40 protein-coding genes, 2 tRNA genes and 7 pseudogenes are annotated in these 44798 nt (G+C 59.6%); 23 read left to right on the forward strand and 26 right to left on the reverse strand.

Going from position 1 to position 44798, the window contains the following annotated elements; all coding sequences use genetic code 11:
* Positions 1-437 precede the first annotated feature (437 nt).
* From U4Z31_RS32465 to U4Z31_RS32510, 10 genes and pseudogenes are all read left to right on the forward strand, one after another.
* Positions 438-1574, forward strand: coding sequence for a hypothetical protein (locus U4Z31_RS32465; RefSeq protein ID WP_321812492.1), 1137 nt, complete (start codon positions 438-440; stop codon positions 1572-1574).
* 134 nt (positions 1575-1708) lie between these two features.
* Positions 1709-1822, forward strand: a pseudogene (locus tag U4Z31_RS32470) (integrase); the annotation flags it as partial.
* Positions 1823-1977: 155 nt separating this feature from the next.
* Positions 1978-2343 (forward strand): annotated as a pseudogene (locus tag U4Z31_RS32475) (integrase); the annotation flags it as partial.
* 341 nt (positions 2344-2684) lie between these two features.
* Entirely contained in the window at positions 2685-5135 is a 2451-nt protein-coding gene (locus U4Z31_RS32480; RefSeq protein WP_321812493.1) for an ATP-binding protein, read from the forward strand.
* Between the two features lie 403 nt (positions 5136-5538).
* Positions 5539-5836: pseudogene (locus U4Z31_RS32485) on the forward strand (ATP-binding protein); the annotation flags it as partial.
* Positions 5837-5854: 18 nt separating this feature from the next.
* Positions 5855-6319: a hypothetical protein gene (locus U4Z31_RS32490; protein WP_321812494.1), complete on the forward strand. Its 465-nt coding sequence runs from the start codon at positions 5855-5857 to the stop codon at positions 6317-6319.
* 279 nt (positions 6320-6598) lie between these two features.
* Positions 6599-6757: pseudogene (locus U4Z31_RS32495) on the forward strand (IS21 family transposase); the annotation flags it as partial.
* On the forward strand, positions 6687-7025 hold the full coding sequence (locus tag U4Z31_RS32500) for an SAM-dependent chlorinase/fluorinase (RefSeq protein WP_321812524.1): 339 nt from the start codon (positions 6687-6689) through the stop codon (positions 7023-7025). The pseudogene U4Z31_RS32495 and the gene U4Z31_RS32500, both read left to right, overlap by 71 nt.
* Positions 6938-7153: a hypothetical protein gene (locus U4Z31_RS32505; protein WP_321812495.1), complete on the forward strand. Its 216-nt coding sequence runs from the start codon at positions 6938-6940 to the stop codon at positions 7151-7153. Before U4Z31_RS32500 ends, U4Z31_RS32505 begins: the two co-directional genes overlap by 88 nt.
* Positions 7126-7335: an SAM hydroxide adenosyltransferase gene (locus U4Z31_RS32510; RefSeq protein ID WP_321812496.1), complete on the forward strand. Its 210-nt coding sequence runs from the start codon at positions 7126-7128 to the stop codon at positions 7333-7335. Before U4Z31_RS32505 ends, U4Z31_RS32510 begins: the two co-directional genes overlap by 28 nt.
* Before the next feature lie 66 nt (positions 7336-7401).
* Here the strand turns inward: U4Z31_RS32510 and U4Z31_RS32515 are convergent, their stop codons facing one another.
* Positions 7402-7965, reverse strand: coding sequence for an intradiol ring-cleavage dioxygenase (locus U4Z31_RS32515; RefSeq protein WP_321812497.1), 564 nt, complete (start codon positions 7963-7965; stop codon positions 7402-7404).
* Between the two features lie 766 nt (positions 7966-8731).
* Between U4Z31_RS32515 and U4Z31_RS32520 the strand changes: the two genes are divergently transcribed.
* The 5 genes from U4Z31_RS32520 to U4Z31_RS37240 all read left to right on the forward strand — a co-directional run bounded on the left by U4Z31_RS32520 (position 8732) and on the right by U4Z31_RS37240 (position 12458).
* Positions 8732-9838: a hypothetical protein gene (locus tag U4Z31_RS32520; protein WP_321812498.1), complete on the forward strand. Its 1107-nt coding sequence runs from the start codon at positions 8732-8734 to the stop codon at positions 9836-9838.
* 27 nt (positions 9839-9865) lie between these two features.
* Positions 9866-10417: a helix-turn-helix domain-containing protein gene (locus U4Z31_RS32525; protein ID WP_321812499.1), complete on the forward strand. Its 552-nt coding sequence runs from the start codon at positions 9866-9868 to the stop codon at positions 10415-10417.
* Between the two features lie 124 nt (positions 10418-10541).
* A complete protein-coding gene (locus tag U4Z31_RS32530) occupies positions 10542-10826 on the forward strand; it encodes a multiubiquitin domain-containing protein (RefSeq protein WP_321812500.1) in 285 nt (94 codons plus the stop codon).
* The gene (locus tag U4Z31_RS32535; protein ID WP_321812501.1) at positions 10801-11976 is read left to right on the forward strand and encodes a ThiF family adenylyltransferase; all 1176 of its coding nucleotides are present in this window, start codon (positions 10801-10803) and stop codon (positions 11974-11976) included. The genes U4Z31_RS32530 and U4Z31_RS32535 overlap by 26 nt, the downstream gene beginning before the upstream one ends.
* A complete protein-coding gene (locus U4Z31_RS37240) occupies positions 11973-12458 on the forward strand; it encodes a DUF6527 family protein (RefSeq protein WP_415750318.1) in 486 nt (161 codons plus the stop codon). Before U4Z31_RS32535 ends, U4Z31_RS37240 begins: the two co-directional genes overlap by 4 nt.
* 590 nt (positions 12459-13048) lie before the next feature.
* Here U4Z31_RS37240 and U4Z31_RS32545 read toward each other — a convergent pair.
* Complete coding sequence (locus tag U4Z31_RS32545; protein WP_321812503.1) at positions 13049-13852, reverse strand: hypothetical protein; 804 nt, start codon at positions 13850-13852, stop codon at positions 13049-13051.
* A gap of 1262 nt (positions 13853-15114) precedes the next feature.
* On the opposite strand from U4Z31_RS32545, the gene U4Z31_RS32550 reads away from it, so the two are divergent.
* On the forward strand, positions 15115-15717 hold the full coding sequence (locus U4Z31_RS32550; protein ID WP_321812504.1) for a DUF3800 domain-containing protein: 603 nt from the start codon (positions 15115-15117) through the stop codon (positions 15715-15717).
* Positions 15718-16033: 316 nt separating this feature from the next.
* On the opposite strand, the gene U4Z31_RS32555 is transcribed toward U4Z31_RS32550, so the two are convergent.
* On the reverse strand, positions 16034-16963 hold the full coding sequence (locus U4Z31_RS32555; protein WP_321812525.1) for a sigma-54 dependent transcriptional regulator: 930 nt from the start codon (positions 16961-16963) through the stop codon (positions 16034-16036).
* Positions 16964-17113: 150 nt separating this feature from the next.
* On the opposite strand from U4Z31_RS32555, the pseudogene U4Z31_RS32560 reads away from it, so the two are divergent.
* Positions 17114-17212, forward strand: a pseudogene (locus tag U4Z31_RS32560) (IS5/IS1182 family transposase); the annotation flags it as partial.
* A gap of 9 nt (positions 17213-17221) precedes the next feature.
* Here the strand turns inward: U4Z31_RS32560 and U4Z31_RS32565 are convergent.
* The 18 genes and pseudogenes from U4Z31_RS32565 to U4Z31_RS32650 form a co-directional block, all read right to left on the reverse strand.
* Positions 17222-17710 carry a tyrosine-type recombinase/integrase gene (locus U4Z31_RS32565; protein ID WP_321812505.1) on the reverse strand — a complete coding sequence of 163 codons (489 nt, stop codon included), beginning with the start codon at positions 17708-17710 and terminating at the stop codon, positions 17222-17224.
* A 158-nt stretch (positions 17711-17868) separates the two neighbouring features.
* Positions 17869-19218: a HipA domain-containing protein gene (locus U4Z31_RS32570; protein WP_321812506.1), complete on the reverse strand. Its 1350-nt coding sequence runs from the start codon at positions 19216-19218 to the stop codon at positions 17869-17871.
* On the reverse strand, positions 19218-19559 hold the full coding sequence (locus tag U4Z31_RS32575) for a helix-turn-helix domain-containing protein (protein ID WP_198108655.1): 342 nt from the start codon (positions 19557-19559) through the stop codon (positions 19218-19220). The genes U4Z31_RS32570 and U4Z31_RS32575 overlap by 1 nt, the downstream gene beginning before the upstream one ends.
* A gap of 520 nt (positions 19560-20079) precedes the next feature.
* The gene (locus U4Z31_RS32580; protein ID WP_321812507.1) at positions 20080-20883 is read right to left on the reverse strand and encodes a DUF6675 family protein; all 804 of its coding nucleotides are present in this window, start codon (positions 20881-20883) and stop codon (positions 20080-20082) included.
* The gene (locus U4Z31_RS32585; protein ID WP_321812508.1) at positions 20880-21077 is read right to left on the reverse strand and encodes a hypothetical protein; all 198 of its coding nucleotides are present in this window, start codon (positions 21075-21077) and stop codon (positions 20880-20882) included. Before U4Z31_RS32585 ends, U4Z31_RS32580 begins: the two co-directional genes overlap by 4 nt.
* A 232-nt stretch (positions 21078-21309) precedes the next feature.
* Positions 21310-21991 (reverse strand): annotated as a pseudogene (locus tag U4Z31_RS32590) (lysylphosphatidylglycerol synthase domain-containing protein); the annotation flags it as partial.
* 64 nt (positions 21992-22055) lie between these two features.
* Positions 22056-22199, reverse strand: coding sequence for a hypothetical protein (locus tag U4Z31_RS37245; protein ID WP_415750319.1), 144 nt, complete (start codon positions 22197-22199; stop codon positions 22056-22058).
* Positions 22184-23707, reverse strand: a complete 1524-nt coding sequence (locus U4Z31_RS32600; RefSeq protein WP_321812526.1) for an NAD(P)/FAD-dependent oxidoreductase — start codon at positions 23705-23707, stop codon at positions 22184-22186. The genes U4Z31_RS37245 and U4Z31_RS32600 overlap by 16 nt, the downstream gene beginning before the upstream one ends.
* A 14-nt stretch (positions 23708-23721) precedes the next feature.
* On the reverse strand, positions 23722-25149 hold the full coding sequence (locus U4Z31_RS32605) for a radical SAM/SPASM domain-containing protein (RefSeq protein ID WP_321812509.1): 1428 nt from the start codon (positions 25147-25149) through the stop codon (positions 23722-23724).
* Positions 25139-26002 (reverse strand): hypothetical protein, encoded by an 864-nt coding sequence (locus U4Z31_RS32610; RefSeq protein WP_321812510.1) that lies wholly within the window; start codon positions 26000-26002, stop codon positions 25139-25141. Before U4Z31_RS32610 ends, U4Z31_RS32605 begins: the two co-directional genes overlap by 11 nt.
* Positions 25992-27431: a hypothetical protein gene (locus tag U4Z31_RS32615; protein ID WP_321812511.1), complete on the reverse strand. Its 1440-nt coding sequence runs from the start codon at positions 27429-27431 to the stop codon at positions 25992-25994. The genes U4Z31_RS32610 and U4Z31_RS32615 overlap by 11 nt, the downstream gene beginning before the upstream one ends.
* A gap of 9 nt (positions 27432-27440) precedes the next feature.
* On the reverse strand, positions 27441-28970 hold the full coding sequence (locus U4Z31_RS32620; protein WP_321812512.1) for a ferritin-like domain-containing protein: 1530 nt from the start codon (positions 28968-28970) through the stop codon (positions 27441-27443).
* Positions 28971-29183: 213 nt separating this feature from the next.
* Positions 29184-31175 carry a hypothetical protein gene (locus tag U4Z31_RS32625; protein WP_321812513.1) on the reverse strand — a complete coding sequence of 664 codons (1992 nt, stop codon included), beginning with the start codon at positions 31173-31175 and terminating at the stop codon, positions 29184-29186.
* Positions 31176-31208: 33 nt separating this feature from the next.
* A complete protein-coding gene (locus U4Z31_RS32630) occupies positions 31209-32405 on the reverse strand; it encodes an FAD-dependent oxidoreductase (RefSeq protein ID WP_321812514.1) in 1197 nt (398 codons plus the stop codon).
* Positions 32406-33380: 975 nt separating this feature from the next.
* A complete protein-coding gene (locus U4Z31_RS32635; RefSeq protein WP_321812515.1) occupies positions 33381-35846 on the reverse strand; it encodes a TOTE conflict system archaeo-eukaryotic primase domain-containing protein in 2466 nt (821 codons plus the stop codon).
* A gap of 1022 nt (positions 35847-36868) precedes the next feature.
* Positions 36869-36945 (reverse strand) — tRNA-Ile (locus tag U4Z31_RS32640).
* A gap of 4 nt (positions 36946-36949) precedes the next feature.
* Positions 36950-37023: transfer RNA gene (locus U4Z31_RS32645), tRNA-Gly, on the reverse strand.
* Between the two features lie 151 nt (positions 37024-37174).
* Positions 37175-37498 (reverse strand): H-NS histone family protein, encoded by a 324-nt coding sequence (locus tag U4Z31_RS32650; protein ID WP_321812516.1) that lies wholly within the window; start codon positions 37496-37498, stop codon positions 37175-37177.
* Between the two features lie 378 nt (positions 37499-37876).
* Between U4Z31_RS32650 and U4Z31_RS32655 the strand changes: the two genes are divergently transcribed.
* Positions 37877-38152, forward strand: coding sequence for an HU family DNA-binding protein (locus U4Z31_RS32655; protein ID WP_321812517.1), 276 nt, complete (start codon positions 37877-37879; stop codon positions 38150-38152).
* Positions 38153-38215: 63 nt separating this feature from the next.
* Positions 38216-38578, forward strand: a complete 363-nt coding sequence (locus tag U4Z31_RS32660) for a hypothetical protein (RefSeq protein ID WP_321812518.1) — start codon at positions 38216-38218, stop codon at positions 38576-38578.
* A 595-nt stretch (positions 38579-39173) separates the two neighbouring features.
* On the opposite strand, the gene U4Z31_RS37250 is transcribed toward U4Z31_RS32660, so the two are convergent.
* The 3 genes and pseudogenes from U4Z31_RS37250 to U4Z31_RS37255 all read right to left on the reverse strand — a co-directional run bounded on the left by U4Z31_RS37250 (position 39174) and on the right by U4Z31_RS37255 (position 41138).
* On the reverse strand, positions 39174-39542 hold the full coding sequence (locus U4Z31_RS37250; RefSeq protein ID WP_415750320.1) for an SET domain-containing protein-lysine N-methyltransferase: 369 nt from the start codon (positions 39540-39542) through the stop codon (positions 39174-39176).
* A gap of 651 nt (positions 39543-40193) precedes the next feature.
* Positions 40194-40490: pseudogene (locus U4Z31_RS32670) on the reverse strand (H-NS family nucleoid-associated regulatory protein); the annotation flags it as partial.
* 318 nt (positions 40491-40808) lie between these two features.
* Positions 40809-41138, reverse strand: coding sequence for a helicase-related protein (locus U4Z31_RS37255; RefSeq protein WP_415750321.1), 330 nt, complete (start codon positions 41136-41138; stop codon positions 40809-40811).
* A gap of 376 nt (positions 41139-41514) precedes the next feature.
* Between U4Z31_RS37255 and U4Z31_RS32680 the strand changes: the two genes are divergently transcribed.
* Both U4Z31_RS32680 and U4Z31_RS32685 read left to right on the forward strand, forming a co-directional pair.
* Complete coding sequence (locus tag U4Z31_RS32680; RefSeq protein WP_321812521.1) at positions 41515-41718, forward strand: hypothetical protein; 204 nt, start codon at positions 41515-41517, stop codon at positions 41716-41718.
* 518 nt (positions 41719-42236) lie between these two features.
* Positions 42237-43622, forward strand: a complete 1386-nt coding sequence (locus tag U4Z31_RS32685; protein WP_321812522.1) for a hypothetical protein — start codon at positions 42237-42239, stop codon at positions 43620-43622.
* Positions 43623-43822: 200 nt separating this feature from the next.
* Here U4Z31_RS32685 and U4Z31_RS32690 read toward each other — a convergent pair whose 3' ends face one another.
* Positions 43823-43969, reverse strand: coding sequence for a hypothetical protein (locus U4Z31_RS32690; RefSeq protein WP_321812527.1), 147 nt, complete (start codon positions 43967-43969; stop codon positions 43823-43825).
* Here U4Z31_RS32690 and U4Z31_RS32695 point away from each other — a divergent pair.
* Together U4Z31_RS32695 and U4Z31_RS32700 are read left to right on the forward strand one after the other, a co-directional pair.
* A complete protein-coding gene (locus tag U4Z31_RS32695; protein ID WP_174914084.1) occupies positions 43898-44062 on the forward strand; it encodes an FmdB family zinc ribbon protein in 165 nt (54 codons plus the stop codon). The two genes, U4Z31_RS32690 and U4Z31_RS32695, sit on opposite strands and share 72 nt — an antisense overlap.
* A 230-nt stretch (positions 44063-44292) precedes the next feature.
* A complete protein-coding gene (locus U4Z31_RS32700; RefSeq protein ID WP_057926883.1) occupies positions 44293-44496 on the forward strand; it encodes a cold-shock protein in 204 nt (67 codons plus the stop codon).
* A gap of 105 nt (positions 44497-44601) precedes the next feature.
* On the opposite strand, the gene U4Z31_RS32705 is transcribed toward U4Z31_RS32700, so the two are convergent.
* A partial coding sequence (locus tag U4Z31_RS32705; protein WP_321812523.1) for a sigma factor-like helix-turn-helix DNA-binding protein occupies positions 44602-44798 on the reverse strand: 197 nt, incomplete at its 5' end.

The raw sequence follows: 44798 nt of genomic DNA on the forward strand, positions 1-44798 counted from the left end.
CTATCTTATCACAATAGCATCATTTGCTTTCCAAACCGGCCGACTGCAGAACATGCCGCCCTGCGAATCCCTTGACCGATTCCCGTTCCATCGGCTTTCCGGATGCCGACGCACGCGCGATGCGGCGCGCGGGGGAGGCCGGACTGCCGGTTCGCCAAGCGGGTGAGCGGGACCGGCCGGACTGCGCCGGGGGCGGGGACGGGTCGGTCCGCGGCATGCTCGGCCGGATTTGCCGTCGGCTGGTGGCCGTCGTGCGGCAGGGCGGATCGGGCCGACGGGCTCGTCCCTCCCAAGGGTGAGCGTTTACGGGATGCCCGTGTGGATCGTCGGCAATCCGCTTCTATTTCCCTTTATCCCGATTTTGATTCGGTATGATTCAACGACTTCTAAGAGAGACCTTAACGGTGGACCAAGTCAAATCCCCTCGACCCTTTCGGATGTTCCGCATTGAACTGCGCCGATTAGCACGACTGTACGACGGTTGTCTATTTGCGTTTAGTCGGACGAAGGAGGACTTACGAGACGAGCGCGTATCACCGTCAGCAATGGTGAGTCTTACCGCTGCCCCGAAAATTGGCAATCTCGACTGGCGAAGCCACGAGTTGGCAAAGGCGATGGAAACGTCCTTTCCCGCAACACTTCGCGAAACTTTGCTCGTCCGCATCGTTTCCCAGACCGAGAGTTATCTTGTCGATATCGTCCGTGACATTGCTTCTAGAGACCTCGGTCCGTTTCGAAATCGACACAAGGAAATAAAATTATCTCAGGCGGAGGCATTGTCGTTTACGTCGATTGAGCAGTTCCAGCGAAAGATAATCGACAGCGAATGCCGATCGCTCGGAGGGAAAAATTTTGATGATCTGAAGAAATATTTTAAGAAGACGTTGGCTTTGGATTTTGGACCTTCCCCCAGTGTCGTATCAAGGGTTGGCGAGATCTATGCGCGGCGACACCTATTTGTTCATGCAGGAGGAATTGTCGACCGTCATTATGCACATGCATTTGATCAAACGCTTCATCCGGGCGAACGATTACAAGTACCAGAAGACTATCTTCTGCGCGCGATTGAGGCAGTGAGTGAGCTCGCAGGGAACATAGCCGAGCAGGTTTCCGTTCGCTATCCCGGATCAGGAAATATTGGCGCCATACGCTCATTACCCGAGATATTGAATACGTTTGAATCTCGGATTTTTGACTCCGCCAATGCACGACCCAAAGTGCCGTTAGTACTGCACTGGGTTCTTGCCGAGTTTCGGACAGTTGACTTGGTCGAACATCATATTGCCCCGGATTCGAGTTTCACCCATAACGACGACAGCTTCCGAGTCCAGGACATTATGGTAGGTTCGGTCAGACGTTCAGACACGGTGATGGAGTTCTTGCTTATGGGAACAAAGGAGGAGATCGGGTCTTACGTTGCTTTCCTTACTTACCTAGAGAGGCAGGGCACAATCACTCACCTAGAGAAGCTCAGACTCAAGAAGAAGAACTTTCTCTTGGGTGCTCAGTGGTCCCGATTCGCAGAGCAATCGAAAAAGCCAACAATTGCGTCCGCAGGTCGCGACTCGGGATGAACGCGAGCCCAGTGCTTCGAACGGCCGCTTTTGATCGACTCGACGGGCCGGATTGGGTCGGTTGGCGACCACCTGAAGGAGGGCAACCTGAATCTCCGTTCGATTGAAAGGAGATTGTTACAAAAGCCGGAAACCTGACTGCCGGTCATCGTGTGCCCTGGAACCAGGGCAATCTTACCTGGCAGAAGCCCCCATTGAAGCTCCGAGAGATTTGGGTGATTCGAACGAGGCTTCAGATGGCCTCGAACTGAACTGTCATCGGGTCCTTCGCCCCGCCGCGCATCGCACGCCGGCGGCACCGACGCCTTCGCGCGCCGAGCCCTACGGGCCGCAGCAGCCAAGGTCGGCGGATTCACGGTCGCGCGCGGCGGGAGACCTCCTGACCTAGTGCGCCGGTGCCGGCGTGCCGTCGATCACCGCCGCGAAGCCGACGGATGTCGCCACGTGGATCGAGCTGCAGACGCACGCCGCGCCAACCGTCAAGCTGCGCCTGGCCGCAATTCGGCATCTGTTCGACTGGTGGGTGACCGGCCAGGTCGTGCCGGTGAATCCCGCGGTGTCGGTGCGGGGGCGGAGTCATACGGTCCGCACCGGCAAGACGCCGGTGCTCGACGCGTGCGAGGCGCGGCAGCTGCTCGACAGCATCGACGTGTCGACACCCGCGGGCCCGCGCAATCGCGCGCGGATCGCGCCGATGGTATTTTCGTTCGCGCAGATCGGTGCGGCGCGCGCGATGCGCGTCCAGGACGTCTATGTGGAGCAGCGGCAGCAGTTGCCGGGTGGGGTTTTCACCCACTGGAAAGCGCCGCCTTTTCATGGCGCACGCCATGAAGCGTCATTTGCACGCGCGCTGCTCGGACCTTCGGGCGTCGGTTCCAGTAAAAAAAGCGACGATTCGACTCTCGGAAGCCGCGTGAGCGTTATTCATCAAACGGAACCTGGGCAAAGAGATCATCGTCACAAGGACGAGTCCGTTTAGCCGCACCGGAACTTGGCTTCATCGATAATTCGATCAGCGCGGGAAGTGGCTGTTGTCCTCTTGTCACGGTCTGGGCATAATTCGAGAGCTAAGTAGGGCACGGTGCTGGGATCAAAAAGAGAAGACCACAAATGTACATTTCACAATTTCAGTCAGAAAAGATCGATAATGCTGTCAAGTCGTTTGAGGTTGCTTTGCGCAGCTTCATTGCAGACGTGCTCGTGTCCGACATGCCTACAGAATCTCAGTTCTCGATCAATCTATCTGCGGTGTCCATATCTACGTCGCTAATCTACTCTCGACGAATAAAAGCAAAGGTCACCAATTTCAACAAGAGTGTCGGTGACGTATACAAGATGCTGCGAGAATGTCGAGATTCGGTCGCCACAAAAAAATTCAACAATGACGTTCCATTCGTTTCGGAAATTATTGACCTTCTGTTGATTTTTTTTAACTCCAATTTCTCTGGACGAAACATCGCACGGGACTTCCCGTCAATCGAGGAATTCCATTACTGCTGCACCTTATTTCACAAGGTGAGAAACAACCTTTCACATCCAGCTTCCCATCCGGTAACCAGTGCTGACGCGGCAAAAGTCGCATACTTCATCGAGACGCTCATCGACTCGTTGGATGACCACTACTTCTGGTATGTTGATAAGCGAACTATCCGCGCATGCATTAACGAGTACCAGAATGCCGCAAACGGATCGACGTTTTCGGTCAGCAATCTGAACGCCACTAGAGCTACTCATAATAGTCTCATCTGCCGAGAAGCAGAGATAGCAGAACTTTACTCATGTTTGCTTGGCAGTGAAGGACGCCAGCGTCTTGCTGGATCTGTTGTCCTATACGGTTACGGCGGCGTCGGGAAGACCGCCGTAACGACAGAGTTTCTCTACAGAATCTGTCGCGACAAAACGGACGGAAAATATCAGGATATCGACTTCCTGCTGTTCTTTTCAAGCAAGGACGAATACCTGAAAACGTCAAATTCGTCTGGAGAATTATACATTGACGACGCGCGCCCCGAATTCTCGAATTGCGCGGAACTGATTGCATTAATAAACGAAAATCTCGGTGTGAATAGCCCGTCCGAGATTGCAAAAAAATACCGACAAGGGATCGTGGCAATTGACAATATTGAAAATATTGCGCCCTCAGAGAAGCGGCAGATACTTGAACTTATAAAGTCCCTGCCGCGAAGCATTCAGTTCATCGTCACTTCACGCAACGAAGAACAGTGCGAAGAGAAAATACATATAAGAGAGTTTAAGCGTGATTCAACGGGCATTTCGTTCGTAACCAGCATCGTCGAGTCAGAGAGTCTGAATGTCGATATGACGCGCTCGATGGCTGAGAAACTGCTCGACGTATCAAAGGGAAATGCATTGATTATTGTGCAATCGCTTAATTCTTTGCATCTCGGTGTTGCTACATTCTCGCATATCATCCAGTCCTTGGAAAGTGTACGGTCGAAGGATTCGGAAATGATTGCGAATTTCATGTACAAAAACACTTTCGACCGCGCCTTGGAGTATCTGACGGATGAAGGCCACCCGATCACTAAAATAATGTGCACAATCTCTTTATATGATGAGCGCATTGAATTATATTCAATCAGTCGCCTTGCCGGCATCGGAGTGGTTGATGGCGAGAAGGTTTGCAATTACCTGCTTGAGCGACTTATTCTCGCGAAATTCGGTGAGTATTATGAGCTGAACGAATTTGCCAAGCGCTTTGTTTTTCTGAAGCTGCTTCCAGAGAAGATTGAACTCGGGAAGCTGAGGGAAGAAATCCGGGAACACAAGGAGCGCATGAAAAGGAAGCTGGCCGAACTCGATGGCGCACTAGAAGACAACGTCGATCTCCATCGAAGTGTTACAGATTGGCAGCCGCGAAATTACATCGATAAAATAGTCATCGCTGAGTTGTTTTCACTTTACAACGATGGGCGTCGGTCAATATATCGAAAAGACCGAATTGCGTTCGAAAGATATGTAAAACAGATCCAAGAATATTCCTTTATCACCAATCACCCGTACGTCGCGCTGCAACGGGCGCGTCTTCTTAAAAACGGAATTCGACCTTTCTATCAAAACGATAAAGCAATGTTGGTTCGAGTGGAGCAGGCGTATGAAGAGGCCTTGGAGTCTATTGAATACGACTATCGCTATTTAATTGGTACGGTTGCGCACGGCGCATTGCTGATGCTCATCGGTGTTTTTCTGTGTGCCGATAAGAGAGATCACCCGCGCGCGGTGCGATTCCTTGAGCAAGCAAAGGAAATCTTAGATCAGGATGCGAGGGGTAAGTCATGGTTTATTGGCTGTAATTTTCTGTCGACGTCATATCTGCAGCGCTTTCGCGAAACCGGTGACGCGGTATATCGAGAAAAGCTTGCGGCTCTCGTGAAAGAGGTGAATCACTACGCCGCATTAATTAAACCAGCTTCTTTCGATTTTGTGAAATATCAAGAGCGATACAGCAAATTTTTGAAGTCATCGATTGACAGGCGTCGGTCGGGGAAAGGCAAAGGAGCGGCCCCTGTATCGCCATCACAACGCCGACAAACACAGTAGGGGTTTCGTGTAAAATTTCTGCAGCTTTCCCTCAACGCTTCGGTCGCCCGCTCCGGGTCGACCAGAGCCGCTTGTTATCGGGCTCTCTCCAGCCATTAGTGATGGACACCTTCGCGTCATCCGACGCGGTGCGGGGTTCCGCCAACAAAAACCGACGGACCTTGACCTCGTTATATATCGGGTGGCGGCTGGGAAATTCAACCCCGAGTACTAATGGCTAACCACAAAGCGCCGAAATGGAAACCTTTGCCGCACTAACGTCCGCTCCACTTTGCGAAGAGTCGCTGCTTTTCGACGCTTCAGCAGACCGGAGTGGGTCGACCTCGGGAGTTGGAGGCTGATGCTGCGGCGCATGGCCGGTAGCTTAAAGCGCGAGCCCTTCGTGGCACAATTGCGGGTGGTGATGATTGTGACGAGCAAGCTGCCGTTTGCAGGGGGACGAAACATTCGGCAGCAATGCCACGCTCACCGCCGCAATGCTCGATCGCATACTGCATCACTCCCACATCATTCAGATTAAAGGAGACAGCTACCGGCTTAAACAACAACGCATGGCCGGCCACGTGCTTGTCACCAGAAACGGACCAACTGGCTCAGTTTTACTTTGTGCGATCGTGCGCGAAGTGGCTCAGATTTCACTTGCGCTTGACAAAGGGATTTCGATAGGCCCGAATGGCAGGCAAACGCCGTCGCGACGCTAAATTCCACGTGATCCATAAATGGACAAGAATCCTGTACCGCCTGCTGCAGTTGATTACTATTTTCAACGTTGGACCCAGCTTAATGGCTTGGTCATCTCGCACTCGGAAGGAGCGCTAACCTATTTGATGACAGTCAACGGTGGCGCGCTTGCGGGGCTATTGGCGTTTGTCGGATCGGTGCAGCAAGTGCGCCAAGCACCTGGGGCGCTGTGGGGCCTCCTGCTGTTCACAATGGGACTCGTGCTGGCCGGATGTGCCCGCGCACACTCGCTCGAAGCGATGAAGGCACTGCTGCGAGGATGGACAGCAGACTTCGAACGATATCGGGCGGCCCAAATTTCGTGGGATGATCTGATTGCGCGAGACAAGAGCCGCCACGGTAAGTGGGACAAGCTCGGCCCCGCACTCGGTTACGGCAGCTTTGGCTGCTTTATCGCGGGGCTGATCGTCGCGTCTTTTGTGCTGTTTCATCTGCCACGTTGAGCGGCCGGGGAGCCTAAACGCCAACGTCCTTCGGTCGCCCCTTCCTGCGTTTCCACTGCTGCGCGTCATTCAAGCTGAGAATAGCGCGTCAATCAGGATGAGAATCTGGCTGGGGCGGCAGCGGAGACGGGCGCAGCCCGGAACCGCTGCCGCCCCAGTTGCGCCGGGTTGCGCGTCTTCGAGGTCGGCTTCGTCGGTGGTCGTGGTGGATCGGGTATGAACGAGCCTTCCATGTGATGGGAGGCCGCCGTGCCCGGACGACACGTCAACGACTACCAGATGAGGCTTTATATGAAGTACAGACGTAAGGACGGACCGTCGATCGCGGCCGCACGCGCTGGATTCAGCACTGCAACGGTCTATCGCCTTGAGCAGGACCTGCGGCTGCCGTCGCAGAAGAAGGAGCCCCGGGAGCGCCGGCGCCCGGATCTGCTCGCCGCGCTTAGGCTGGTACCTACCGGATACAGTCTTTCTGGCCGTTGTCGCCCCCGGCGTGAGCGGCGAGCGCGACGCGGTGGTTCTGCATGTCGACGCGCAATGGTTCGTGGGACCGGACGCGGTTTGCTCTCGGTCGTGGCGGCGCGGACCCGGACCTAGCGCATTACATGGCGTCCCGCGATGCTCTCCGGCTCTTTCTATGGTCGCGACCTGTTGGCCGCGATGGCAGCCTGGATCAGCCTCGTCGAGATGCCTCCCGACGAGCTGAATGAAACCGCAGGTTTGCGGGTGGGGTTGGGTGCAGACGATCTGGCCGAAGACGTTTACGTCGATCACTATGGCAATGGGCTGGGCTTCGGGCAGGCACTGTGCCCAAGAACGCCCCGCTGGCCATAGCGGCCAGAGACGTCACCTATGCCCGGGTCCCTTCCGATGCTCCGGAAGATCAGGCTTTCTGGTATGAGAACTCGATAGGGCTGGTTGAGATTGCAGTGAGTCGCGGCTGCGCCGCGCCACAGCTTGGTGTGCATGTCGGGGATCCGGTCCACGTGACCGACGTTAGCGCGTCGGGGCCGTAGCGCGATCGCTCGGCGCGACTCCGGGCACCCACCAAGGCAGCGCCGCCGCCGTCAGGAGGAATTGCACTACGTGAGCGTGAGCGCGAGCACGAAATCGAACCGGGCCGCTTTTTGCTCGCCGTGATCGTCGATCGTCATCAGCAGCCGGCGATCGAACAGGAAATCGTTAGCGTTACGCGGCTCTCCGGGGAAGTACAGTTGAGTGGTGAGGATCGGTCCGTTCGTCGGCTGCACCCTCACGTGGAAGTGTCGCGTGCGCCCCGGGTATAGACCCGGCACGATGGTCTCGAGGCGGTAACGTCCCTCGCTGTCGGCGAATTGGTGGCCGCGCAGCCGGAACCCCTCGACGTCATACTCCCCGGCGTCATTGGCGTGCCAGAAATCGAGCAAAGCCCCGGACGCCGCCCTGCATCGTGTCGACAGCACCCACCCGGTCAGCACGATCTTCGTTCCATTGATCCCGGGTTCGAGCAGCGATGCCCGTTGCGGCGAGTGTGGCAGGAAGAACGGGCCTGCCGTCTGCCGCGGCGTCAGTTCGTGATCGTCGGTGCACGCGGGCGTAGCGGAAACCGTGCCGGCCCGGCCATGGTTGGCATTGCCGAGGGCCAACAGCAGCAACGTGGACGGCACTACACCCGACCTGCGAAGAAAATCGCGCCGTCCCCGGCTCACACTTCGTGTCCTCATCGTGGAGGCTCCTTGCTTTCCGCTCGATCGTCACGCTGCGCGGTGCGCGCTGTGGAGCCGGCGAGTGGTCGTGCGGACGCCGTCACGGTTACCGGAGCCTGCACCTGTGCCAACCATGGTAAGCCGAAACTTCAGGTCGGGTGAGCCTTCGAGGGCACAGTCGGTGAATGACCGGTCGTCGTCATAGATCCGGATCTCGCCGGGTGTACCGCTGCGCGATTGTCTGTTTAACCGTTCAACCGCGAAGGGAGCGTATGGCTAGACACGCTCGCATCTGTCACCGCGGTGTGGTTCGAGCTGGCGGCGTGGCTCGTCTCGCACGTCAAGCTCGCTCACGACACGCATTCACCAGACTCATCGGGTGACTAGGCTACGGAGCCCGCCGCGCCCTGATGCGCGGTGGCCAGCTGGAGCGACCGGCTAAATCCGCGGTCGATAGTTTGCAAGGACTTCACCGTCCCAACGAGAAGCTGACGGAGCGCCTCCGCGCGAGCAAATCATCGTCGAGGGCTCTGGTCGAACGAGCGCTATGTGGAGAAACACGCGCATCAGGCAAAAGTCGGCCACAACCGGACATTAACTGTCACCAGGTGGCCACCCGGTCCCGGCAAAATGCAGACGGGCGCTGGCAGAAACGCAGCGCGGCCGGGTGCGGCGTTCATGCCCGAAGGGTGTCTCCCAATATCTAGTTTAAGTATTTACACTGTACGTGATGATTCCCGGTACAGAACAAATGCGCGCAAGAATACAAGCCATCCTTGAGCAGAAGCCTGGTCAGAAAGCCAAGGCAATCGCTGCTCAGCTTCGAACGGACAAACTAGAAGTCAACCGGATCCTCCACGCTCATAAAGACGTTTTTGTTCAAGATCCGGAAACGTACGCATGGTCGTTAGCAGCGTTACGCATCGACCTCGGGAACCACTGCTGGCTTGGCGCTGAATCATTCGAGAACGCACTACTGGCGGCTGGGTCACCACTTGACTCATCAGCTACTAACCGCGTGACATTTGTTGTTGGCGAGGACTGTAAGATTCTGCTTGAAGCCTTGGCCCGACTGCTTGCGATTAGCAACCAATTGGCGTCTTTGGGCAAAGTCGTTTCGCTGGATTTCAGCGCGTCGCGGTCGACGCTGACTTACTTGAATCGCATAGGTTTCATTGATCTCTTGCGCAATGACGTACAGATCTTGCCCAAACGCCCTCGGGTTTCGGCAGCGGCTACTTACGAGGGCAACAGCAACGCCGTTGTCGAGCTGAAAGCAATTGATCATGAAGATCCCGATGACGGCATTCCAGATCTGCTGAGAATGAGCTTCGTGGCATGCGCCGGGGATCAATACAACGTAGCAGCCCACACGGTGATAGCCGAACTATTTGGCAACGTTACTGAGCATTCTGGAGCAACATCTGCTGGATTTGCTGGCCTTCAGTACTATGCCGGCGGCAGAAGGCGGCACATACAGACTGTGATTTCTGATGGTGGACGAGGAATCGTCGGAACGCTGACGCCCATCTTGAAAGACCGATTCCCGGTTGTGGCACGAAAGATCGCCAAGTCATCGATTGATCCCCGTGTCGCGCTGCTTCAGGAGGTGTTTTCGCAAGGGGGCATCAGTCAAGTCGAGGAATCGGGTCGAGGCCTTGGGCTCAAACGATCTGGTCAGTGCGCACATAAATACAATGCGCTCGTCTCCGTACGACAAGAGACCTTTGAGTTGAAGATCGAGCATGTTGGAGAAGACATACGGTTTTCCCACCGCCTGGACTTGGTCAGGATTGCTGGCACGCACATCTGCTTCGATTTCCTCCTTGACTGAGTTGACAAATCTCGTTAAATTATCACAATGAACCAGAAATCTGTCGTCGTGAGGCTACGAGACCTGACGAAGAATGCCCACCCGTTCGGCAACAGCGAAGGAAAAGAGGTCTTCCGGAAGCTACTGGACCTGGTCGAGCAAACGCCATGGGCTGTGATATTCGGCATTTCTCTTGATGGCATCGAAGCTACGGACGCGTCGTTTCCTCGCGAGAGTGTCATCTCGGTGGCGAAACAACTTAGGGGCGAAAAGGGCTTCTATCTTGCTGACCTATCCAACCGAGACCTGATCGACAACTGGAGCTATGCTGCCCAGGCCAAGGACCAGCCGTTGGTTATCTGGAACAACGGCGACTTCGAGATCATCGGCCCCGAGCTGAACGAGTCCACACGCGACCTCGTAGAGTATGTTCTCTCCAGGGGCTCAGTCTTGGCGTCTCAGGCCGCTAGCGACCTGGGCTTGTCAGTGCCCAACGCCAGTACTCGCCTGAAGAACCTTGTTTCGCAAGGCTTCATCCGCCGTACCGAAGGCGTAGCCGACTCTGGCGGCATCGAGTACCGCTACTCTGCCATAAGATAGTCTCGTTAAACTGCTTGCGTTAAGCAGAACATCCCATATATACTGCAGCTGTTCCCAGTAGGCGCTGATCGATGCGGCGTTAAACAGAATAATTTATCCAGAATCGACGATAGGAGCTATTCCAATGAGCACCAACGAGCACGGGAATGCAGATCCTGTGAGCCAGCAACCGGGCAAGCAAGTCACGATTTACGTCAACGGCACGCCGAAGGTGGTCCAGAAGCAGCGCCTGACCTTCGACGAAATCGTTGCGTTGGCCTTCGACAACCCGCCGACCGGCGACGGCGTCCAGTTCACCGTTCAATACTCGCGCGGGCACTCTGGCGCAAAGGGGAGCTTGGTCGAGGGGCAATCTGTTCAAGTGAAAGAGGGGATGGAATTCGATGTCACGCCTACTAATCGCTCGTAGCCCGGACCTGCAGCAGCTCCGGAATGAAGGGTATGACCTCGAAGTCCGAGGTGGATATCTGTTGATCAAGGATGTCCCCTACGTAAGTTCAGCCCGTGAAATTAAGCGCGGGATTCTGATCTCGACACTGGAGTTGAATGGTGACCAGACGACGAAGCCCACCACTCACGTTGCCATGTGGACTGGAGAGCATCCGTGCCACCACGATGGCCGGATCATTGCGGCTATCACCAACCCGAGCCAAGGCCAGGATCTCGGCAACGATGTCCGGGCTGACTTCACCTTTTCTGCGAAGACTGCCTATCGGGATTACCACCACAAAATGACGACCTATATCGGGCGCATCACCGGTGAGGCCCAAGTGATCGATCCAACTGTAACGGCCAACACGTTCCCCGTCATCGCTGCCGACGAAGATGAGTCGGTATTCCGATACCACGATACGGCAACCAGCCGGGTTGGCATTGGCGCGCTCAACGAGCGGCTTTCCAGCCAGAAAATCGCCATCATTGGCCTTGGTGGAACAGGGTCATACCTGCTGGACCTCGTTGCGAAGTCGTGCGTCAAGGACATTCATCTGTTCGACCGCGACGTTTTCTCCCAACACAATGCCTTCCGCTCGCCGGGTGCGGCTTCCATCGACGAGTTGCAGGCCAAGCCTCTAAAGGTCACTTACTTGGCGGAAATCTACGGCAAGATGCGGCGAGGAATTCATGTCCATGAGGTGTTCGCGGATGGTGAGACCGCGGCACTCCGAGAGATGGATTTCGTGTTCCTGTGCCTTGACCGCGGCACGGCTAAGAAAACGATCGTCAAATCCTTGGTTGAGTGGGGGATCCCTTTCGTTGACGTGGGGATGGGCATACTGCGTGCGCAGGACAGTCTGACCGGCCTCATGCGTGTAACCTGCTTCGTGCCAGGCGCCGAAACGTCGGCACTGGGGCGGATCGACTACTCAGACGGGGATCTGCCCGAGAATGAGTATTCCACGAACATTCAGATTGCGGAACTGAACGCTCTAAACGCTGCGTTTGCAGTCCTGCAGTGGAAAAAAGTCTATCGAATCTATCGCGACTCGTCGCGGGCGAAATCGTTTAGCTACTCCATCGCCGCAAATGATATTGCGAACGATGAAGAAGGTGCCGCATGACCCGTCTGCTTAAAGTAAGGCACGAGTATGTGGAATACATCCCCGACCAACTGACGCCGGGGGTACTGTACATATCAGTGCGATTTCGAACCGCGTCCCATCTCTGTTGTTGTGGTTGCGGATTGAAGGTAGTTACGCCGCTGAATCCGGCGAAGTGGAGCCTGACTGATCATGGCGCCGGCGTATCGCTATCGCCATCCGTTGGAAACTGGGGCTACCCCTGCCGCTCTCATTACCGCATTATCCGCAATCAGATTCACTGGGGAGGGCAACTCAATCATCGACAGATTGCTGCTGTGCAACAGCGAGACCGCATGGATGTTGAGCGGCATGCAACTACTAAAAGCCCGGCGGCGGAGCAACTTGATCATCGGCAGATTGCTGAGGCACTGCGACGAGACCACGCGGACGTCGAGCAGCATGCAACTAGTAAAGGCCTGCTCGTCCGGCTGGCAGATGCATTCAAACGCTGGCTCAAATGAGATGAAGGCGATGTTACCCCATCCGGAATCACCTGCGCGAAATGGCCGGAAATACAAGGCCGTTCGCGCGGCGCCCCGTGTCGCGAAGCGCTGGTGCCGGTCGCTGACCGACACCGCATGGCCGAACAGCACGCGCATTAGCTGCCGCGTCGTGGTGCTCGCGGTGTCGGGAGGGGCGGGCGATCGCGTGGATGAAGACGATCGCCGCGCGCGCCGCTTGTTGCCGCTCACCAGGCCGCGCAGGTGGCGGCTCCCGATATGGGGGCACGAGCATGGCCTGCACGGCTGCGTCGTGATCGGCTGGCGTGAAGAACGTCATCGTCAAACTGTAGCTTGCGAGGCGGCGCCATTGTTCCAGTCTGGGCAGTCATCCTTCGCCACGAGGAGGACTGTACAAACGTCCTCAAGGAGTTTTACGTGCCGACCACCCGATTGCGGAATTACTTCATCGACGATCCGGACCCAATAGTCAAACGACACCCGGGCGGCAGGCCGTACCGCTTCTTTGACGCCAGCCGCGAAGTGCACTTTTTGCATGCGATGCTAGATCGGGTTCCTCGGCTTGGAAGCGCACTAACGCTGCAGACGCTTCATTCCGGACTCTCGTCGTCGGATGTCGAAAACTCCCCAGTGCCGCCTTCGATATCGCGCCGAACCTGTCTTTTCCGATGCGCAGTGCAGATCTCATTGTCGTAGCGCTCAACAAACCCAAGTTTGAATTCCTCAAAGGTCGCGCTGTTTCGGAGGCTGATAGTTAGTGCGGACAGGATTGTGTTTTGTCCGTGCATAAAGCCAGCTTGATAGATCTCTAACTCGGCCAGCTTGTGGGCCAGCCCAGGGCTGGCGTCTTTCCGCCACTTGCCCTCGATCTGCCTGTCCCACTCGATATCGTGGGTTGCATAGTCGACGACATGCGTTTCATCGACCCGTAGCCATGCAGGACGCTCCAGCCGTCTTGCCGCTTCGCCTTTGAGATGTTCTCTTTCGGATAGTGACATCTTGGAAACATGCGCTCGAAGTGCGACGAGCGCCCATTCCGGGCACGGTCGGTTGCTGACCCGATGACTCTCGATCAGCCAACTCTGCACAGTACGCTCGCTGATCGGCTCACGTCCGCTCGAGCTATTGATAGCAGAAACTGCAAGGCTGTTGCTTCGCCCGAGATGCTCGTTAATGAGGGTGCGTAGCTCGGCCCGCCGGTCCTCATTCAGCAGCGTCTGTTTCAGGTCCCGGAGAAGCGTGTCGACTTCGTCGGGCGCCATGCGTTGGGCGATTGGTCCAGTCGGCGCGTAGGTGCGCTGCTTGTCGGCGTCAACCGTGACCGTAATCTGAAGGTCACTCGGCTGATGCGTGGCGATGGTGTGGCTCTTGGCGCGAGTGTAGTGCCAGCCCATGTCCGTGCTCCCGTCGTGATGGAATCATCATTGTGCGCACATCGTGCGCACAAGTAAACGGGTTTTCAAACACTACGCTGCATGGGGTGGCGGATACTGACATCGATGCCGCTGTGGCGCGCCATTAGTGGAGGGCGACCATCAGGCAGCCGACAATGGCTTCGTCACGATCACCGAAATCCGAAATGCCGAGTTGACGGGCGGGCTATCGTGACAGGGCTTAAGAATGTGACATGTCCAGGCTTGCGGAGGAAGGGAATCAAACTGAGAAATCGTCGCTCTAGCGCGACTAAACCCCTCCGATGGCGCCGACTATGGGGATCGGTGCAGTGACGGGTGGCACCGTGCAAACAGTGTTTAGACCCTCCGCTGACTGCCGGGTAGGAGTCGACGGTCGGCCGCTTACGCTTGCGCTGACGACGGTCACCGAATTACCATGCCCGTTCGATTTCGCTTACGTTGCGAAAAGGTTAATCGCTAGCACTCTCCTGCTCTTCTTCGGCGAGGGTGGACTCGACCGTTCGCGCCAGGTATCACCGGGGCTGCCAAATACTTTGCTTTCCCATTTTTCTCCATTCCAGAAAACGGGGAATGAGAACGTCGAACCCATCCAGCGACCATCACACCACATCGGTTGCGCCGGTGGCGTGTTGCATGGGAACCACGCGTCGTTACCACGAAGGCCGTGTTTGAGTTTGGAAGCGGTCATGGCCAAAACCCCTCGGGATAATTATTAGATCAGACGAAACTAACTCGCTTTTTTATTACGATAATGCGTTTTGAAAAGATAATCACGTCTTAGGGTTTTCCCGTGGCATATTGACAACAAGACACGAAAACGCCTCGAAAGTTGCTTTTTGGTGGTGTTTGTGGAAGCAGTGCACTTTTGGGGTGGCGACGGTATAGAAATGGCTGCTGTCGCGGTTGGCAGTTCTTCTATTCGAACGAAACGCCATCGCTGACGGGCTTGCTCGTAGACGTCGATGCGTTGAAACAAAGTCAATTTGGCGCTGCAGAGACCGTCGGAACTCGTTGCGCTCCGACCGTGGCGCTGACAGCGCCCTTGCCGGAGCAACTGGCGGCCACCGAGACGGTGCACGCGAGCGGACGGCTACGCTATTGGCACGGAGCGAAATGGTGGCCATGTCGGTCGACCGTCTCGTCGGCCCGAGCGTCAACTGGGGCGAATATTTTTCGAGCGCGGAAGACGAAATCCCCGGTATATGACAAAATCTCGAACACCGTGAATAAATTTCGAGCCCATGTCCCAATTGGAGCCGGTCGGCTACGTGCTTCACGAACACGAAATTCGGAAGGAGAAGGGTGACTTCCGATTTTTTACGAGTCGCCAACACAAGCAGAACTTCCTCACGGATCTGACAAGCATCATTGAGGTCAGCAACTTCATCCTGATCAGTTGCGTGATCGACAAAGCAAAGCTCCGCGAACGGGGTGAGACTCACAAGAACCCGTATCACTTAGCACTCGGGTTCTGTCTCGAGACTCTGTATGAGTTCCTTCAGGAGAAGAATCAGGACGGTGCCTTGACGCACGTTGTCGTGGAATGTCGGGGCAAAAAGGAGGACAACGAGTTGGAGTTGGAGTTTCGCCGGATTTGTGACGGCGCCAACCGGCTGGGTATCACGCTGCCGTTCGATGTCATCTTTGCCGACAAGAAGGTCGATTCGCCCGGGCTACAATTGGCTGACTTGGTCGCCAGACCCGTGGGCATGAGCGTTCTGCGGCCGGAACAGGACAATCGGGCGTTTGAAATTCTGAAGCGAAAGTTCTATTGCAGCGGGGGACGAGCGCAGCTTGGTGTGGGCTACCAGGACTGGGGACTTAAGATTTTTCCGTCTGCATAAAGCGAAAAGCCCCGGTGAGACTCACCGAGGCTTGGACGCCGACCGGGTACTCCCAGTCCACTTGCGAATATTATGAGGTCCCGGCCCGCCGTTGGCAAGTGCTTGCCTACGACTTTCCCTTGGGAAAGGGCGTGTCGACGTCAGGAACAAAATGAGAGCCAGATGCTAATTTGACATAATAAGTATGATCAATTTTTTTAATTAATTTGTAGTAGCTTTTTAGAGATGTCGTGTTCTGGCCGCGGCAGCGCGCTCGGTGCGAAACGGCCGCGGATCGCCGTCGGCCGCGCCGTCCGCCCGGGCGGCGACATCGGCGTCACTGCCGGCCTGCGTTGCCGAGCCGCACGGTGCCGTCCTCGCTCATCAGCACCGCGCGATGCACAGCGTTTTCGAGTTCGCGCACGTTGCCGGGCCAGGTGTGGTCGCGCAGGTAGTCAAGCGATTGCGCATGCAAGCTCAGCGCCGGCTTCGAATAGCGTGTGCGCAGCCGCTCGAGAAACACCTCGGCCAGTTCCAGTGCATCGCCGTCGCGCTCGCGCAACGGCGGAATCCGCAGCGTGACCACATCGAGCCGATACAGCAGGTCGCGCCGGAATTGCCGCATCTCCACACGCTCAAGCAGGTCGGCATTGGTAGCCACGATCACGCGCACGTCGGCCTCGCGCGGCTTCGCTCCGCCGACACGGCGATAGGCGCCGTCCTGCAGGAAGCGCAGCAGCGCGGCCTGGGCCTTCAGACCAAGCGTGTCCACCTCGTCGAGGAACAGCGTGCCCCCTTCGGCCTCGCCGATCAGGCCGTCGCTGACGAGCTGTGCGTCGGTGAACGCGCCGCGCTCGTGGCCGAACAGTTCGCTTTCCACCAGCGCCTCGGGCAGCGCCCCGCAATGCAAGGGCACGAACGGCTTGTGCTGCCGCGCGCCGAGATAATGGATCGCTCGCGCCGCGAGTTCCTTGCCCGTCCCGGTTTCGCCGAGCACGGTAACCGGCACGTCGAGGGCCGCGATTTTTTCGATCTGCTTTCGCAGCGCCGCCATGGCGGCGGACGATCCGATCAGGTTGAAACGAGTGAACTGATTCATTTGCACTCCGAAGCTAGTGCTTTGACCCACGGCGAAATGCATTCGGCCGGCGTCACGGCAGATCCGCTTATTGTCAGGCGGTGCAGTCATGCGACGAAAGCGGGTGAAAATCGACTCAAAATTCACCGGTGACGGACGCCCCCGAAACAGCACCGACTCAATCGGCACCAAGCGTCCCGCGGGGTCCCAATGCTAATTAAAATCGTCCGGAATGAGAAGCCTGAATCAGAAAAAATGCGGGAATCCGTATCGCATCGCAGTGCCCAATTTCTTTCGTGGCTCGATTCCTCTAAATCAACGACATCTGTCCTCCAACGCGGCATTCCCGTCGTCACGATTCTGACTGGCGTAAACGCCAACGACGTCACGCAGCTTTTGCCGCTCGTCGACGCGATTCCGCCAATTCGAGAATTGCGAATGCCTGAATTATTGAAGATGTGAGCAGACGTTGTTTCCGCTAAGCCTGACCGGCCCCGGATACCAGTGCCGTGGCAGCGGGTTCATCGATCCGCGGCCCCGAACCCTGGGATAGCGGTCCAGCCAGGCCAGCGCGCGCTCGCCGATGGGCACCACGCGATCCTTCGCGCCCTTGCCCTCGCGTACGAACACCAGCCGCCGTGTCGCGTCCACGTCGTACAGCGCCAGGCCCGCCACCTCCATGCGGCGGATGCCGGTACTGTACAGCAGTTCCAGCATGGCCCGATCACGCAGGCCGTAGGGCGTGGCCGGGTCCGTTTCGGCCAGGATCGTCTCGACCTCCCGCACGCTGAGGATGGCGCGCAGCAGGTGCTTCGGGAGCTTGGGCAGGTCCAGCTCGGACGCCGGGTTGTACAGGAGGTGGTTCTCGCGCGCGAGCCACTTGAACCAGGTCTTGAGCGGCGCCAGCGCGCCGTGCCGTGTGCCCCCTTCGGACACTTCTATCTGAAGCAATTCTCGCTATTGAATACCGAGCGGCTTCCGAGAAAGGCACCGCAGACCGCTTGGGCAACCGATTCGTATTGCGCAAACTTCTGAGGAAGGTATCCCATAGGTGCTCTTCGTCGTGGCTGGAAGAAGGATGCCGGCGTGGCTGATCAGGGCAATTTCCTGCGGAGTTCTGCCGACGACACGTGGTCGAGATGACGAAACGCCGAAGCGACGTTGCCGATTTCCTTATCCGGCACCCCCCTCGCTTCGAAGCACACCTTCCACTCGCGGACTTCTTTCCAGATCTCCATGATGGCCACCCCAGCGTCGGCTCGCGAGAGGCTGAACGCATCCCGCGCGGCGAATGCATTGTCCAGCGTGGCAGCCCTGCCCTGCGGGCCGACACCGAGATGCAAATTGCGCTCGTGCGCGCTGCTTGGTCGCGGCAGGACGTCATAGAGTGGGCTGAGGCGCCAGCCCCCCAGACGAGGATCCCGGATGAACCCGTGATTACGCAGGTGGTCATCATCGTTGCTCACGAGAATGTTGAACACCATCCTCTTGAAGAGCTCGCGGTTGTCTGCCCGGACGTAGTTCACGTGGATGTGCTGACGAATCGCTGCAGCGATGTCCTGGTAGCTCTTGCTTATCGACTCCATCTCCGAGCAGCCGACGAGCGTCAATGCGCTCGCGAACGGAACGCGACGTTCCGTCGCGCCGGCGATAGCCGGCAGATACAGCGCATCATCATCCGGAGTGGTATCGAAATCGGGTTGACTCCAGTACCGGTCAAACCGGCGGATCAGCATCACGCGGCGTGCGCCAACGTCGACCATACGTGTTGGCGGGACGCGGATGCCGCAACGCTCAGCCAAGCGAAGCGTGGCTTCCTCGACGTCCGTCATGCTCATCCGGTCGGTTTTCGTCGGGAATTTCGCGAGCCAAAGCACGCCGTCATCGTCCCTTACCGTCGCCTTCGGGCGGGCGCCACCCAAGCCAGATCCTTGAATAAAGATGGCCTCGAGCTCGACCGGCACATCGAGTCCCTCGTCAATCCTCTCTGCGGACTCGACGAGATACTCAAGAGCGTGCAGCCCTGCCCCGCGATGTTGATCGGGCGGCGTCTCCAAGCTCTCCCGGACGTCCAATGCACCGATTCGCTGGCTGCCAGCGTGAAGCAGGTACGTCGACTCCGGCAGGCTGTTCGCCTTGACCTTCAGCTTGGCCTCGATCACGCGCCGCCCCCACGAGTCGGGCGAAGCATCCCGGATACCGCCGAATTGCGTCAGTCCTGCGCCGGGGAAGATCGTCTTCCCTCGCAGCTCGGCTTTGTTTGTGAGGCTGAGTGCCACCGGGTCGACGTCGATTGCGTTCGGCCGTTCGAGATAACGCAAGCCGTACGCAAAATCCGACGCCTGGAGATCGGCGCCATCCTCCGTCATCTTGACTAGGCCGGCCGGCGACCAATCGTCATCGAGGTAGGCGAATACCGCGAGCTTCTTGATTGTTGCTGCCATCAGAAATCCAGTTCCTTGAGCTCTTTTTCGGACATAACGCTCACTCGTCGTCGAAGGCCGCGGGCGTCGAGAGATTTAAGCGCCGGATCCGTCTCGGAGAGTAAGTCATGCAGGCCCAGGCCCGGAGCGAACGCTTCGAGATAGCGGAGCACCTGCCCGATCGCCACGCCCGGGTCACCCTTTTCGATGCGATAGGCCGTATTCCGCGACAGTCCGGCTCGCGTGGCCGCTTCGCTCTGGTGTACCCCTCTCGCAATACGAAGACGGGAGAGTAGATGTCCGATTTGCTTTGTCTCGGCAAGCACTGCCGAGCTGGCGGCCGCCTCTTGATTGACCTTCATGCTCGATAAATCGCGCCCTATGGCGCTTACGCTCGATAATACGAGCATGATAGTCAATGCTTCAGAAAGCGCAACCCTACGCTCGTAAAATCGAGCACTAGGTCCGTACCGCTCGATTTTACGAGCATTCACCGACGGGACACGTCACCAGAATGCCCAGGAGCCTCGTGTCCTAGCTGGACAAGGTTCCCTCCTTTCCGGGCGACGTTGCTCGTTCCCGCCAACCCTGTATGAAGATATAGGGCATCGGGACAGCGTCTACTTACCAGCGATGCGCCATTGGCGTATAAATGTGGGGCGCACATAATGATCGACCCCAATTTTTCAGCGGTACGCAGATGAATTCTGGCGCAACGACGACCGAGAGGCATTCATCAACTGGCTCGCGGACAATCCTCTATGGCGACGCGGACAGCATCGAGCTAGCCGCGCACTGCACGAAAGCGCGTGGGGGCGCCGCAGGCGATTCATGCATCGACGAAAGGCTTGTCGCGTCACGATCACGCGCTGACGGCCCAGGTCATCGCACGGCCGGTGGATCCGCGTCGGTCCGGACGCCGGCCAGGTGCCGGAACAGTGCCAGCGCCCGGTTCGCCGTGGAGGCCTCTTGCCCACTCGCAATGAAACTGCTGGCTTGTCGGTCGATGCGCACGAGAATGTACAAGCCCCAGACGTCGTTCGTCTGGCGCTGGGCGAACACCACTGTCTGCAGCGCAGCCGGCTGAAACAGCGTCAGTCCGAACGCACGGATCGACGACACATTTTCCTCGGCCAGCGCCACCCGGTGCGGACTGTGCTCCAACACCCGCGTCCGGTAAACCAGGGGGCCGGATCGGCTGTCGTCCACCCAGTAGTAAAAGGTTCGACCGGCTTGCAGTTCCGACGGACGGAAATCGGCCCGCCGTTCCCCGTCCTCGGCGGGTCCAGCGAGCGCTGCGGCATCCAGGAACAAGGGACGCCACTTCTTGTCGGTCGTGGACCAGTAGCGCACGGTGCGGAGGCTGGAGACCGCCCCGACACGTGCCAACAGCGTCTCGGGACCGCCGGCGACGCGGACCAACCCTGCGACCGCTACGACAACCCGGGAGCTGGACGCGGCAGGCCATCCGGTGCACGAAGACGGCCGCCACACGCCCGTATCGAGCTCCTCGCCGCGCAGGATCGCCATCGCGGGTTGCGCGCCCAGCGACGAGTAGGCCGGCACCGGCGGTGTCCCGCACGGCGGCGTTGGCAACGGGGTTGCCACGGCGAAGCCGGCAGCCGCCACCAGCGGCGTGCAGAGCGCGGCTGCCTTCAGCCAATACGTACGACGCGCATCGTTCATCCGGGCTTACCTCCCAGCAGCGGCCCGGCCAGCAACTTGACGACGTAGGTCGATGCGGCCCCGATGTGGAAATACCTCAGCGCGACCTGGCGGCGCATCAAGCGCCGTAGCCATCCCGCCGTATCTCCATATGAGATCTTCGACGAATGGTCGAGCCTCCATCGGAAGGTCCGCTGCTTTGCTTCCGAGTTCATCAAGACGGCTCCTTGGTGAGTGAGGGGGCATGGAGATGCCAACAAGAACTAGTGGATCTAGTGGGTCTGGCGGCTGGGATGCACCCGTATGCCTGCAGAAATATTCGCGTAATACATTCAGGCATGCCTTGATTACATCGTGAACGGAGCAGGTCATATGCCTGCATTGACTCACGCCGTATGCCGATTCATGCATTCGCCGCTTCGACCGGCTCAAGCACAGGCCCCCTCCTCAATCCGTGCCTTCAACACGGCGTGTCGACGGTAAGGCATATTCGGCCACCTGCCATGCAAACAGGCCCGGCACATAGAACACCATCGCGCACGCGCCGCGCTCCTGCGAGCGCGAGGCACGTCGGCGCGTCGAATCCGAGCAGGCCGCCGATCACCACGAAGCCGCGCTCCTGCACACCGAGGCTCCCCGGAACCAGGAACGCGGCGCTGCTGACGAGCTGAATCAGGGCCTCGATGACGAACGCCTGTGCGAAGGTCGCCTCCGCCCCGAGCACGTGCAGCGCGAACCAGATTTCCAGCGCATACCCCGCGCATTGCAGCTTCTGCCAGATGAGCAGATAGCGGACGACAGTGCCTGTCTGCCGCCAGATCAGGTTGATGGATTGATCGATGCGTGCGGACCTGCCCACCCGCTCGACCACCTTGCCGCTCGTGATCCGGTTGAAGGTCCGTGCCCCACGCTCGAACGGCCGTGCGTGATGGACGAGCGCGAACAGCACCAGTACCGGCACGAGCGCCGCAATGCCCCAGGCGAGGCGGCCTGCAGAGCGCGCCACATCGAAAGACGAATGCTCGAGCACATAGCCCGCGGCGACCCAGGCAAAGACGAGCTGGCTGATCAGCGTGAGCTGCATGTCGGCGACGAGGCTCGCCGCTGCCGTTGCCGGGCGGACTGCGGCACAAATGGGTGGATCTTCACGAATCGCGTGTGCAGTTGCGCCGCCCGCACGACGGGATGCATGTCTAGGAGGAGTCGGTGCCGAAAGGGGCACGCACGCCGGATCTGCTGGCGACGCGCTTCGTTGGGCTGATCGGCAGGCTGTTCGCGGCCGAGGCGCGCAGCGCGAAGTGGAAGCCTTCTTGGGTGATGTTCAGTTCGCGCGCCATACCGTAGGTATTCCCGCGCCGAAGACAGCGGGCTCGACCATTTGCTTGCTCCACAGCCATTCGAGCAGCTGTTGCGCCCTGGCCGCTTCCATCGATCTGCCGAGAAACGCAATCAGATCGAGCGGATGCGTTGCCCGCGTCAGCATGTCGAGGAGCGGAAACAGCGCCACGCCATTCCAGAACGCGACGGGTCGATCAAGACTCGGATGCTGCAAGGCGGGATGCGCGGTCACGCAGTCGCCGGTCGCGCAAGGCACCACGACAATGCCGGTATTGCGGGCGAAGCAGATCGGACTGTGCAAGGGCAACGGAGGCGCGGGCTCGCTGGGCTGCGGCTGGTTCGACGGCACGTGCGCCAATTCGTCTTGCAGCGCGTGCGTCATGAGGTCTACGCGCGCCGCGGTTTCGTCGCCGAGCGAGGACGTCGCAACCGTATCGGACGTCAATGCGGGTGTCGAGCGCAGGCGCCAGAAAGGCGATTTGGCGCACCATGCCTGACGGTAGTACCCGGCGGTCCATGCGAGGTGACGCGCCGCGCTTTCGATCAGGCGCGATTCGTAAAAGAGCTGCGCCAGTTCGCGCTCCGAGGGATCGCTTGCCCGGCACCACGTGTTGATCGCGATAGCGGCCTGGAGCGAGAAGCGCATCGCCTTCTCGACGCCCGAGGACGAGATCGGGTCGAGCGCGAAGGCCGCGTCGCCGAGCTTGATGCGTCCGTCCTGCCAGGAGAGCGCGTCGACGTAGGGCGTCGAGACACACATGCGCGGTGAATCGCACCAAGGCAAACCTGCCATGTCCTTGAACAAGGCGCTTCGCGTGCAGGCGTAGCGCAAGACAGACTCCGGCTCGCGTTCGAGCGCATCGTCGCGCGCGGAGGGATCGAACGTGAACATAACGCGATAACGGCCGCCCGGCAACGCGGCGCCCCACATCCATCCGTCATCGAGCGCTTCCACGCGCGTGGCGGAATCGGCATGCGCAGCCGGCGTTTCCATCGCGGCTTCGGCCCACACCGTGGACAGCCGAGCAGCGTGCAAGCGCTGCGGCTCGCGCCGGCTCTGCCGCCCGTGGGCCTCCAGCAGCACGTGCGCCTCGACGTTCCGCAGCCCGTCGGGCGTAGCGATTTGCACGCGCCAGGCACCGGGCGCTCCGTCGACTTGCGCGAGGCTCGCCGGCCGCAGCACTTCCACGCCGCGCGCCACCGCCAAGCGCAGCAGCGCCGCATCGAATGCGGCGCGCTCCACGACGGCGCCGTCGTGCGCAACCGTCTCGATCGATTCGCTCGTCCAACGTACACTCGTGGGCTTGCCGGTGAGGATGGGAATGGATTCGAGCACCTCGTCCGCGTCGAGGTAGTCGATGATGTTTCTGACACCCGGCGTCAGCGCTTCCCCGATCTGCGGACGAGGCCATAGCGGGCTTCGCTCGACGAGCAGCACGCGATGCCCGAGATGGTTCAAGCGAAGCGCCACGCACAGGCCAGCGGGACCGGCGCCGGTCACTAGCATGTCGAACGTGCGATTCACGCCGTTCCCGCACCACTAGACGACGCACCAGGCGAACCGGCAAACCAGGCCGGCGCATAGCGCGCGAGCCTGCCGTGCGCGCCGATTGCATAGTGCAGCCAGCCGCGGATGTAATCGCAGGCGCTGCGTCCGCGCTCGAGGACCTCGTGATGGCATCCGCCGCCGCAAAGATAGCGCGCCCAGCATGCATTGCAGGGCTGTTGCTTGTGCACGTGACGCTCGGCGAGCCAGATCGTCTGGCGCGCCTGATCGACGCCCGTGGAGAGATGCCCCATGGCGCCGGCCTCGTCGCCGACGAAGCGGTGACATGCTGCGAGCTCGCCATCGGCGGATACGCCGAAATACCCCGCCCCTGCGCCGCACGGATACGGCCGATGCGTGCCGCGCTGGATTTCGCGCAGCGCGTTCTGCATGTTCGAGAACGGGTAGCGCTCGCCGCGCATGACCTTTTGCTCGAATGCGAGGCCGCAGGCGAGCATCCCTTGCAGCATGTCCGCCATATCGTCCGGGCCCATTTCCGCGCGGCCGTTCGAAGCGCGCAGCAGCGGCGAGAAGCCGACGCTGTGGAACCCCATGTCGACGAAGGTATCGAGCGTGCTCGGCAAGTCGAGATTGAACGGCGTGACGGTCACGCGCGCCGAAACCTGCATGCGCCGCTGGCGCGCAAGCAACGGCGTCACGCGCTCGACGATCTGATCGAACGAGCCCATGCCGCCCTTGAATGGACGCAAGCGGTCATGCACGGGTGCGGGCCCGTCGAGGCTGACGGTGACAGCGAAGCCGTGCTCTTCGAAGAACGCCCCGTCGTCCTCCTGCAGCAAACTGCCGTTCGTCGTCACTGAAAATTGGCATCCGATTCCGCGGGCATCGGCGCGCCCCCGCGCGTGGACAGTCGCCGCGCGCAGTACCGCGCGATTGGCGAGCGGCTCACCGCCCATGAATGCAAGATTGATCTTGCCGCCCTCGCTCGCCTGCTCGATCAGCAGGTCAACTGCCGCAAGCGCGGTTTCGAGCGGCATGTTCTTCGCCTTGCCGCCGAATTCCCCTTGCTGGGCGTAGCAATAGGTGCAGCCGAGATTGCATTTCTGCGCGACGGCAAGCGACAACGCATGCACCGGCATCTCGGTCAAAGGCTCGTCGTCGATCGCCGGGCGCATGTCGAGCCCGCGGCTCGCGACCAGCGAGGCGACGGCCTGCGCATCTCCGTCCTCGAGCGCCGCCTGAAACGAGTCATGCAGATCGTGCGGCACATGAAACAGGCGGCTTCCGTTCACGAGCAACAGTTGCGCGCCCTCCGGATCCTCGACCACGTGGATCCCGGGATGCCGGGGACGCGACGCCTCGACGATGCGCGCCGCCATCGCCGACGCCAGCGGCGCCAGCCGGGTCGCCGCGCGCGGTTCGATGGCGGGGTCAGGTTTCATCGGCATCCTTGCCTCGGATCACGAATTGCAGATCCTCCTGCCAGGACCGGAACAGATCGTCGTAGGACCACAGCCGCGTGTCGACGCGATTGTCCGGCACGTACGTGCCCGTGCGGCGCTTGGAGAGCCACATGTCGCCGCGCGCCAGCCCGTCGTCGCCCGGCTCGACATTGACGAAGTCGGGTCGGGACGCGGCCCAGTAGTAGCACGCGCATTCGCGATAGTCGTTCTGCCAGGGCGCGCAGAGGCCTTGCGTCAGCTCGCCCGGCTTCAGCATCTCGAGGTTGAAGCTGGCCGTGTCGCCCTCGAAAAAGCGCCTCAGCGTGAGCGTCGCCTTCAGGGTCTCGGTTTTGCCTTGGTGGTAGTACACCTCTTCCAGGGCGTTCTCGTGAGCCGTGAATTCACATTCGACCGACTTGCCCTGCAAATGCACGATGCGGGCGATCGAGTTCGACCACTCCATGAACGACACCGCATTGGGATTGGGCGCGCTCGCCAGCGTGACAGGATCCCCATCTGGCAGCACCGGCCCTTTCGTGAGGACCATCGTGCCGACCTTGTGGCCGTCGAAGCTCAGCAGGCGGCGCGTCTTGAGATGCTCGTAGCCCGGCTCCGCATCGACGACGTAGTTGTTGTTCTCGACCAGCGTGATGCCTACGAATGCACGCCGCCAGAGATTGCGGAAATCGAACTCCAGGCCCGGGAAGCAATTCGAAATCGCCGTGCGCGGCAGCACCGAGACCGGGTTGCCCACGCCGCGATGGTGAATCTGCGCGGTCAGGTTGGACGCGCGGATCTCCCCGTTGCCAGGCCGCTCGAGGTCTTTCGGAACGTTCGGATCGTTAGCCGACATGCTTGTCTCCCTCCGGATCAGGTTGTCCGAACATCGCGTCTCGCGCCGCCTTGATCACCAGGTTGATGTGGCGGCGCGTGAGCGTCAGGCTACGGCCATCCGCCCCGCGCATCAGGGCCGGCATCTTGCGCAAGCCCTCGGCGGTCAGGTCGCCGATGTCCTCCGGCTGGCGCAGCAGCTTGGCGAACCACGGCGCGCCACCTGCCGCCAGCGTGCTGAACACGCGCTCGTGCAGCGCGCGCAGCGCGAGATTGTCGACGATCGATTCGGCGGCGATCGGCTCGTAATAGCGCTCGAAGTCGGCCGTGTTCTGCCGCACCATCGTGCTCGCGACGTTGAGCCTTCCGTTGATCGGGTTGCCGTTCATGACGGCGGTGTTCATGAGGCGGATCGTTTCGAGCGCACGCAGGACGATCTCCGTGGCTTCGTCGATCGATACGCGCTCTTCTTCCGGGACGTCGATGCCGTGGAGAATCTGCTCCATCTCGTCGGACACCACGCGCAGCGGCATGGTATCGGGCGCATAGGCCGGCGGCCCGGCGCCGATATAGCCGTGCGCGCGCAGCGTGGAGCCGTTCTTCCTCGTCAGCACGACTTGCACATGGCCATCGCATTCGTCGTCGAGATAGCCCCAACTGACTTGATTGCCATCCTTGTCGGCATATCCGGCAAAAATCTGCGCGGGGTTGGTCGGCGCAGGATGCGCCTTCGTGGGGCCGCCCGCCTCCCTGAAGCCGAGCCACTTGCCCGGCGTCTCGGCGTAGAGCAGGAGATGGTCGCGATCGATGACGGGATCGGGCTTCAGCTCGTCTTCGCGTTCGTCGTCCGAGGTGCGGCGCACCAGCCGCGTCCCGTACACGAGACCGGCGGCAGGAGTGTAGCGCAGGCGGATCTCGGGGAACCGAGCCGTCGGCTTGATGAACTGGACGTGGCCGAGCGGAAGAGGCCGCCCCGGGCGAAAGTGCTCGCAATGGCCGTGCATCGCGTGCCGCTTGTGATCCTTGAGGCCGGTCAGGTTCGCATGGATCTTGTCGTTCGTGTCGTTGGTGCGGCGATAGATCTTGATGTTGCCCAGATGGATATCCCAATGCAGCGCGTCGAGATCGAGTTGTTCCGCCGCGAGCAATTGCAGCGTGAGCGGCTGCAGCGTATCGGGTGCCTCGCTCGTGCGCGCAAACACTTCGAGAAAAGGCGCAACAGGCCGCACCTTCTTGTTCTCGTCCTTGAAGCGAATCGTGTCGGGCACATAGGCCTTTACGATCTCGCCGCTTTCGGGATCCACCTCCAGCGTGGTGCGCGGCACGATGCGTCGAAAGTCGAGTGGGTTGTCGGGATCAACGACGAGGTCGAACGCTTCCAGCGGCGTCGCCGCAGCGCCCAGCCTGCCGACCGCGATGGGCGGCAAAATCCGGAGTTCCAGTATCGGCATGTACGGCTCCTAGAGTAGCGCCAGGTCGACGTCGCCGGACAGGATGCGCCTGGCGACGGCGGCCAGGTTCTTGTCGGCTTCGCGCAGACTGAGCAAATACGGATGGCGTGCGGCATCGGTCTTGGCCAGCAAGGCCACCACGAGGTTCTCCGAGGCCGCGAGCAGATCGAGGTGCCCGCGCCAGCGGTTTGCCTCGCCGAACGGGCTGTCGAGCGTATAGGGCATCTGGAACGGCGGCCCCGCGAGCTGCGCGTCCGGTTCGATCGACACGCGCGACTGCATCAGGATCTCCGAGAGCGCGCGCAGGTTGTACATCTCGCCGAACGCCGCATTGACGATCGTGCCGCGCGGCGTGAACTGCCCGGCCGCATTGAGCCCGCCGTAGAGCGTGAAGCTGTGGATCAGGTACTGCAGCAGCATGCGGTAGCGCAAGTTGAACAGCGACGCCCACAGCTGGGTCACCGGCTCGGTGATGGGCGTCACGGGTGCGCCGCCCTGCTCCGGCTCGAGCTCGGGGTCGAGCGCCACGTAGGGATTGACCGCGACGGGCCGCGAAGGCCGCCAAGTGTCGTCTACCTTCGCCGCGTGCAGCTCGGCCGCCGCTGCCGGATAGGCTTCCGTCCAGAGTTCTTCGAGAAAGTCGTCGGGGCGTGCGGCAAGCCAGATGTCGGCGCCGCACAGCTCGCCTTCGAGGACCGCACGCATCTCGACGTAGATCCGCAAAAAGCGCACGAAATGCGAGGGATCCTTGCCGTGGGGCGCCTCCCCTTGCTTGGAGATTTTATCCAGCGCGTTCACCGCGTCGTCGCGCGAGGTGGCGGGCATCACGAGCACGTCCGGCGTTCCGCCTAGGGCGCGACCGCCGCCGTTGCCCCTGTGGCCGCCCTTATACCCGCGCCCCCATTCGGCGAAATCCGCCTGGCAGCGGTAGGTGTCGGCCTGGAAGACATCATCGGGCAGGTGGTCCTTGACGAGCGGAATCAGCGTATGAAACAGCTCGGCGACCTGATGAGGCTGGGATGCCTGCGCGCCGACGCGCCGGCGGATATCCTCGCCCAGTTCGCCGCCATCCCAATCGAGCGGCGCCTCCGTATAGACGTATTTCGCGAGCGAATCCAGCGTCAACGGTTCCAGCATGAAAGGGAATGGATAGAACGGCGTATCCCACGGGTAATCGTCACGCTCGAAATGCAAGGGCGAGCCGATCAGGCGCAGCACGTTCTGCACCGTGATCAGGTGGCCCATCTCCTCCTTGGCGATGCCGAGGACGGTTTCCTGCCAACTGCGGACCGTGTCGCGAAACGCCGCCGGCACCTGCGGCCCGCCCAGCGAATAGCCGGCGTACAGATATTGCACCATCAGGCAATGCTCGATTTCCGCGTCGATGGACAGCAGATACGTGACGTAATCGCGCGTCGAGAGCTCAGGCTTGAGCAGATGCTTGATGGAAGGGTCTTCGGCGACCGGCTCGCCAAGCGCAAGCCGCTCCATGGATGAACCGCCGGGCGCCAGATGCCGCCACAGTCTGAGAGATTGCATTGCCGCTCCTTATTACCCGCGTCAGAAAAAGAGGGTCGTGCAGAACTACGGAAAATGGCCGGTCATTCGGTTTTGACGCGTGCCAAACGTCTTTCGACCAGCCATGCGGTCGTTCGAGCGGGTGCCTCACCGCCCGTCCCGCTCGTCTTTCCCGGCCCCAGCTCCCGGTAGAGATCCGCGGCACGTTCAACTTCGACCGCATGCCCCGAACAATCAAGTTGGCTGGCAGATGAACGGGTATTCCGAATCATCAATCAACGGCTCGATGTCGAAGAAATCGTTGAGCACCGATTCCGCTGTGCAATAGGCGCCTTCCACCCAGGCCTGATCGTTCGAGTAGCATTCCCCGACGATAAAGATGGGCGCATCCTTGCCGTCGATCAGCTGCGACGGCTTGCGTATTTTTTGCTGGACGTCGGCAATGTCGTAGTGCGCGGCCCACGCATGGTAGCCCGCACGGAATGGCGGCAGCGACCAGTCGACATAGGCCGCCTCGAGCGGCTCGGGCACGTTCGCAAAGTCCGAGTTCGGCCCAAAGTGCAATTCCGCCAGCTGCTTTCGCAGCATCTTGACCATTCTGTCGGGCACCTTGCGCGGCCCGATCAGGGGTTGGATATCGTCGGCGATCGGCACATGCCGCTGTTCGTTCGGCCCGAGTTCCAACTCGCGCCAAAACGTCGTGAAGGTTTCGTCGTCGTAGGAAGCCAGCAAGCCGTAGACCGGCTTTGCATCCTTGTCAGCCGCGTTATTGCCGAAGTAGACCACCATGCGGATCGGCGTGTCGGTCACGCTCGGTCCCATGGTGTTGCGCTTTGCGACGGCGAGCAGCAACGCTTCCTGTTTGACGGTCATCCGCTCGCCGGCGGCTTCTTCCACAGCCTTGACCAGCTCGTCGGCGCTCCCGAACTGGACATTCAGGATCGTGTCCGAACCGAACATCGCCTGCACGAACACTGGCGAAACGTCCTGTTCCTCGAGCGACGCGATCACGGCATCCGTTACTTCATAGCCGTTGATCTGTGGCGGATAGGGCGTAACCGGGTCCAACCACCATTCATGCTCGAAGAACATGCCGACCTTGTAAGACGGTTGCATGATGGCCGACTCGAGATAGAGCTTGACCTTCTGGTCGTTCAGGACGTCCAGTCCACCCCGATCGTCATAACGCGAGCCCTGGGCCACCTGTTCGAGCGCCGCGCGCGGCATGGCCAGCCAGGCGGCCGCCGTGGCCCGACGGGCAGCCTCCCGGTAGGGATCTTCCCGCTTCGCGATCGTGTAATGGACGACGCCGTTCTCGACATGGATGGAGCGCAGCCGCTGGTTCGGGTAATACTCAAGCGTGACGCCTCGCTGCGTCGCCAACTGCTCGATGGCCGCAAACAGTGCGTGAAACATGCCCGAGTAGCCGGTCGTCAGCGTCATGTACTGATTGCCCGGCGTGAATTCGTTGTTCGACTCGAAGGCGACCGCGGCATTCCAGTTAATCACGTTGGACGAGTATCCGTTGCCGTCCGCGGCGTACTGATAGCCTTCCGAGCCGAGCTGGTCGTACATCAGGTTCCAATAGCCGATGTCCTTGAGCAAATCGCCTTTCTGGAAGATGGAGCTCGACGGCAGTTCGGCCGTGATGCGGCCATGCTGATAAAACGCGTCCCACTGCTTGCGTGTGCTCGGACCACTGGTGCTCGTAATCGACAACGCTTCGACGACGGCGAAGCCCTGGTCGGGCGTGGTCGCGGCAGCAAAGTTGTTGGCCGCGTACGGCGCCGGCGTGCGCGAAGAAATATCGTTTTGATAGAGATTCCGGGCGCGCAGGTAGTAGAGGGGATTGCTCGATTCGTTGAAAGGCACGGCATAGCGGTCGAGCCCGAGCGTGGCGATTACCGTCGTGACCAGCCGGTGGCCCTGCGCCTTACCGTCGTTTTTGCCGTTCCATTGCGAATAGCGCATGCCGCCCAGCTCGAGGTACGAATGATTGGGATCGTTCTGGTAGTGCCAGGTGCAGACCCGGGCACCGGGTGCACGGGTGCCCCGAAATTCCTTCGAAAAATCGTACTTGCCCCAGTCGAAGAGTTCCAGGACGTCACCCTGCTGCAACTGACGATCCGGGTCGCCCCCCGCTCGCGTCCGGCCATTCAACAGTCGCCAGGCTGTGTATAGACCGGCGGCACCGCAACCGAAGATCGAATAGGTCTTGCTTGCCATGGTGTCCTGCTCCCGTAGATGCCCGGCCTGCGCTCAGGCCAGCTTGTTGAAATAGCGGTTGCCGGTGGAGAAGTGCGAGATGTCGAATGGGGTATGACCGTCCAGGGTCAACTGGCAAAGAATTTCGCCTAGCAGCGGAACGAACTTTCCGGCCCAGCCGGTCGCATAGATGACGATGTCGCGGTGGTTCGGCACATAGTCGGGCGCGAAGTCGATCAGCAACTCCTTGTTCGCAATCTTGCTGAGTGCAACGAGGCAGGTCGATGTGAAGCGTGGAACGGGCTCGAGACCCTCCATATGCTCGCCGACCCACTCGGCAGTGAACGCGAGCTCCTGAGGATTCGGAATGGGCGTGCGCTGATCGGGGGACGTCAGCGGCGCGAGGACGAAATCGGAGGCGACACGGATATAGCCTGGGTAATTCCAGGCTACCTCCGGGAAGCCGTAGAACTGGTTGCGATTGTCGCCCACCGGGTTCTGGAAAACGAACCAGGTAGGGTACTGGATATCCGGCCGGGTCTTGCGGTAATAGGCCGAGGCCATATTCCAGTAGGTCGCCGCGATACGGAACCCCAGCAGCTTGAACACGTCGTCGGCATAGGGACCCGGCGTCAGCACCAGCTTTTCGGCACTGAAGGTCCCAAGCGGAGTCTTCACTTCAAAGAGGCCCTGCCGACGCTCAATGCCGATGACCGGCGCCTCCTGCAACAGCCGCACGAAGGGAGAGCGCTGATTCCAGTCGAGCAGCGTCCGCTGCGTGGCCGCGAGATCGATGCTGGCACCTTGCGCCTGAAATAGACCCGTATACGTCGACGGCAGATTGCGAAAGTGAAAACGCCTCTCCAATTCGCGCGCATCCAGCGTTTCATAGGCAACCGCTTCGGCCTTCAGCGCTTGCTCGGCGGCGGGGATATTGCCCTCTGTCGACTTGACTGACGGATCGCCGAACCACAAGGTGCCGACCGTGTCCATGAGCGGCAGCGGCGTCAAGCCTTGCAACTCGTCCCAATAGGGGATCGACTGCTTGACCAGCTTGACCATGTAGGCGTCGGGATAGGGAATGCGGAACTGGCGCGACACGCCAGCCGAGCTGCCAAGCTGGTTCACGAAGGTGAATTGCTCAAGCACCAGCGTCCTGGCCTTGCGCTTGCTGAGATGGTAGGCGGTCGATAGGCCCATGGGCCCACCACCGACAACGATAACGTCATAGAGATGCGTTGCGTCGTGCATGTTGGGGCTCCAGGGCATCTGGAAGCACATCGATCTCAGCGATCCGCGAGATCACGGTCCCGATTGATGCAGCAATGGCCAAGTCGCTAAGTCGAGCTTCAGAGAGGCTTTGAAAAGCGGGATTGAATACGCCAATTTCATGCTTGGCGATACGTCGTCCGTATCACGCTTAGCCAGCCGCTGCGGTCGAATTACATGCCTGGCGACGGATGTGAGCAAGCTGGCAATTCTGACAGGAGGTTGAGATCTCAATCCCGGCGCCCACGGCAACGTCTCAACTGCGTTCAATTCCGCGGCCCCGACGACGGCGGGAACTTCCGACGGCGCTCGTCCGCCGTTTCGATTCTGGTCTATCTCGCTGAACCATTGCGCATCCACCCTTCGGTGTCGGGCAATTCGAACTCCTGCTCCTGCGTCAGCGGATTCCGGTACCCTCACGCGATCGCACCAACATTTCCCGTCTTTCAGATCCAGTTCGCCTGGTGCGAGGAACCGATTCCGCATGTTGCTGATACATTCCGAGTCGTCCGAATCTCTCGGATATTCTTGTGGATAGAACAAGCGGCGACCACGGTATCATCGCGCTCGCCATCGTCTTGAATCCGTGATTAGTTCCATCGGCCCCAGTGCACACCGATTTCCGGACAGACCGGTCTCGAGTACTGCACCGCGCTGTTCCGGCCACTCTTGGGATTAGCATGCAACCGACTCCCAGCTTCCCGCCCTTGACGCGCGAAGCCGATCGCGGCACGCAAAGCATTCTCTCCGCATCGCGGAAAGATTCCAGCCGCCTCCGGCCCAAGTGCCATCGGCGCCCTACCCGTGCCGCGTGCGGCTCGGCCTCGACAACGTCGACGCGGCCGGACAAGATACGTTCGATGGTAGGCCAACGCGAACCGACGGGCCGATGGGTCGCCCTTCGGATGCTTGGGTGCAATATCAATGCGACCCTTTTAATTAAAAGACTGTCGGATTTCAGCCGAGCACCAGCTGGAGCGCTTCCCCGCATGCGTGCACACGGTATCCCATTGCCCGGTAGCCACGCTGGCGCTTCTCCCACATACGCAGCAGCGCCGGATGTCCCCCATCGACAAAATCCAGCACCCGTACGCCGGTCTTGGCCACGTGCTCTCGATGCAACCGCCCGACATACTGCTGTAGAGTCCCCTTCCACGAGATCGGCATGGCCAGCACAAGCGTGTCCAGCGCCGGATGGTCGAAGCCCTCGCCCACCAACCTCCCGGTCGCCAACACGACGCGCGGCACATCATCGCCCAGCACGCCAAGCGCAGTCAGTTGCGCCTCGCGCGCCTTCCTGGCCATGCGCCCATGCAGCACGAACAACGGATGGACCGCATCCTCCAGTGCCTGATGCAGGCTCTCGAGATGGTCCGTTCGCTCGGTCAGCACCAGCACATTTCTTCCCTGTCGGTATTGCTCGCAGATTGCATCGGCGATCATGCCAGTGCGTGACTTGTCCTGCGACAGACGCGCAAACACCTCCTGGATCGGCGCGTCACTCGCGACCTCCACCTCTGCGGTGAGTCTTTGCGGGAGAACCTCAAGGAACTGCGGCGCGTTGGCCGGTGGTCGCGCCATATGGCGCACCGGCCCACATAGCATGAACATCACAGGTTGCTGGCTATCACGCCGGACGGGCGTCGCCGTGAGGCCCAACACATAGCGCGCGTTGACAGCCTTGAGCACGGCTTCGAACGAATCGGCCGAGACGTGGTGACATTCATCGACAATAACTTGACCGTAGCGCCGCAACAGCTCACCGCGGGCTCCGTTCGGTGCGACCGACTGCAGCATTGCGATGTCGATCAGGCCCGTTGCTTTTGACTTGCCGCCGCCAATTGTCCCGACAGCGCGCGGATCGAGTGCAAGAAATGATTGCAGACGCTCACGCCACTGGTCGAGCAACTCCCGACGATGCACAAGCACGAGCGTGTTGACGCCGCGCCGCGCGATCATTGCGGCTGCCGTCACGGTTTTGCCGAAAGCCGTTGGCGCATGCAGGATGCCAATATCGTGTTGCAACAGGTCGGCTACCGCTGCCTGCTGGTCATCGCGCAAGGTGCCGGCGAACGAAACCGTCACCGGTTCGCCAGCACAACGCTCGTCCCGAATATCGCAGGCGATGCCGTTGTCGCGTAGCAGCGTCGTGACGTCATCGAGGCAGCCCCGCGGCAACGCAATGTGGCGCGGGCAATTCTCCGCGCGGCCGATGATGCGCGGCGTATCCCAGACACTAAAGCCGCGCGCTTGGGCCCGGTAGTATTCCGGATTCTGGAAAGCCGCCAGCCGGATCAAACGGTTGAGCAACACCTGCGGAAGCGAGGCCTTCTCAAGATACAGCTGATTCGCGAGTGTCAGCGTCAGTGACGCCGGCATCGTTCCGGCCAACCGCTTCGGCTGGCTGCATGACGGCTTCCACGGTTCGGCTTGGTCCTCCTCAGTGATAAACGTAACGTCGAGTGGGTGCGCGCCACCGGTGGCGCGAAAGATCACTCCCTCGATATCGTGTCCGTCCATCCCATGCACGGACGACAGATAGCCCCACTGGTCAGCGTAGGGCTGGAAATCATCGTCGACGAACACACTGTATCCATGTTCGCGCGGCTGCTTCTGCAGCGGCAGCGCAATCAGGTTGCCGAAACCGCCTTTGGGCAGCAGATCCTGATTCGGAAAAAGCCGGTCGTAAGACGACAGTTCGAGTTGCCGGGTCTGGACACAGGTGTGGCTGATGATTGCTGAGCCCATGCGTCGCGCGTCGCGCGCAGCGATCGCCGACGAAAAGAAAATCCACGCGTGCGCGCCCTGGCCTGAGCGGGAGATTTCGATCGACACCGGGACTCCCAGCTCCTGGCACGATTGGCGGAAGGCTGCCGCATCGTTGCGCCAATCCGCCTCATCGAAATCGACGGCGAGCAGGTAGCAAGTGCCATCCGACATCAGCGGATAAAGCCCCACCGTATGATCGCCGGCCAGATGCCCATAGATCACCTGGTCATCGAGCGGCAGCAGCACGCGATGGCTGCAGTCCGCGCATCGGATGCGGGGTTTTTCACAGATCCCGGCCCGCCATTCATTGGCGCAGGCCGGCGCATAGCCCGATTTGCCAGAGGTCCGGCTCTCCCAACGAAGCGGATAAACATCGGTGCGCCCGCGAAACAACCGCCGGAAGATCTGCACCTTCTGCTGCGGCGACAGCATTGGCATGTCAGGGTTTCGGGCGGCCGCGGATGGCTCGCACGGAGTGATCCGTATGGGTTTGCCCTGCGATCGGACCTGTGATGGCAGCAATGCAGCGAGCCTCGCGTTTTCTTCCTGAAGACGCGCCAGTTCCGCCAGCAGTTCGTCACGCGTGAGATTGTTCCAGTCATCACGCGGTGGTTTTCCCTCGCCCATCACCATATTATCCGTCAGCGCCTGCATCCCGATGGTGCTGGTAGGCAGGTGCGCAAGTCCGTTGTCGCATATCGCTATATCCCCCAATCTGATTCGATGATTGTATCGAGCTCGGCGAGGGAGTGATGCATTTCGACCGATGCACCCCGTGTCCAGCGGCTGACGTGGCGGCGCTCACTTTCGCCGAGATGAGCTTTAATTGTGGGGCGCCGCACTGCATTCGACCGATGTATTCCCGCATCGGCACTCACCACTGCATCGCTATCAAAACAGCGAGGTCTGACGCGGATCCCGTGGCGGTGTGCTCGAGTTTTTCACGGGTATTCCGGACCGAATCGGCTTGCGTCGGCGGGGAACACGTCGCAGGTGCGCGATGAGACGCACGGATTCGCCGTCTGCTGTCAGGCACAGACAGAACCTCCCGACTTCACCCGGGGCGCTGGCTTCGCGCGCACGCAACGAGAGTCGCAGGGCATGGCGACGCGCGCGAACAATGAGTTGCCCCCGACTCATGCCGGGCCAGCAGTCGGCAACCATCGACTTCACCGCAGCCGGCAACGCCTCAGGCGCGATGTCGGGCGGCAAGGAGATAGCAACCAGCTCGAAAGTGTCCGACATATAGGTATTTCCATGAGACACGCGTTGTGTGTCACTTCCATTACGTCGTCGACGGCCATCGGCGGTCGAGCCATGCGCGTCGACGTGATGGACATTCTCCAACACAGATTGAGCACCCACATAGCATGCCGGCGCGAACGGATACGTAAAGTCCGCTTCGAGCTTCTAAAGCCGTGGCGCATTCGCGCGATACCTCCGGCCGGAAACGTGGAATCGGAGGTGTATGGCGTCGACTGCGGCTGGGTCACGCTCGTATTTGGATCGGAGGAGGCGAAACTTCCCCGGACGCATCCGAACGTGTCGTTGAGGCCGCCGTCGAACAGACACGGCCGCATTGCCGCGGAGTTCTCATCACCACCTGTCGATGGTGGTCGCGTCGCTCGACGTCGCGAAGAGTTCAGTGCCTACCGCGTTCACCATCCGGGTTCGTGTGGTGGGCCTGGCCGGACTTGAACCGGCGACCAATCGATTATGAGTCGACTGCTCTAACCAACTGAGCTACGGGCCCATGATGGAGCGGGTGAAGGGAATCGAACCCTCGTCGTAAGCTTGGAAGGCTTCTGCTCTACCATTGAGCTACACCCGCGGCGGCACGCATTCTCGCACAATTCAGGGCGCCAACAGGATACTGGTTTACGTCGATTGGCCTTGGGCCATAGTGTCCAATCGCGGAGGCTGCAACTTTACCGAATACGCTCAATCGCGCACTTTGCACTCGCAAAGACGGGTCTTGCCTATCAGTTTTCCCCTGGCCACCAAGGCTTTGCGGCCGGGCGGATTAGATAGTCATCCAGGTTTTTGCCAGCCAGCCACTTCGGACACGCGCCGCGTCCAGTCCACGATTTGCCCGAGGAAGGATCGTAGTATTTGGCTGGCAACTGCTTGGGCTTGTCTTTCACGAAGCCGGCCGCACGGAGCAATTCCACCTCCGTGATGCCGTACTCCTTCACCTGCTCCCGAATCGTGGAGAGGACTGCCGCCTTTTCCTTCTTCCGTGCCTCATCAAGAAGCAAATTGAGGTGGCCAAGTTGCTGGTGCAGGGCCTGAATTTTACTGGTCATCGCAATTAATCTGCTCATTGATACCGCGCGCTCGCAATTCATGCGGTCGCGGTGCAATTTTCGAATCCGTTTTGGCCACTGCCAATCATGGTGGCACCTTTTCGGGACGGCTTGCCGCCATTACACGGCACGCATGACATGCGTCCGCAGTCCCGGCCCTTCCTCGTCGTCCATTCAGATCGCAGCATAGCGGCAGCTCGCACATGGCGAGCGATACGTGTAATGTCTGCGCGTATAACGCGGGTAATTCTCCCCCGGTTGACCTCAGTTGAGCAAATTACAATTGCAACAAAGATCCAGAAGTTGCGTTGCCCGCGGTAGATGTTATAGGGTAGTGGCCAAACCCGCTTTGGGCGGACATGACTGAGGAATCCACGAATGAACAAGCAAGAACTCATCGACGCTGTTTCGGCTGCCACCGGCGACACCAAAGCTAGCACTGGAGCCGTCGTTGATGCCATTCTCGAGGCCGTGACGCACGCAGTCACCCGGGGTGATACGGTGCAGTTGATCGGTTTTGGCTCCTTCTCCACGGGTGCCCGCGCCGAGCGAACCGGCCGCAATCCCGCTACCGGGGAAGCCATCACGATCGCTGCCGCAAAAACGGTCAAGTTTACCGCCGGCAAAGCATTCAAAGATGCCGTGAATACCTGATCGGTATTGAGACAACAGCCTCACCCAGCGGGCGGTTTCTCCTGCAGGTCGATGTGCCGCAAGATGAGTTCCAAGAAAAGCCGCGGACGGCCCACCGCGCCGCGACGCACCTTAACAAAAATCATGTTGTTGCCACTGGACAAAACGTCGGTGCAGACGCAGTCCTTGTCACATCATCTTGCGCTGGTGGCCTGTCGGGACGGTCAAGGGAACGAGTATCTTTTCAACGAGCTGATACGTGCCACGTATATCGTGTGGTTCCTGCAGCAGGCTGGGTACGGGGACGAACCCGTTGAACGCTACAAGGCAGTCGAGCACGCGGTCGCGGCCACGCACATGCATGCCGAGAGTCGAATGAGTGGATCCTCGCAGCGGACGCCGTGTCAGCATTTGAACGGCCCCTCGTGCTGCATGATTGGCAACTGAATATTGCCCCACGTTACAAGGTGATTGGCGCCGAGCAGCGGCTGAAGTGATTCCTGGCCGGAACGGCCTCGTCTCCGATTCCCGATTCCCGATCCTCGGCAGGGCGGCACCGTGGCCCCCCGTCCAAGCCATATCTAGATCATCCCCATTGCCGCATGCTGGATCGCCCACGAAGCGCGCATGTGATGGGCGAGCAAAACAATGGCACCACTGCCGTGCAACCCCATGTTTAGTTTGGCTTAGTAAACTCGTCGGCAACGACATCGTCACGCGGCCTCGTCGATGAGAATGTGCGCAGCACTGTCCGCGAAGATAGGCTCAGCCAAATAGCCGCATAGGCGAACCTGTTGGCTGAAACACGGCTTTACCACGTTCGTACGCCTTGTCCGGACGCCACGCAGAATCCGCCAGTAGTGGCCAGCAATGCAGTCCAAAGCTGCTCGCTGTAGCACCCCGCCCGGCCGTTCGCCACGAAACGATGAGGCGGTCCGATCCTGATCGCTCCAGAATGCGCACTGCTGATCGCATCGCGTCCAGAAGCAGAGCGGAAGACACACACCTTGCATCGCATCGGCTACGCACCCTCGCAGCCTGCTTACGGCGCTTCCGAATGGCCAGCATGGTTCCGGCGCGTCGACGCGACACAACGGCACGCAGATCGATCACACATCGTACGCGTCACGCGCCCTTCAACCACGAGTGCGTGATCAACGCTGAGCTCGTCACCCGCATTGATCGCGCGCGGCACTTGAATGAAAATCCGGACGCCTCGATCTTCTTCCTCGCAATTGGGCGCGCGCGAATGATTGATCCAAAGCGACGAATTTCCCGCTGTCACACCATAAATGATGCGGCCATCGCCAAGATCGAAGAAAAAGGTGTGATCCGGATTGGCGGGTTCGACTGGGGGGCTGGTGATGGCGATCTCCCAATGAACGCGCTCACCGACGTACTCGAGGAGCATTTCACCAGCGGTCAGGTCGCGACGAGCAAATACGCCGCGGCCATGGATCGGAGAGCACCGCACAACGATGCGGGGGACGCGATGGGATGCCAGCCGGATGCTTGGTCAACCTTAGGAAGTTGAATCGGGCCGATCGTACTTCACCCTTTGAGAGTGCAAAACCATCCGAAGATCGTGTCGCCAGCAGGCCAAATTCATCCGCCAAAATGTCGGCATCCCAAACTCACCTACACAACTGTGGTGGCATCTAGACCCCGGGCCGAATTTACTCGGAGCAGGTGAAAAACGATGCAACGTCATCAGGAAGAAACAATAAAAGCGAGTGGCAGGGAACAATCCTCTCCTTGCCACCCACCTGCCTGCCTGACCGCCGCCGTCTTACTCGCTCGCGGCTTCGGTGACGACATTCGGCTTGACAGCGGCACCTGCAGCCTTTTTCACGCTAGGCGCGCGCCGGCTTCCCGTCTTTTTTGCCGCAACTACACTAGTCGACGGGCGCCCTTTTTTGCGAGCCACGGTCGCGCCGACCGATTTCACGGATTTCGCGTCGCCCTTTCGGGTCTTTGCGGCGGCTTTCTTTGCCGCAGCTTTCTTGACTGCGGCCCGGGCTGCGCCATTGCCAGCGGTACTCTGCGTCTCGGCCGCTGCGCCAATGAGAAAGCGAGTGCGGTCCTTCACGTCCTTGATCCACGCCGGCGCGCGGCCTCGACCGCTCCAGGATTCGCCCGTCTTCGGGTTCTGGTACTTTGCCGCCACGTGACCGCCGACCTTCTTGCCCTTGCCTACGCGTTGACGACCGAAAATCTGCTCGGCCGTGATTCCGTATTCCGCCACCTTTGCGCGAATGTCAGCAACCAATGCCTCCAATTCTGCAACGCGTGCCGCTTCTGTTTTCTCCTGCAAAGCGCAGAGTTGCGCCTTCAACGTCTTGTAGTCGCTATTGGCCATGTTCTGTTCTCCCATAGTTGTCGGTTGCGAGAGATCGCAACGCTCGAATTATGCCACTCATCGAGACAGACCGAATTGATAGATTACCCTGCAAGTCACTTTCAACCAGCGCTTCATCGATAAAGCCCTATCTACACGTCCCTCCGAATCAAGCGAAATCAAGGAGTTCAAACCATATGTTACGAACTCGTCGGCGATACGCAACTCCAGAATTTATGGAGGAAAGCCATCGTCCCGGCTCACGCCCAGTTGCAACAAGCAGCCAACGTCCAGAAGTTGTAGCGCGCAACCGGCTCATCGCATCGACCTATTTACAACTCAGCGAACGTAGGTGCGTTCGTTCGCCAGGGCCTCGATTGCCGGGTTCCACCTGAGGTAGAAATAGATGATGCTCGAGGCGGCCGTCAGGTTCAGCCCAGTATCGCCAGCCTTGAGCAAGAGCAGGAACACCCGCTCGGTGCGATCGTGCTGGAGGTGCAGAACCATATCGTCGCGCTTTTTCTGCACCACACCGCCGTGCAGGAACGGCGGTGTGCGGCCGGAATGCTCGCCAAGCCAGCCGCGTAGCAGTGCGCCCCTCCCTCGGAACTGTAACGATGAGCAACCGCCTATGCGGACTCGGACTCGTCGCCTACGTCTTGAAGCCACCGGCGCTCGTCAACGCAGCGCCGGGCGTTGCCGCACATCCAGCAGCTAAATGGCGTCGATGTGTCGATCAGCCGCCTAAGCTGCTTGTCGGCTTTGGCGCCAGTCGCCCCACCACGTGCGCCGCCTTTTCCTTAGCCGAGCCCCGTCGGCTCGACGTTTTGCGTAGCTTGCCATATTGCACCTCAATTCATATGCTGAATGTGCGAGAGCCCGCTCGAAGCGGGCTGATTGACGCAATGAAAATATTGCTCCCGTGGAAGAGACGGGTTGTATGCGGTGTAGGCCTATGATGTCGCTGAGCTCGTCATTCTTGGGCCAGTTGGCCTGACCGCCGTGTCGTCGCCGCGCAAAATTGAGGTGACGCGTGACAAATCGCATGTTCATGAAGCGATCGAATGCGCTTAAGCTATTGCTCGATGCACGCCAATCTGCCATCGACCGGGCTGCAGGAATGTCGGTCGACGATACTGACGCACAGCTTGAAGCGCTGAATCGCCTGATATTCGACGTCCGTGCATGCCGGATAAATGAATTTCAGATCGACCCGGCCGACGAGATGGAGATCGTCGTAACGGACTAAGCCTACGGTCCCACGGCAGCCTAATCATGAATTCTCATCGCCTGGAGGCGCCGTCCGAATGGGCAGATAGCTGCGTCTCCCGGTGGACTGTCGATCTAAGCGCACAACTTGTTCATACCCCTGGAAGCATCGTGACAGGCTGTATGAAACATGGGGATTCGCCGCATTGGCGCGCAAGCGCCCCGGCAAGCTGTCGCTCAACGCCGCGATTCCGTGAAGAATCGGAAACCGTCTCGACCTCACGCTCTTGGGCCGAACGTGGACCGGCGCGCATCGATCGTGGATGGGTTTCCTGTCACGGGCAGCGCTAGAGGCTATGGGATATCGTACAGGCGACGCTTTACCGGATCGCGGTTGATTATGCGAACGCTGGCGCCATGCGGTGCTGCGACCGGACGACGCTGTTGAATCGCATCCAGGGCGTACATTTTCGACCCGTGGAGCGACTGACGCTTCAAGTGCCAACATCGTCCCGTCTATAATGGAAAATTCAAAATGATCGCATGGAGCCCTACTTTATGAGTCAAGCCCGCGGGCGATATGCGGGATCTCGGGACAGCGGCCAACGCCAATCTCGCCACGTAAAAAAATCCCCGCCCAATCGGCAGGGACAACCGTATGTGAAGACACCTCCTCAAGATGCCGCCCAGACTGCCTCCATTTTCAAAACACGATCGTTTCAGTTTCTGGTCGATACGGTAGGCGCAGAAAATATCGCGATCGCGCTTGAATCGACCATGACGCGAGTCGGCGAACTGATGAAGGGCGAGAGGTTCACACCCGAGACCGCCTTTCACATGGAAACCACGCTTGGGTTGCCGCATGGCTTTTTTGACCATCCCAATCCTGCGCTCGCGGCCGAGACCATCGCTCGTCTGAAGTTACCGCTCGACTTCATTCAAACGGACGACGGACAAGGCGCAGAGTCTGAAGCACTTAAGCCGTCTTCGGCCCTAAGCGTCGATCAACAATCAGTTCTTAAAGATAGTTTGTCCGAGGAAGCGAAAATGCCAAAGAAAGCAGCTGGACGAGCGTCCAGGGCCGCCAAGCACCGTCAAAGCGAAATGGTCGAACAGCCTAATCCCCACGCGCCGCAAAAAGCTTCGCCATCGAAATACAAGCGTTCTCCTAAAACGCCCGAACAGCAATCGCTGGCATTGAGCGACAGCGCCGAGGTAGAAAACATCCGACGCGCTAACCTCCACGTTCTCACCAGTCGCAACGGATCGAAAGTACGACTTGGTGTGGTCATGGCGATGAGTGGATCCAACATGGCCCATCGGCTACATGGCAAGAAGCGCATGGACAGTGTGGAAGCAAACCGATTCACGGAGCGACTTGGATTGCCAAGTGGCTGGTTGGACACGCCGCGCTCCGAAGCCGAGATCCCAGAGTCGGTGTCGCGAATGCTTACGCCTGCATCGCGCGGTCGCGTACCCCTTGAACAACAAGAGCCGCTTGCCGTCGCAACAAGCGATGGCGTGCCAGGAAAGCTCGCCGACGAGAAAGCGTACAAGGGGCGCGCGCGCGCGGGCGCCCTGGGTGATTCGGAAAGCCTCCCACCTGTTTCAGCGGACGTCGCAGGAGAGAAAGAGACGGCCGTCGTCAGCCCGCAAGATCATGGACGAGATTTCTCCGACGATCTTGCCGGTCGCACACTTGACGTAAGTAATGGCGAGACCCCCGCTACCACACCGGCAACCCTTGAGCCGCTCCCCGCCTCCGCGATACCGCAGCGGGACCCAGTACTGCCGCCCTTCTCTTCCGTGACCAGCCTGGACAATCTCGATGGTATTGCACCGATAGCGGAGGCACTGATCAAGACGCTAGCAGGTAAAGCTCGCACGGGTCGACTGGACGAATTGAAAGCGCTCGAGCTTTTGCAGCAAGCGGTTCTGTTGTGAGTCGGCGGCAGCATGCCGAGCTCCCTTCGTGCCATGACGAATAAAGCGCTTCGAGGTGGGCGCCCGGCGCACTATGCAACGCGTCAAAACCCCAAAACGCTTGATCGCCCGTGTGCCCGGGGGGCATGAACAGGTGACGGAGGTTCGTGCGATCGAGCGCAGTTGCAGCTCAAGTCGCTCGCAATCGCATTAATGCGGGTTCACTGCAATATCAAGTTCGCGCCGCCACGAACCATACTCATATCCTCGGGCAGCATCGATACCGGAGGAATGCCATGCCGACCTACCAATACCGTTGCGAGAAATGCGGCAAAACGTTCGAAAGCGTCGAGCATCTCGCTGAACATGCATCGGCTCATCCGCCTTGTCCTCATTGCGGAAGCGAACAGGTTCAACACGTACCGACGCCATTTGTCGCGAAGACGTCAAGAAAGAGTTGATCCAGACTGTCGACTCTATTTTCCCGTTCGCTAGGCTCTAACGCCGAAATCGCTTACGAGGCAGTGCGTCTGGTTCAACGAGGATTTTGAGGGGTTTGCGTCGGCTATGCCAGCGTGGCTTACAGAAAATCTGGATTGTCAGTGACAGCCCCCTCGTGATACAAGGTAGCCGCTGTCTGGCGCAGGCCAGTCGCATCATTTACCACCGATTTCCTTGGAGCGTTCAGAGTATGGCAACGGGTACCGTCAAATGGTTTAACGATACGAAGGGGTTCGGATTCATCACGCCGGATGACGGCGGCGAAGACCTGTTTGCGCACTTCTCCGAGGTTCAGGGAAGTGGCTTCAAATCGCTTCAGGAGGGCCAGAAGGTCAGCTTCGAGGTCAAGCAGGGCCCCAAGGGGAAGCAGGCCGCCAGCATCAAGCCGCTGTAAGTTTTCCCCGCAGCGAACACGTCCGGTCAGGACAACGATCAGGCCGGCGCGTGATCGCTGCAAGTCTGGAGTCGGGCGTCGAAGGGATACGACGCCCGGCTTGCCTCAGCGCTCAAGAAAGGGCCTGAGCTTGTCTGCACGGCTGGGATGCATCAGCTTGCGCATCGCCTTGCTCTCGATCTGACGGATCCGCTCGCGGGTCACGTCGAACTGCTTGCCGACCTCTTCGAGCGTGTGATCAGAAGTCGTGTCGAGCCCGAATCGCATCCGCAGGACCTTGGCCTCGCGCGGCGACAACCCGT

Origin of the sequence: Burkholderia sp. BCC1985 (genome assembly GCF_905339915.1) — a bacterium.
In the GTDB taxonomy this organism is placed as follows: Bacteria; Pseudomonadota; Gammaproteobacteria; order Burkholderiales; family Burkholderiaceae; genus Burkholderia.

Excerpts from the sequence above, each read along its gene's own strand:
- U4Z31_RS32615 (WP_321812511.1), bottom strand. The coding sequence starts at position 27,431 with ATGCCGATACTGGAACTCCGGATTTTGCCGCCCATCGCGGTCGGCAGG.
- U4Z31_RS32620 (WP_321812512.1), bottom strand. The coding sequence starts at position 28,970 with ATGCAATCTCTCAGACTGTGGCGGCATCTGGCGCCCGGCGGTTCATCC.
- U4Z31_RS32570 (WP_321812506.1), bottom strand. The coding sequence starts at position 19,218 with ATGGCAGCAACAATCAAGAAGCTCGCGGTATTCGCCTACCTCGATGAC.
- U4Z31_RS32490 (WP_321812494.1), top strand. The coding sequence starts at position 5,855 with ATGGACAAGAATCCTGTACCGCCTGCTGCAGTTGATTACTATTTTCAA.
- U4Z31_RS32530 (WP_321812500.1), top strand. The coding sequence starts at position 10,542 with ATGAGCACCAACGAGCACGGGAATGCAGATCCTGTGAGCCAGCAACCG.
- U4Z31_RS32575 (WP_198108655.1), bottom strand. The coding sequence starts at position 19,559 with ATGAAGGTCAATCAAGAGGCGGCCGCCAGCTCGGCAGTGCTTGCCGAG.
- U4Z31_RS37240 (WP_415750318.1), top strand. The coding sequence starts at position 11,973 with ATGACCCGTCTGCTTAAAGTAAGGCACGAGTATGTGGAATACATCCCC.
- U4Z31_RS32655 (WP_321812517.1), top strand. The coding sequence starts at position 37,877 with ATGAACAAGCAAGAACTCATCGACGCTGTTTCGGCTGCCACCGGCGAC.
- U4Z31_RS32690 (WP_321812527.1), bottom strand. The coding sequence starts at position 43,969 with ATGTTCAGCGAGATGCTCGACGCTTTCGAACGTTTTGCCGCATTTCTC.
- U4Z31_RS32700 (WP_057926883.1), top strand. The coding sequence starts at position 44,293 with ATGGCAACGGGTACCGTCAAATGGTTTAACGATACGAAGGGGTTCGGA.
- U4Z31_RS32685 (WP_321812522.1), top strand. The coding sequence starts at position 42,237 with ATGAGTCAAGCCCGCGGGCGATATGCGGGATCTCGGGACAGCGGCCAA.
- U4Z31_RS32545 (WP_321812503.1), bottom strand. The coding sequence starts at position 13,852 with ATGGGCTGGCACTACACTCGCGCCAAGAGCCACACCATCGCCACGCAT.
- U4Z31_RS32550 (WP_321812504.1), top strand. The coding sequence starts at position 15,115 with ATGTCCCAATTGGAGCCGGTCGGCTACGTGCTTCACGAACACGAAATT.
- U4Z31_RS32610 (WP_321812510.1), bottom strand. The coding sequence starts at position 26,002 with ATGTCGGCTAACGATCCGAACGTTCCGAAAGACCTCGAGCGGCCTGGC.
- U4Z31_RS37250 (WP_415750320.1), bottom strand. The coding sequence starts at position 39,542 with ATGCTCCTCGAGTACGTCGGTGAGCGCGTTCATTGGGAGATCGCCATC.
- U4Z31_RS32635 (WP_321812515.1), bottom strand. The coding sequence starts at position 35,846 with ATGCAGGCGCTGACGGATAATATGGTGATGGGCGAGGGAAAACCACCG.
- U4Z31_RS32600 (WP_321812526.1), bottom strand. The coding sequence starts at position 23,707 with ATGCTAGTGACCGGCGCCGGTCCCGCTGGCCTGTGCGTGGCGCTTCGC.
- U4Z31_RS32650 (WP_321812516.1), bottom strand. The coding sequence starts at position 37,498 with ATGACCAGTAAAATTCAGGCCCTGCACCAGCAACTTGGCCACCTCAAT.
- U4Z31_RS32525 (WP_321812499.1), top strand. The coding sequence starts at position 9,866 with ATGAACCAGAAATCTGTCGTCGTGAGGCTACGAGACCTGACGAAGAAT.
- U4Z31_RS32535 (WP_321812501.1), top strand. The coding sequence starts at position 10,801 with ATGTCACGCCTACTAATCGCTCGTAGCCCGGACCTGCAGCAGCTCCGG.
- U4Z31_RS32660 (WP_321812518.1), top strand. The coding sequence starts at position 38,216 with ATGAGTTCCAAGAAAAGCCGCGGACGGCCCACCGCGCCGCGACGCACC.
- U4Z31_RS32630 (WP_321812514.1), bottom strand. The coding sequence starts at position 32,405 with ATGCACGACGCAACGCATCTCTATGACGTTATCGTTGTCGGTGGTGGG.
- U4Z31_RS32580 (WP_321812507.1), bottom strand. The coding sequence starts at position 20,883 with ATGAACGATGCGCGTCGTACGTATTGGCTGAAGGCAGCCGCGCTCTGC.
- U4Z31_RS32585 (WP_321812508.1), bottom strand. The coding sequence starts at position 21,077 with ATGAACTCGGAAGCAAAGCAGCGGACCTTCCGATGGAGGCTCGACCAT.
- U4Z31_RS32680 (WP_321812521.1), top strand. The coding sequence starts at position 41,515 with ATGTTCATGAAGCGATCGAATGCGCTTAAGCTATTGCTCGATGCACGC.
- U4Z31_RS32625 (WP_321812513.1), bottom strand. The coding sequence starts at position 31,175 with ATGGCAAGCAAGACCTATTCGATCTTCGGTTGCGGTGCCGCCGGTCTA.
- U4Z31_RS37245 (WP_415750319.1), bottom strand. The coding sequence starts at position 22,199 with ATGGCGCGCGAACTGAACATCACCCAAGAAGGCTTCCACTTCGCGCTG.
- U4Z31_RS32505 (WP_321812495.1), top strand. The coding sequence starts at position 6,938 with ATGCTCTCCGGCTCTTTCTATGGTCGCGACCTGTTGGCCGCGATGGCA.
- U4Z31_RS32480 (WP_321812493.1), top strand. The coding sequence starts at position 2,685 with ATGTACATTTCACAATTTCAGTCAGAAAAGATCGATAATGCTGTCAAG.
- U4Z31_RS32695 (WP_174914084.1), top strand. The coding sequence starts at position 43,898 with ATGCCGACCTACCAATACCGTTGCGAGAAATGCGGCAAAACGTTCGAA.
- U4Z31_RS32465 (WP_321812492.1), top strand. The coding sequence starts at position 438 with ATGTTCCGCATTGAACTGCGCCGATTAGCACGACTGTACGACGGTTGT.
- U4Z31_RS32605 (WP_321812509.1), bottom strand. The coding sequence starts at position 25,149 with ATGAAACCTGACCCCGCCATCGAACCGCGCGCGGCGACCCGGCTGGCG.